Origin of the sequence: Synechococcus sp. ATX 2A4, assembly GCF_024346375.1 — a bacterium.
Classification (GTDB): domain Bacteria; phylum Cyanobacteriota; class Cyanobacteriia; order PCC-6307; family Cyanobiaceae; genus MW101C3.
The window spans coordinates 112,790-168,454 of record NZ_JAGQCV010000007.1 but is presented as its reverse complement, the minus strand read 5'-3'; the positions used below and the strand labels follow the sequence as shown (position 1 = coordinate 168,454).

Annotated in this window: 56 protein-coding genes and 3 tRNA genes (2 of these 59 only partly in view); 24 read left to right on the top strand and 35 right to left on the bottom strand. The window is 66.1% G+C overall.

Annotated features, from left to right (window positions below; all coding sequences use genetic code 11):
- A protein-coding gene (locus KBY97_RS08740) for a hypothetical protein (RefSeq protein ID WP_255146422.1) crosses the window boundary here: on the top strand, positions 1 to 45 show its final stretch. 111 nt of this gene lie to the left of the window's left edge; 45 of the gene's 156 nt are visible here — the last part of the coding sequence; the start codon falls outside the window, past its left edge; it ends in the stop codon at positions 43 to 45.
- Positions 46 to 64: 19 nt separating this feature from the next.
- Positions 65 to 1,330, top strand: coding sequence for an adenosylmethionine--8-amino-7-oxononanoate transaminase (gene bioA / locus KBY97_RS08735; protein ID WP_255146454.1), 1,266 nt, complete (start codon positions 65 to 67; stop codon positions 1,328 to 1,330).
- A gap of 30 nt (positions 1,331 to 1,360) precedes the next feature.
- On the opposite strand, the gene KBY97_RS08730 is transcribed toward bioA, so the two are convergent.
- Complete coding sequence (locus tag KBY97_RS08730; RefSeq protein WP_255146420.1) at positions 1,361 to 1,627, bottom strand: DUF3143 domain-containing protein; 267 nt, start codon at positions 1,625 to 1,627, stop codon at positions 1,361 to 1,363.
- Positions 1,527 to 2,084 (bottom strand): J domain-containing protein, encoded by a 558-nt coding sequence (locus KBY97_RS08725; protein WP_255146418.1) that lies wholly within the window; start codon positions 2,082 to 2,084, stop codon positions 1,527 to 1,529. Before KBY97_RS08725 ends, KBY97_RS08730 begins: the two co-directional genes overlap by 101 nt.
- A gap of 120 nt (positions 2,085 to 2,204) precedes the next feature.
- Here KBY97_RS08725 and rsmG point away from each other — a divergent pair, with 120 nt between their 5' ends.
- Positions 2,205 to 2,963, top strand: coding sequence for a 16S rRNA (guanine(527)-N(7))-methyltransferase RsmG (rsmG, locus tag KBY97_RS08720; RefSeq protein ID WP_255146415.1), 759 nt, complete (start codon positions 2,205 to 2,207; stop codon positions 2,961 to 2,963).
- Between the two features lie 12 nt (positions 2,964 to 2,975).
- On the opposite strand, the gene KBY97_RS08715 is transcribed toward rsmG, so the two are convergent.
- The 6 genes from KBY97_RS08715 to KBY97_RS08690 form a co-directional block, all read right to left on the bottom strand.
- Positions 2,976 to 4,145 (bottom strand): aldo/keto reductase, encoded by a 1,170-nt coding sequence (locus tag KBY97_RS08715; protein WP_255146453.1) that lies wholly within the window; start codon positions 4,143 to 4,145, stop codon positions 2,976 to 2,978.
- Between the two features lie 76 nt (positions 4,146 to 4,221).
- Positions 4,222 to 4,659: a ferredoxin gene (locus KBY97_RS08710; protein ID WP_255146413.1), complete on the bottom strand. Its 438-nt coding sequence runs from the start codon at positions 4,657 to 4,659 to the stop codon at positions 4,222 to 4,224.
- Positions 4,660 to 4,663: 4 nt separating this feature from the next.
- Positions 4,664 to 5,056, bottom strand: coding sequence for a DUF1257 domain-containing protein (locus KBY97_RS08705; protein ID WP_255146411.1), 393 nt, complete (start codon positions 5,054 to 5,056; stop codon positions 4,664 to 4,666).
- Positions 5,057 to 5,082: 26 nt separating this feature from the next.
- A complete protein-coding gene (locus tag KBY97_RS08700; protein ID WP_255146409.1) occupies positions 5,083 to 5,295 on the bottom strand; it encodes a DUF2997 domain-containing protein in 213 nt (70 codons plus the stop codon).
- 56 nt (positions 5,296 to 5,351) lie between these two features.
- A complete protein-coding gene (locus KBY97_RS08695; RefSeq protein ID WP_255146451.1) occupies positions 5,352 to 6,167 on the bottom strand; it encodes a HEAT repeat domain-containing protein in 816 nt (271 codons plus the stop codon).
- 52 nt (positions 6,168 to 6,219) lie between these two features.
- On the bottom strand, positions 6,220 to 6,345 hold the full coding sequence (locus KBY97_RS08690; protein WP_255099860.1) for a hypothetical protein: 126 nt from the start codon (positions 6,343 to 6,345) through the stop codon (positions 6,220 to 6,222).
- A gap of 84 nt (positions 6,346 to 6,429) precedes the next feature.
- Between KBY97_RS08690 and KBY97_RS08685 the strand changes: the two genes are divergently transcribed.
- Positions 6,430 to 7,695 carry an AmpG family muropeptide MFS transporter gene (locus KBY97_RS08685; protein ID WP_255146408.1) on the top strand — a complete coding sequence of 422 codons (1,266 nt, stop codon included), beginning with the start codon at positions 6,430 to 6,432 and terminating at the stop codon, positions 7,693 to 7,695.
- Between the two features lie 76 nt (positions 7,696 to 7,771).
- Here the strand turns inward: KBY97_RS08685 and rlmN are convergent, their stop codons facing one another.
- The 7 genes from rlmN to rpsT all read right to left on the bottom strand — a co-directional run bounded on the left by rlmN (position 7,772) and on the right by rpsT (position 20,022).
- On the bottom strand, positions 7,772 to 8,851 hold the full coding sequence (gene rlmN, locus KBY97_RS08680; RefSeq protein ID WP_255146407.1) for a 23S rRNA (adenine(2503)-C(2))-methyltransferase RlmN: 1,080 nt from the start codon (positions 8,849 to 8,851) through the stop codon (positions 7,772 to 7,774).
- Positions 8,842 to 9,000 carry a chlorophyll a/b-binding protein gene (locus KBY97_RS08675; protein ID WP_255146405.1) on the bottom strand — a complete coding sequence of 53 codons (159 nt, stop codon included), beginning with the start codon at positions 8,998 to 9,000 and terminating at the stop codon, positions 8,842 to 8,844. Before KBY97_RS08675 ends, rlmN begins: the two co-directional genes overlap by 10 nt.
- A 4-nt stretch (positions 9,001 to 9,004) precedes the next feature.
- Positions 9,005 to 13,075, bottom strand: coding sequence for a DNA-directed RNA polymerase subunit beta' (locus KBY97_RS08670; RefSeq protein WP_255146403.1), 4,071 nt, complete (start codon positions 13,073 to 13,075; stop codon positions 9,005 to 9,007).
- 61 nt (positions 13,076 to 13,136) lie between these two features.
- Entirely contained in the window at positions 13,137 to 15,041 is a 1,905-nt protein-coding gene (locus KBY97_RS08665) for a DNA-directed RNA polymerase subunit gamma (protein WP_255146401.1), read from the bottom strand.
- 54 nt (positions 15,042 to 15,095) lie between these two features.
- Positions 15,096 to 18,392 (bottom strand): DNA-directed RNA polymerase subunit beta, encoded by a 3,297-nt coding sequence (gene rpoB, locus KBY97_RS08660; protein ID WP_255146400.1) that lies wholly within the window; start codon positions 18,390 to 18,392, stop codon positions 15,096 to 15,098.
- 229 nt (positions 18,393 to 18,621) lie between these two features.
- A complete protein-coding gene (locus KBY97_RS08655) occupies positions 18,622 to 19,440 on the bottom strand; it encodes a TatD family hydrolase (protein ID WP_255146399.1) in 819 nt (272 codons plus the stop codon).
- A gap of 273 nt (positions 19,441 to 19,713) precedes the next feature.
- On the bottom strand, positions 19,714 to 20,022 hold the full coding sequence (gene rpsT / locus KBY97_RS08650; protein ID WP_255146398.1) for a 30S ribosomal protein S20: 309 nt from the start codon (positions 20,020 to 20,022) through the stop codon (positions 19,714 to 19,716).
- Positions 20,023 to 20,153: 131 nt separating this feature from the next.
- Between rpsT and hisD the strand changes: the two genes are divergently transcribed.
- Positions 20,154 to 21,437 (top strand): histidinol dehydrogenase, encoded by a 1,284-nt coding sequence (gene hisD / locus KBY97_RS08645; RefSeq protein WP_255146450.1) that lies wholly within the window; start codon positions 20,154 to 20,156, stop codon positions 21,435 to 21,437.
- 36 nt (positions 21,438 to 21,473) lie between these two features.
- Here the strand turns inward: hisD and rpiA are convergent, their stop codons facing one another.
- The 3 genes from rpiA to KBY97_RS08630 are packed head-to-tail and all read right to left on the bottom strand — an operon-like array spanning position 21,474 to position 24,221.
- Positions 21,474 to 22,187, bottom strand: coding sequence for a ribose-5-phosphate isomerase RpiA (gene rpiA / locus KBY97_RS08640; protein ID WP_255146397.1), 714 nt, complete (start codon positions 22,185 to 22,187; stop codon positions 21,474 to 21,476).
- Between the two features lie 46 nt (positions 22,188 to 22,233).
- Positions 22,234 to 23,415, bottom strand: a complete 1,182-nt coding sequence (locus KBY97_RS08635; protein ID WP_399217534.1) for a trypsin-like peptidase domain-containing protein — start codon at positions 23,413 to 23,415, stop codon at positions 22,234 to 22,236.
- A gap of 17 nt (positions 23,416 to 23,432) precedes the next feature.
- Positions 23,433 to 24,221, bottom strand: coding sequence for a metallophosphoesterase (locus tag KBY97_RS08630; RefSeq protein WP_255146396.1), 789 nt, complete (start codon positions 24,219 to 24,221; stop codon positions 23,433 to 23,435).
- Positions 24,222 to 24,309: 88 nt separating this feature from the next.
- Here KBY97_RS08630 and KBY97_RS08625 point away from each other — a divergent pair, with 88 nt between their 5' ends.
- From KBY97_RS08625 to KBY97_RS08600, 6 genes are all read left to right on the top strand, one after another.
- Positions 24,310 to 24,594 (top strand): hypothetical protein, encoded by a 285-nt coding sequence (locus tag KBY97_RS08625; RefSeq protein ID WP_255146395.1) that lies wholly within the window; start codon positions 24,310 to 24,312, stop codon positions 24,592 to 24,594.
- Between the two features lie 155 nt (positions 24,595 to 24,749).
- Complete coding sequence (locus tag KBY97_RS08620) at positions 24,750 to 25,217, top strand: ribosome assembly cofactor RimP (RefSeq protein WP_255146393.1); 468 nt, start codon at positions 24,750 to 24,752, stop codon at positions 25,215 to 25,217.
- Between the two features lie 69 nt (positions 25,218 to 25,286).
- Positions 25,287 to 26,738, top strand: coding sequence for a transcription termination factor NusA (gene nusA / locus KBY97_RS08615; RefSeq protein ID WP_255146392.1), 1,452 nt, complete (start codon positions 25,287 to 25,289; stop codon positions 26,736 to 26,738).
- 10 nt (positions 26,739 to 26,748) lie between these two features.
- Positions 26,749 to 27,027 (top strand): YlxR family protein, encoded by a 279-nt coding sequence (locus tag KBY97_RS08610; RefSeq protein ID WP_255146391.1) that lies wholly within the window; start codon positions 26,749 to 26,751, stop codon positions 27,025 to 27,027.
- Between the two features lie 63 nt (positions 27,028 to 27,090).
- On the top strand, positions 27,091 to 30,507 hold the full coding sequence (gene infB / locus KBY97_RS08605; RefSeq protein WP_255146390.1) for a translation initiation factor IF-2: 3,417 nt from the start codon (positions 27,091 to 27,093) through the stop codon (positions 30,505 to 30,507).
- 2 nt (positions 30,508 to 30,509) lie between these two features.
- Positions 30,510 to 31,190, top strand: coding sequence for a low-complexity tail membrane protein (locus KBY97_RS08600; RefSeq protein ID WP_255146389.1), 681 nt, complete (start codon positions 30,510 to 30,512; stop codon positions 31,188 to 31,190).
- Here KBY97_RS08600 and KBY97_RS08595 read toward each other — a convergent pair.
- Positions 31,122 to 31,364, bottom strand: coding sequence for a DUF3493 domain-containing protein (locus tag KBY97_RS08595; protein ID WP_255146388.1), 243 nt, complete (start codon positions 31,362 to 31,364; stop codon positions 31,122 to 31,124). The two genes, KBY97_RS08600 and KBY97_RS08595, sit on opposite strands and share 69 nt — an antisense overlap.
- Before the next feature lie 44 nt (positions 31,365 to 31,408).
- On the opposite strand from KBY97_RS08595, the gene KBY97_RS08590 reads away from it, so the two are divergent.
- Positions 31,409 to 31,480 (top strand) — tRNA-Thr (locus KBY97_RS08590).
- A gap of 171 nt (positions 31,481 to 31,651) precedes the next feature.
- Here KBY97_RS08590 and KBY97_RS08585 read toward each other — a convergent pair.
- The 3 genes from KBY97_RS08585 to KBY97_RS08575 all read right to left on the bottom strand — a co-directional run bounded on the left by KBY97_RS08585 (position 31,652) and on the right by KBY97_RS08575 (position 33,390).
- On the bottom strand, positions 31,652 to 31,810 hold the full coding sequence (locus KBY97_RS08585; protein ID WP_255146387.1) for a hypothetical protein: 159 nt from the start codon (positions 31,808 to 31,810) through the stop codon (positions 31,652 to 31,654).
- Positions 31,811 to 32,005: 195 nt separating this feature from the next.
- Entirely contained in the window at positions 32,006 to 32,209 is a 204-nt protein-coding gene (locus KBY97_RS08580; RefSeq protein ID WP_255146386.1) for a Nif11-like leader peptide family natural product precursor, read from the bottom strand.
- Positions 32,210 to 32,358: 149 nt separating this feature from the next.
- On the bottom strand, positions 32,359 to 33,390 hold the full coding sequence (locus KBY97_RS08575) for a cation diffusion facilitator family transporter (RefSeq protein ID WP_255146384.1): 1,032 nt from the start codon (positions 33,388 to 33,390) through the stop codon (positions 32,359 to 32,361).
- A gap of 409 nt (positions 33,391 to 33,799) precedes the next feature.
- On the opposite strand from KBY97_RS08575, the gene KBY97_RS08570 reads away from it, so the two are divergent.
- The 6 genes from KBY97_RS08570 (at position 33,800) to KBY97_RS08545 (ending at position 39,691) form a co-directional block, all read left to right on the top strand.
- Entirely contained in the window at positions 33,800 to 35,611 is a 1,812-nt protein-coding gene (locus KBY97_RS08570) for an alpha-amylase family glycosyl hydrolase (RefSeq protein WP_315857150.1), read from the top strand.
- A gap of 23 nt (positions 35,612 to 35,634) precedes the next feature.
- A complete protein-coding gene (locus KBY97_RS08565) occupies positions 35,635 to 36,417 on the top strand; it encodes an N-formylglutamate amidohydrolase (protein ID WP_255146382.1) in 783 nt (260 codons plus the stop codon).
- Positions 36,418 to 36,504: 87 nt separating this feature from the next.
- Complete coding sequence (locus tag KBY97_RS08560; protein ID WP_255146380.1) at positions 36,505 to 37,302, top strand: transglutaminase family protein; 798 nt, start codon at positions 36,505 to 36,507, stop codon at positions 37,300 to 37,302.
- The gene (locus tag KBY97_RS08555; RefSeq protein ID WP_255146379.1) at positions 37,299 to 38,027 is read left to right on the top strand and encodes a peptidase; all 729 of its coding nucleotides are present in this window, start codon (positions 37,299 to 37,301) and stop codon (positions 38,025 to 38,027) included. Before KBY97_RS08560 ends, KBY97_RS08555 begins: the two co-directional genes overlap by 4 nt.
- Positions 38,028 to 38,144: 117 nt before the next feature.
- A complete protein-coding gene (locus KBY97_RS08550; RefSeq protein WP_255146378.1) occupies positions 38,145 to 39,218 on the top strand; it encodes a glycosyltransferase family 2 protein in 1,074 nt (357 codons plus the stop codon).
- Positions 39,219 to 39,235: 17 nt separating this feature from the next.
- The gene (locus KBY97_RS08545) at positions 39,236 to 39,691 is read left to right on the top strand and encodes a hypothetical protein (protein ID WP_255146377.1); all 456 of its coding nucleotides are present in this window, start codon (positions 39,236 to 39,238) and stop codon (positions 39,689 to 39,691) included.
- Positions 39,692 to 40,190: 499 nt separating this feature from the next.
- Here KBY97_RS08545 and KBY97_RS08540 read toward each other — a convergent pair whose 3' ends face one another.
- A complete protein-coding gene (locus KBY97_RS08540) occupies positions 40,191 to 40,913 on the bottom strand; it encodes an STAS/SEC14 domain-containing protein (RefSeq protein ID WP_255146376.1) in 723 nt (240 codons plus the stop codon).
- Between the two features lie 233 nt (positions 40,914 to 41,146).
- Positions 41,147 to 41,557: a VOC family protein gene (locus tag KBY97_RS08535; protein WP_255146375.1), complete on the bottom strand. Its 411-nt coding sequence runs from the start codon at positions 41,555 to 41,557 to the stop codon at positions 41,147 to 41,149.
- Between the two features lie 104 nt (positions 41,558 to 41,661).
- Between KBY97_RS08535 and KBY97_RS08530 the strand changes: the two genes are divergently transcribed.
- Positions 41,662 to 42,315, top strand: coding sequence for a class I SAM-dependent methyltransferase (locus tag KBY97_RS08530; RefSeq protein WP_255146373.1), 654 nt, complete (start codon positions 41,662 to 41,664; stop codon positions 42,313 to 42,315).
- Here KBY97_RS08530 and KBY97_RS08525 read toward each other — a convergent pair.
- A complete protein-coding gene (locus KBY97_RS08525) occupies positions 42,312 to 43,406 on the bottom strand; it encodes a DUF389 domain-containing protein (protein WP_255146371.1) in 1,095 nt (364 codons plus the stop codon). The two genes, KBY97_RS08530 and KBY97_RS08525, sit on opposite strands and share 4 nt — an antisense overlap.
- Before the next feature lie 576 nt (positions 43,407 to 43,982).
- Between KBY97_RS08525 and KBY97_RS08520 the strand changes: the two genes are divergently transcribed.
- A tRNA-Ser gene (locus KBY97_RS08520) sits at positions 43,983 to 44,067 on the top strand.
- A 29-nt stretch (positions 44,068 to 44,096) separates the two neighbouring features.
- On the opposite strand, the gene KBY97_RS08515 is transcribed toward KBY97_RS08520, so the two are convergent.
- The gene (locus tag KBY97_RS08515; RefSeq protein ID WP_255146369.1) at positions 44,097 to 44,321 is read right to left on the bottom strand and encodes a hypothetical protein; all 225 of its coding nucleotides are present in this window, start codon (positions 44,319 to 44,321) and stop codon (positions 44,097 to 44,099) included.
- Positions 44,322 to 44,523: 202 nt separating this feature from the next.
- Here KBY97_RS08515 and KBY97_RS08510 point away from each other — a divergent pair, with 202 nt between their 5' ends.
- The 3 genes from KBY97_RS08510 (at position 44,524) to KBY97_RS08500 (ending at position 46,830) form a co-directional block, all read left to right on the top strand.
- Positions 44,524 to 45,483: an orange carotenoid-binding protein gene (locus KBY97_RS08510; protein WP_255146368.1), complete on the top strand. Its 960-nt coding sequence runs from the start codon at positions 44,524 to 44,526 to the stop codon at positions 45,481 to 45,483.
- Between the two features lie 158 nt (positions 45,484 to 45,641).
- Positions 45,642 to 46,388 (top strand): fatty acid desaturase, encoded by a 747-nt coding sequence (locus KBY97_RS08505; RefSeq protein ID WP_255146446.1) that lies wholly within the window; start codon positions 45,642 to 45,644, stop codon positions 46,386 to 46,388.
- A gap of 121 nt (positions 46,389 to 46,509) precedes the next feature.
- Positions 46,510 to 46,830 (top strand): hypothetical protein, encoded by a 321-nt coding sequence (locus KBY97_RS08500; RefSeq protein WP_255146367.1) that lies wholly within the window; start codon positions 46,510 to 46,512, stop codon positions 46,828 to 46,830.
- Between the two features lie 24 nt (positions 46,831 to 46,854).
- Here the strand turns inward: KBY97_RS08500 and KBY97_RS08495 are convergent, their stop codons facing one another.
- From KBY97_RS08495 to hisF, 9 genes are all read right to left on the bottom strand, one after another.
- A complete protein-coding gene (locus KBY97_RS08495; protein WP_255146365.1) occupies positions 46,855 to 47,148 on the bottom strand; it encodes a YciI family protein in 294 nt (97 codons plus the stop codon).
- 1 nt (position 47,149) lies between these two features.
- Positions 47,150 to 49,450, bottom strand: coding sequence for an EAL domain-containing protein (locus tag KBY97_RS08490; RefSeq protein ID WP_255146363.1), 2,301 nt, complete (start codon positions 49,448 to 49,450; stop codon positions 47,150 to 47,152).
- A gap of 351 nt (positions 49,451 to 49,801) precedes the next feature.
- Positions 49,802 to 49,886: transfer RNA gene (locus KBY97_RS08485), tRNA-Ser, on the bottom strand.
- Positions 49,887 to 50,015: 129 nt separating this feature from the next.
- Complete coding sequence (locus KBY97_RS08480; protein WP_255146362.1) at positions 50,016 to 52,100, bottom strand: ComEC/Rec2 family competence protein; 2,085 nt, start codon at positions 52,098 to 52,100, stop codon at positions 50,016 to 50,018.
- 96 nt (positions 52,101 to 52,196) lie between these two features.
- Entirely contained in the window at positions 52,197 to 52,379 is a 183-nt protein-coding gene (locus KBY97_RS08475) for a hypothetical protein (RefSeq protein WP_255146360.1), read from the bottom strand.
- Positions 52,380 to 52,382: 3 nt separating this feature from the next.
- Positions 52,383 to 53,294 (bottom strand): glycine--tRNA ligase subunit alpha, encoded by a 912-nt coding sequence (gene glyQ, locus KBY97_RS08470; protein WP_255146358.1) that lies wholly within the window; start codon positions 53,292 to 53,294, stop codon positions 52,383 to 52,385.
- A gap of 159 nt (positions 53,295 to 53,453) precedes the next feature.
- Positions 53,454 to 54,167, bottom strand: a complete 714-nt coding sequence (gene ubiE, locus KBY97_RS08465; protein WP_255146357.1) for a bifunctional demethylmenaquinone methyltransferase/2-methoxy-6-polyprenyl-1,4-benzoquinol methylase UbiE — start codon at positions 54,165 to 54,167, stop codon at positions 53,454 to 53,456.
- Positions 54,168 to 54,204: 37 nt separating this feature from the next.
- Entirely contained in the window at positions 54,205 to 54,543 is a 339-nt protein-coding gene (locus tag KBY97_RS08460) for a hypothetical protein (protein ID WP_255146356.1), read from the bottom strand.
- 59 nt (positions 54,544 to 54,602) lie between these two features.
- The gene (hisF, locus tag KBY97_RS08455) at positions 54,603 to 55,427 is read right to left on the bottom strand and encodes an imidazole glycerol phosphate synthase subunit HisF (RefSeq protein WP_255146355.1); all 825 of its coding nucleotides are present in this window, start codon (positions 55,425 to 55,427) and stop codon (positions 54,603 to 54,605) included.
- Between the two features lie 116 nt (positions 55,428 to 55,543).
- On the opposite strand from hisF, the gene KBY97_RS08450 reads away from it, so the two are divergent.
- On the top strand, positions 55,544 to 55,665 hold the 5' portion of the coding sequence (locus KBY97_RS08450; RefSeq protein ID WP_255146354.1) for a DUF2862 domain-containing protein. It continues 91 nt past the right edge of the window; the window shows 122 of its 213 coding nt (coding positions 1–122); its start codon is at positions 55,544 to 55,546; its stop codon lies beyond the right edge, outside the window.

Here is a 55,665-nt window from a genome sequence, read left to right as displayed (position 1 = left end):
CCCCTGGCCAGCGGCGCTGAACGAGATGCCCGCCGCTGCCAGTGAAGGCCGGCGCTCCTGCCCGATGAACTGGCATCCCCATCTCTGGCATCCCACCACCCAGGTGGCAACGAGCGACCCGCCGCTGCGGGCCGTGCGCGGCCGGGGCGCCCTGCTGGAACTCGATGACGGCCGCCAGCTGATCGACGCAATCAGCAGTTGGTGGGTGACCCTGCACGGACATGCCGAACCCACGATCGCGGCAGCAGTGGCCAGCCAGCTGGCGGAGCTGGAGCAGGTGATCTTCGCCAACTTCAGCCATCCCCAGGCGGAGCAACTCGCCACGAGCCTCAGCGCCGCCAGCGGGCTGGAGCGGCTGTTCTTCTCCGATAACGGCTCCACGGCCGTGGAGGTGGCCCTGAAGATCGCCTGGCAGTGGTGGCGGAACCGCGGCGAGGAGCGTGCGCAGTGGATCGCCTTTGACGGGGCTTACCACGGCGACACCTTCGGGGCGATGGCGATGGGGGAGCGCTCCCTGTTCTCGGCGCCCTTTGACCCGCTGCTCTGCCCGGTGGCGCGGGCGCCCTGGCCCTCCACCTGGTGGGGCGACCCCCTGGTGGATCAAAAGGAACAGGCGGCGCTGCAGGTGCTGGAGACCCTGCTGGAGCAACCCACGGCGGCGGTGATCCTGGAGCCGCTCGTGCAGGGGGCCAGCGGCATGGCGATGGTGCGTCCCGGCTTCCTCCAGGCGGTGGAGCAGCGGGTGCGCCAGGCGGGCGCCCTGCTGATCGCCGACGAAGTGATGACCGGCTTTGGCCGCACCGGCGCGCTGTTTGCCTGCGGCAAAGCGGGAATCCGCCCCGACCTGGTGGCGCTCTCCAAAGGCCTCACCGGGGGCTTCCTGCCGATGGGGGTGACCCTGGCCAGCGAGCAGCTCTATCAGGGGTTCATCAGTGGCGACCCCACGCACACCTTCTTCCACGGCCACAGCTTCACCGCCAACCCGTTGGGTTGCGCCGCGGCCAACGCCAGCCTGGCCCTGCTGGCCGCAGCTCCACAGCGGTATGCAGGCTTCGAAGCACGGCACCGGCCGCAGCTTGAGGCGCTTGCTGCCGATCCGCACGTGGAGCGGCCACGGCTGTGCGGCACGATCGCCGCTTTCGAGCTCAAAGTGGCCGATCCTGGTTACCTCAACCGCACCGGACGGGTGCTGCAACGCCATGCCTTGGAGCGGGGCGTGTTCATCAGGCCACTGGGGCAGGTGGTCTATTTGCTGCCGCCCCTGTGCATCAGCGATAGCCAGCTGGCCCACTGCTACGCCGTGATCCAGGAGGGTCTGGCCGCCCTGTGAGCGCGGTTCTGACTGCCCCGTGAGCGCAGTTCAGGGCCCGGCCAGGATCGCCGATTCCACATCCGCGCGGGTGAGGCCATAGGGGAACAACCGCACCGTGCTGCGCCCGTCCTGATGCCAGGTCACGCGAATCTCCTCGACCGCAAGCTCGATCAAGGCGCTCCACTGCGGCTGATGCAGATCCCAGGAACTGCGGTCACTGCGGCTGGGGCTCGCTCCCAACTGCCGCAGCCATTGCTCCAGGGCCGGCAATGGATGGTTGTAGAGGGGCGTCTGAAGGGGGGGCAGGGCGTTCATCCCCAGCAGCATCACCGGATGGAGGGGCAGTCTGCACGGACGCGGGCGGAGCCAGCAGATCTGCCCCCCGCCACCAGGCCAGGCCAAGCCCCAGCACCAGGCTGCACACCAGGGCCGCACCGAGCAACACCAACGCGAACCACTCACCACCGGACAGCGCCCGGCGCGCGGAGAGGGCGCGCTGTCCGGAGCTGACGCCCTGGCTGGGGACAGCGGTGCGGGCCGTGGCCGGTTTGAGCGCCGCGGCCTTCTGCAGCTCAAGCAGCCGCAGCTGCCCGTCGTAGGCGTGGCGGCTGTCAGGGTCGCTGAGGGTGGTGTAGGCGGTCTGCAGGCGCTGGAACTGTTGCTCGGCTTCCGCGGCCGGCAGGGTGGTGGTATCGGGGTGATACAACTTGCTCAAGGTGCGGAACGCCTGGCGCAGCTCCTGAGCCGTCGCTGTGGTCGCAAGACGCAGCAACTGGTAATGGGTCTGACCCCTTCCTGGACGTTCGCCTGCTGCCACCGAGCCCGCACCGGGTCTGCGAGATCCTAGAGATCTCAGTCGGTTCTGCCGGCGCGGATGGTGACCTCCCAGGGAATGAACGTTCCGCTTGATCCCCCCAGCCTCGCGGCGGACGCCGGCGACCCGGCGGCACTCTGGGCCGCCCTTGGCTGGCGGCCCGACGCGGAGCAGCTCGGGGCACTGGAAGCGCTGCAGCAGGAGCTGCGCCAGTGGAATGCCCGCCTCAATCTCACCCGGCTGGTGGAGGGCGACGACTACTGGATCGCCCAGGTGTTCGACAGCCTCTGGCCCTGGCGTTCCTTGCTGCACAGCCCGGCGGCGCCGCTGAAGCTGGTGGATGTGGGCACCGGCGGCGGCTTCCCCGGCCTGGTACTGGCGATCGCCCTGCCCCAGGCGCGGCTCACCCTGGTGGATTCGGTGGGGCGCAAGGCGGCAGCGGTGCAGGCGATGGCCGCCTCGCTGGGTCTGGGCGAGCGGGTGGTGGTGCGCTGCGAGCGGGCGGAGCTGAGCGGCCGGAGCCGCGACTGCCGCGGCCGCTTCGACTGGGCCCTGGCCCGCGCCGTGGCCGCAGCGCCGGTGGTGGCCGAATACCTGGTGCCGCTGCTCAGGCCCGGGGGCCAGGCGCTGCTCTACCGGGGCCAGTGGAGCGCCGCAGACCAGCAGGCCATGGAGCGGGCCGTGCTGCCGCTGCGGGCGGAGCTGCGGCGGGTGGAGCGGCAGGAGCTGCCCTCTGGCCGTGGTGTGCGCCATGCCGTGGTGGTGGCCGCCGCCGGGCTCTGCCCCCAGCTCTATCCCCGGCCTGTGGGCGTGCCGGCCAAGCTGCCGCTGGGCTAGGCGGCGGCTGGGCTAAGCGGCTGCCTCATCGGCCATCAGCCGCTGGTGCGGGGTGCCCCCGAGCCGGCGGCGCAGCCGGCGCAGCAGCTCAGGGATCTGCGCGGCCCAGGGGCTGGCCTGGAGGGCCGCCAGCAACACCGCCTCGCTCACCTCGGCATCGAGCGCATCGGCATTGGCGCCGGGGAACCAGTGCCCCCCTTGCCCCAGCAGGCCGTAACGGGCGCGGCCGAAGCTCTCCAGGTCCCAGGCTTCCAGCAGGTTGTGCAGCCAGAGCAGCACCGGCACGTTGATGCCACCGGGGGTGTCGCTCCAGGCGGGCAGCCCCTCCTGCCAACTGCCCAGCCAGGCGGGGCCGAGCGCGTCGAGCCGCGCCTGCTCCAGCCGCTGCAGCACCGGCGGCAGCAGCTGAGCGGCCTCGGGGAGCCGCTGCACCGCCTCCAGGTGCAGGTCGAGGTCCTCTGGGCGGGCCGCACCGACGCTGAGGGTGTGCACATCGGCGTTGGTGAGGCAGAAGAGATCGTTGAACACGATCGGGTGCAGCGGCGCGCACAGATCACCCAGCCGCGCCGACGGGCTGTGCAGGTGCCCTCCCTTGTCGGTGGGGCTGATCAGGAACACGCCCATGTCGTGGCGGCGGGCGGCCTCGATCGCCGCGCTGTTCTGCTGGCGGATGAAGTACCAGTGCAGGTTGATGTAGTCGAAGGCGTCGCTTGCGATCGCCTCCAGGATCAGTGGCAGCGGGGCATGGGTGGAGAAACCCACAGCACCAAGGCGTCCGTCGCGCTGCCAGCGGCGCACCACCTCCAGGCAGCCGCCCGGCCGCAGGGTCTGCTGCAGGTGCTCCGGCAGGTTGACGCCATGGATGGCCAGCAGGTCGAGCCGCTCCACCTGCAGCCGCTCACAGCTGAGTTCCAGCTCGGCTTCGAACGCGGCGGGATCCTCGTGCGGCGGCACTTTGGTCTGAAGGATGCGCTGAGGATCCGCCGTGGGCCCCAGCAGCCAGCCCAGCTGGCGTTCGGAGCTGCCGTAGTGGCGGGCTGTTTCGATGTGATGCAGGCCATGGGCGCGGGCCCGCTCCAGGGTGGCCGCCACATTCGCCTGGCTGGCCGGGGTGATCTGGTCGCCGGGCAGGTCGCTCCAGCTCTGCTGATAGCGCATGCCGCCAAGTGAGAGCACCGGCATGGGCAGGCCGGTGCGGCCGAAGCGGCGCGTGGGAATGGGCGGCGTCACCGGAGCTGGGGCGGGTGGGGTGGAGGGATCAGGGCCGCGGCAGGGTGCGCTTCACCCGCGCCGCGCAGGGCAGACCGAGGGGGTGAAGCTCCTGATGGCGCAGCTGCTCCTCGAGCGCAGGGATCTCCTCATAGGCCACCCAGTGGATGCAGTCGACCGGGCAGGTGTCGATCGCTTCCTGGATCGTCTCGGTGGTGTCCCCGTCCTGGCGGATGGCGCGGGAGCGTCCCCACAGAGGTTCCACCAGAAACGTGTTGCCGGCCACATGGGCGCAATAGCGGCAGCCGATGCAGACGGCTTCATCCACCCAGACGGCTCGCTGACGCAGGCGCCCACCCAGCAACGGTTCGTGGCCACTGGCCACTGGCCGCGCTGTGGCTTCGGCCGTGAAGGCGAGCGAAGGGTCAGCGGCACCAGCGGCGCCGTCAGCGGCGACGGCGGCGGACTCGGCCCATTCAGGCGACACGGATTCAGGCGTCCCAGCGGGACACGACCAGCTCAATGGTGCCGTCAACGGCCTGGATCTGCTCGGTGACCTGGAAGCCTTCCGCTACAGAAGCGGCGAGGATGGAACGCAACGCGTAGCGCTGGGTGACCTGCGCCAGGAAACGCTCCACCGGCACGGGCTGCTTCCACAGATCCAGATCGGTCACGAGCTCATAGCTGTTGCTGGTGGCATTCCAGCGGAAACCGATGTCGCCACCACCGGTCTGAGCCACGCAGAGCTCGGCGAGCACAGTCTGGCCGCGGTAGCCGCGCACTGGGCGCTCGCTCGAATCGGGCTCATGGCCGAGATCACGTAAGGCGCCGAGCAGGGCATCACGGTCGCGGAGCTCGGTCTTGACGGTGCTGAAGTGCGACATCGAAACGGGGGCGAACGGTGAAGGGTTCAGGCGGAACGCTGCTCGACCGGCAAAGCCGCCGAGGTGGTCTGGACCTGGCTCAAAAAGGCTTCCGCCGTGCTGGTGCGTTGCTGAACGCTGCCGAGGCTGGATTCGATCCGCTCGGTCAGCTGCTGGCAGCCCTCACCACGAAATCCCTGGACCAGCTCCTCAACGGTGCCGTCGGGGTGGATGCGAAATCGGATGGTGTGCTGGGCCATCCTGCGGCAGAAAGCGTGGCCGGATGCTAACCGGATCGGTCAAACCGTGCGGCTGCTCAGCTGAGCAGCCCCTCATCGACCAGCGTCTGCAACCGTTCGAGCACCGAAGGATCTTCCAGTTGCTCCAGGGCCACCCGGGCTTCGTCCCGCACGGTGGCGTCGTTGTCGTGGAGCAACACCTCCACCAGCACACCCACCAGCTCCGACTGGCGCGGCGGCACGAGATGGTCGTACAGGCGGCCGAGGGACCAGGCGCTGTTGCTGCGCACCACCGGCTCACTGTCGATGCGCAGACTCAGCAGAAGCTGGGCGGCCGCCTGATCCGCCTTGGCCGCTCCCGTACTGCCAGCATCCGCCAGCGACCCGGCCGCCCACAGGCGCACGGCGGCAATGTCGAGCTGAAGCGCGCGGATCAAGGGGTTGAGCACCGGGGCTTCCGGGTAATTGCCCAGGCTCCAGGCCACCGCCTTGCGCACATAGCCGTTGGCGTCGTCCTGAAGGAGGGCCAGCAGGGGCTCCACGGCCCGCGGATCGGGGTTGCGGCCCAGGGCGTACACCGTGCTCATCCGCAGGATCGGGCAGGTGGAAGCCAGCAGGGGCAACAGCCGTGGCACGGCACGGGGGTCGCGGTGTTCGCAGAAGATGCGCAGGCCCTGCATGCGCTGGTCGTGGCCGCCGGCCAGCAACTCCAGGCCCAGATCGCACTCAGCGGCAATGTCGCCCTGGCCGGGCTCAAGCGTGTCGATCGCATCAAGCGGATCAAGGGCCAGCTCCTGGGCCAGCTCCCCGGCCAGCAGCTCCGGATCAAACGCCAGCTCCGCCGGGCTCCTGGAGAACGGCGGCACGGATTCGCTGCTGACCTCGTCATCCATGGTCACCGTCATCCATTGGCACCGTCATCAATGGGCACCAAAGCGCCCCTCCTTATCCAATCGGCGCCGGCGCTGCCATGTCGCCGGGCAGCCAGATCCTCGCACTCACGGCGAACAGGGCCAGGCCAAAAAGCAGCACGATGCCGGCCGGGAGCAGGGTGGAACGAAAGAACGACACGGAAAATCCTGGTGGTGTTGGCATTCTGAAGGCATAGGGTTCGGCCAGTCGTGAACGGGACCCTTGCCGCCTGTTTCCAGTCCTGTGCCCACCGTTTCGTCCTGGCGCCGGCTTGTGGCCGTGGCGGCCGCCGGTGTGGCGAGCGGTGCTCCCTACATGGTGGGCAGCCGCCTGCTGCAGGGCTGGCTCAGCGCCAGCCAGGTGCCGCTGGCGTTGATCGGCCTGATTCCCCTGGCTGAGCTGCCCTACACCCTGAAGCTGTTCTGGGCGCCGTTGCTGGATCGCTGGCCGATCCCCTGGCCCGACCGGCGCCGGGGCTGGCTGGTGCTGCTGCAACTGGTGTTGGTGGTGGTCACCGCGGCGATGGCGCTGCTGCGGCCGAGCACCGATGCCGCCAGCCTCGCCGCCATCGGCGTGATGGCACTGCTGCTGGCCATCTGCAGCGCCACCCAGGACATCGCCGTCGATGCGTACCGCACCGACCTGCTGCCGGAACTGGAGCGGGGGCCCGGTGCGGCCGCCGCCTCGCTGGGCTACCGGGCGGCGATGCTGGCGGTGGGGGCAGGGGGATTCCTGCTGGCCGGGCGCTTCGGCTGGCCGGCGGCTTTTCTCGGCTCGGCAGTGCTGATCGCCGCCATGCTGCCGTTCACATTGACGGCGCCTCGGCTGCCTGCCATCGAGCATCCCGTCACCAGCCTGCGCCAGGCGGTGCTGGGACCCGCCCGTGAATTCCTGCGGCGCAGCGGGCCGAACCGCTCCTGGCAACTGTTGCTTCTGGTACTGCTCTATCGCTGGCCCGATGGCCTGCTCAGCGCCATGGCGATCCCGTTTCTGACCAGCAAGGGCTTCACCCCTGCCGATATCGGCCTGGTGCAAGGCGGCTGGGCGGTGGCCGCCACGATGGCGGGCACGGTGCTGGGGGGCGTGCTGTTCAGCCGGCTGGGCATGAACCGCTCCCTGTGGCTGTTCGCCGTCGCCGGGGCGCTCGGCAACCTCAGCTACTGGGCGCTCGCCCAGTTCGGTGGTGGTCTGGCGGGGCTGATCACGGCGGTGAGCCTGGAGAATCTCTCCGGCGGCATGGTGGGCGCCGTGTTCGTGGCCCTGCTGATGAGCCTCTGCAATCCGCGCTTCTCCGCCACCCAGTACGCCCTGTTCTCCGGCGTCTACGCCATGAGCCGCTCGGTGCTGGCGGCACCGGCCGGGCTCGTGGCCGAGCGGGCGGGATGGGGACTGTTCTTCCTGTTCACCGTGGCGGCAGCGCTGCCGGCCTTCCTGCTGATGCTTCGCCTTACACCTTGGAACGAAGCGGAAGCCCGCGGGGCGTTCGATCCATCCCGCGATGCCACCTGAGCGGTGAGTGGATCTCACTTCTCGGGTGGCTGACGGCAGTGGGACTGGGTCAGCCGCGCGCCGCAGGTGAATGGCCTCAGCCCGCCGGCGTCAACCGTCGCCGCAGCTGGCCGCAGGCCGCGTCTTGATCCAGGCCCCGGCTGGCCCTCACGCTCACGGCCACGTGCCGATCTTGGAGGGCGCGCCGGAAGGCCTCGACCCGCTCCGGGCTGGGGCGCTGGAACTCCTCCTCCTCAATCGGGTTGTAAGGGATGAGATTCACGTGGCTCTGGAAACCACGCAGCAACTGGGCGAGAGCCACCGCCTGCCGCGGATGGTCGTTGAGCCCACCCAACAGGATGTATTCGAAGCTCACACGCCTTCCCGTGAGAGCCACGTAGCGGCGGCAATCCTCCAACAGCCGTTCAAGGGGATAGGCACGGGCTGTAGGAATCAGCTGCTCCCGCAGCGACTGATCAGGCGCATGCAGGCTCACCGCCAGGGTGAACTGGGCGCGCCCGAGCCGTTCGAGCGCCCGTTCGGCCAGTTGCGGCAACGTCTGGGGGACCCCGACGGTGCTGAGCGTGATCTGGCGTTGGGCCATGCCGAGATCGGTGCAGAGGCAATCGATCGCACCGAGCACGGCCTCGATGTTGAGCAGCGGTTCGCCCATGCCCATGAACACCACATGGCTGGGGCGCTCCCCCATCACCTCGCGCACCGTGAGCACCTGATCAACAATTTCGTGCACCGCCAGCGAACGATCAAGGCCGGCTTTACCGGTGGCGCAGAAGCGGCAGGCCATCGGGCATCCCACCTGACTGGAGACACAGACCGTGAGCCGGTCACTGCTGGGGATGCCCACTGTTTCGAGGCTCAGCCCATCGGCAGTGGCGAGCAACAGCTTGGTGGTGCCATCGCTGGCCACGCTGCGCAGCAGCTCGCGTGAACGGCCGATTGGATCAGGCAGCTCGGGGGCGGCCTCACCACAGAGCTGCTGGCGCCAGAGCTTCGGCAGCACAGTGACATCGGCAAAACGCCGTGCGCCCTTCGCGTAGATCCACTCGTGGAGCTGGCGGCCTCGGAAGGAAGGTTGGCCCTGGGCCACCGCCCAGGCTTCCAGGGCCTCAAGCTTGAGGCCCAGCAAGGGAACTGCGGGAGGGGCCGTCAGGGCCACACCAGCAGGCCGTGACCCAGCTTCCACTCCACAGCGAGCAGGGCGATGAATCCCAGCATGGCCAGGCGGCCGTTGAACAACTCGGTGTGGTGGTGAAAGCCGAAGCGCGGCAGGCGGCGCTGCGGGACGATCGGGGGTTGGAGAACCATGGAATCAGTCGTCGCTCAGCAGGCCTTCTTCCAGCAATCCTTCCACGGCGGCGGGATCAGGAATCAACTCCTCTTCCAGTCCTTCCTCAACACCGGGGCGAGCGAAAGCGGCAAAGCTGCTGGCCGTGGCCTCGATGCCACGCTTGCTGCGAACGGCATCGAGCTCATCTTCGGAGGGGTCATCGAGCACCGCGGGGGCGGCGACAGCGGCGGCTGCCGGCATCTCCACGGTGTAATCGGGCCGCAGGTTGGCCACGCGGCGATAACCGCCGGACTCCTCATCGAGGATGTCGGGATGGGGGCCAGCTTCGCTGCGCAGCTCTTCTTCAAAGCCACCGAAGCCGGTGCCGGCGGGGATGAGCCGGCCGATGATCACGTTCTCTTTGAGTCCTCTCAGCCAGTCGCTCTTGCCTTCGATCGCCGCTTCCGTGAGCACCCGGGTGGTCTCCTGGAAGCTGGCGGCAGAGATGAAGCTGTCGGTGTTGAGCGACGCCTTGGTGATGCCCAGCAGCACAGGCGTGAACTCCGCCGGTGCGCCACCGGTGATCGCCATTGCCTGATTGACCTGCTCAACTTGGCGCAGTTCAATCAGTTCGCCCGGCAGCAGGGTGGTGTCACCGGCGTCTTCGATGCGCACCTTGCTGGTCATCTGGCGGACGATGACCTCAATGTGCTTGTCGTCGATGGTGACGCCCTGGGATTTGTAGACGTTCTGTACTTCCTGCACCATGCGGAACTGGAGCTTGGAGATGGCCTCCTGAGCCGCTTCCATCGAGGGCTTGCGGGAGCGCAGATCCTCGAAATAGCACTCCAGGAGTTCGTGCGGGTTGATCGGTCCGTCGGTGAGCATCTCGCCGGCGCTCACCTGTTGCCCGTCGTTGACCATGGCGTTGCGGCCATGCGAGATCGGGTATTCAGTCTGGGCGTCGTCTGATTCGATCACCGACACCGTCACCGAGTCTTCGTCTTCGACCTGCTTGATCTGCACCGTCCCCGACCGGCGGCAGAGCACCGCCGATTCGCGCGGACGGCGGGCTTCAAGCAATTCTTCGATGCGCGGCAGACCCTGGACGATGTCACCCGTTTTCTGACGCTCGAACACCAGCAGTGCCAGGGCATCGCCACGCTGGACCAGTTCGCCGTCGCGAACGTGGAGCACCGAGTCGGGGGACACCATGTAGGGGCGGCCAAGGCGGATGGTGATCGTGTTGCCGTTGATCGCCTCAACCTGTCCGCAGCAATCGGCGCTGATGCCTTCGGCGAGCAGTTCACCGTCGACAAGGCGCTGACCGACCGTTGCGGCGATGGTGGCCGAACCGCAGTCAACATCCTTTGTGTCGTGGGCACGCTCAACGATCAGGCGGCGAACGGGTTCCCCGTCGATGGGATCGGGCAGCTGGACCAGACCGTTCTCCTTGCAGAGAATCTGGGTGGTGGCCACTACATCGCCGCTCTTGACGGCGATGCCGTCTTCCACTTGCAGCTTGGTGTGGGTGGAGCCGTGGCTGGCGTCAGACAGGGTGTCGCGGCGCACCAGCAGGGTTTCCAGGATCACCAGTTGCAGGCGTTCGATCGTCTTGGCGCGCTTGTCGGGCACCACCTCCACATCCACCGTCATCTGGGGTGTGGTGTCGATGGTTTCAAGGATCAGCTGGGTGCGCAGCAGCTCGACACCCTCCACAGATTTGATCATCTCGCCATCTTTGTAGGTGAGCCTTTGGGTGGCCTTGAGCCCAAGCGAAGGACCACCGTTCTGCTTGATGGTGGCAAGTTCGGGAAGGTGGGCCTGATCGGGAATCGTGTATTCCTCCACCGGGCGCAACAGCAGGGCGCCGCCTTCGGGAGTATCCACGGCCTCCACATACACCATCGCCTCGGTGACAAGACCCGGGGCGAGTTCATCGCCGGGATTGTGCAGCTTGCCTTCTTCTGCGTAACGGGCCAGCGCCTTGCTGTCGGAAACGAGATGGAGGGTGCCGGAGCGAACGATGATTTCGCGCAGGATGTCGTTCTTCTGGGTGACGGTGACGATGCCGGCGATTTGGCTGAAGATGTCCTTGACGACTTCAGTTCCAGCTTCAATCCACTGGCCGTCCTCAATCATCAACAGGGAGATGTCCTTGTTGATTTCGTGAGTTTCAGTGGGAATCCATAGCAGGGTGCCGCCCTTGGACACCTCATAGCCGTTCTTGGCCGACCTGGCTTTCTTGATTGAGAGACCGGGGGCATACTTCACCATGCCGCCTGTCTGGGTGCGGAAGCGATCATCAGCCAGTTCGGCAATCACTTCGCCAGTGCCGATCTTGCTGCCGGGGTGGGTGCGCACCACATAGCGGGAATTGTCTTTTCCTTCCAGGTGCCAGGTTTCCCCCGAGTGGGTGGATTCATGCACCAGCTTGCAATCCTTGAGGGTGAGGCTGGCGGTGACGATCTGCACTTCACGCGAATCGCCGGCCGACTCCCGCAGCCGCACGACGCCGCCGTGCTCGCTCACCAACCGGCTCTCCGCCAGCACATCACCGGTGGTGACGGGCTTGTTGCCGGCCACCACGGGCTGGGCATTGGGGGGGAGGTTGTAGACATCACCGGCCAGCACCCACATCCGGCCCAGCCGTTGAGCCTTGAGGGTGATGTTGCCCTGGCGGTCGGTGACTTGACGAGGCTGGATCACATCCTCGTAGCGCACCTGACCAGCCAGATCGCAGATCACATCCTTGGTGCCCTTCTCCACGCTCTTCTTGACCGACGTGCCCGCCGAGATCTGGGCCAACACTGTGTCTGCTGGCATCGATTGGCCATTGGCGACGAACAGGATGGAGCCGGTGCTGACTTCCACCTTCTGCACCTTGCCCTTGCCGCTGGGGATCACCGCAAGGGTGAAATCGGTTTCAGCGATCTGGGCCTCCACGCCGTGAGGTGTGCGGTGCTGACGCACCCTGGCTTTGGGGCCGAACTCCGCCACCCCTTCGAGAAGCGAGCGCACCACGCCGGTTTCGGCCGTGGACACACCACCGGTGTGGAAGGTGCGCATGGTGAGCTGGGTGCCGGGCTCGCCGATCGACTGGGCAGCGATGATGCCGACGGCTTCACCCAGATCCACCAGCTGGTTGTGAGCCAGGGCCCAGCCATAGCACTTGCGGCAGACCGAACGGGCGGCCTCGCAGGTGAGTGGAGAGCGCACCAGCACGGTGCGCACGCCAGCGGCTTCGATCAGCGCCGTGATCGGCTTATCGATTTCGCCATCGCGCTCCACCAGCACGTCGCCGTTGGCAGCCACCACGGGTTCCGCCGCCAGGCGGCCCACCAGCTTGGCCTGGAAACGGCCCTTTTCATCGGCCTGGATAGGAATGCCGCGGGTGGTGCCGCAGTCGTCTTCCCGCACGATCACGTCCTGAGCCACGTCCACCAGACGGCGGGTGAGGTAGCCGGAGTCGGCGGTGCGCAAGGCCGTATCCACCAGACCCTTACGGGCGCCGTAGGAGGAGATCACGTATTCCGTGACCGTGAGCCCTTCACGGAAGTTGGTGCGGATCGGCAGGTCGATGATTTCCCCCTGGGGGTTGGCCATCAGGCCGCGCATGCCGACCAGCTGCCGCACCTGGGACATGTTGCCCCGGGCACCGGAGTTGGCCATCATCCAGACGGAGTTGAGCGGGTCGTTGTCGTTGAAGTTCTTCTTGACTTCCTCAACCAGACGCTCGTTGGTTTCCGTCCAGGTGTCGATCACCTTCGTATGGCGTTCCACCTCGGTGATTTCGCCGAGCCGGTAGCGCTCTTCGGTATCGGTGATCTGCTGCTCGGCTTCCTCCAGCAGGCGCACCTTCTGCACCGGAATGCGCAGATCTTCCACCGAGATCGAGACGGCCGCCTGGGTGGCGTAGTGGAAGCCGAGATCTTTCAGCTCATCGGCCATCGAAGCGGTGGCAGCTGTGCCGTGGTGCTTGTAGGCCCACGCCACCAGATTGCGCAGAGCCTTCTTGTTGATCTCCTTGTTGATAAAGCGGGGAGCTTCTTTGGTCAGAGGAGCGTTGCGGCGACCCTGATCGGACGTGGAGGTGGAAGGTGAGCTGGTCATGGTGGGGCGCAGAGGAAGGCGGGTGGAGGAGGGCAGAAACAACTCGGGCGGAACTGAGCCTTCAGACGGCGGCCACCGCATCGATGATGGTGACGTTCATCACGACCCGGCCGACGGTGGTGAGCAGATAGCGGCTGATCAGGGCACCGTCTTCATCGAAGCGGTCGCGGCGATACTTCCACTGCTCGATGCGGGTGCCATCGCTGAGAGTTTCCTGCTTGAGGGGCACATCGCTTTCATCCTCATCATCAATCTCGCCAGTGAAGCGGACCCATACCCAGTTGTGGAGGGTGAGGTGCTTCTCATCGAAGGCATTGAGCACATCCGCGAGACCAGCGAAGGTGCGACTCCTGTCGCCGAAGGCCGGCTGCGACTCTTTGCGGTTCAAGGCGGTGAGGTAGTAGATGCCCAGCACCATGTCCTGGGAGGGAGTGATGATTGGCTCGCCGGTGGCAGGCGAAAGGATGTTGTTGCTGGCGAGCATCAACATGCGGGCTTCCGTCTGGGCTTCGATCGCCAAGGGCACGTGCACAGCCATCTGGTCGCCGTCGAAGTCGGCGTTGAAGGCCGGGCACACCAGCGGGTGAAGCTGGATGGCGCGGCCATCCACCAGCTTGGGTTCAAAGGCCTGGATGCCGAGGCGGTGCAGGGTGGGGGCCCGGTTGAGCAGGATCGGATGGCCTTCAATCACCTCTTGCAGCACCTGCATCACCTCATCGTCGGCGCGCTGAATCAGCTTCTTGGCCGCCTTGATGTTGTTGACGATGTTCTGGCGGATCAGCCGATGGATCACGAACGGCTGGAACAGCTCAATCGCCATCTCCTTGGGCAGACCGCACTGGTGCATCTTCAGCTTGGGACCCACCACGATCACGGAACGGCCGGAGTAGTCGACCCGTTTGCCCAGCAGGTTCTGGCGGAAGCGCCCTTGCTTGCCCTCAATGATGTCGCTGAGTGACTTGAGCGGCCTGTTGTTGGCACCCACCACGGTGCGGCCCCGGCGGCCGTTGTCGATCAGGGCATCAACAGCCTCCTGCAACATCCGCTTTTCGTTGCGGACGATGATCTCAGGAGCCAGGATCTCCTGCAACCGCGCCAGGCGGTTGTTTCGGTTGATCACCCGGCGGTAGAGATCGTTGAGGTCGGAGGTGGCGAAACGGCCGCCATCGAGCTGCACCATCGGCCGCAGATCCGGCGGAATCACAGGAATGGCATCAAGCACCATCCATTCCGGCCGGGCGTTGGTGGCGATGAAGTTGTCGATCACGCGCAGGCGCTTGATCAGCTTGGCCAGCTTCTGACCCTTGCTGCCGGCGATGTCCTCGCGGAGCTGTTCAGCGATCTCAGTGAGGTTGAGGTCGACGAGCAGCTGCTTGAGAGCTTCGGCGCCGATGCCCACAATGGGCTCATTCTCGATCTCAGAATCTTCAGCGTAGATCTGATCCTCAATCTCAAGCCACTCATCTTCGGTGAGCAGTTGCTTGTAGGTGAGGTCCTTGTGGTCGCCCTTTTCAAGCACCACATAGCAGTTGAAATACACGATCTGCTCCACATCCCGCAGGGGCATGTCGAGCAGGATCGCCACGTAGCTGGGGATCCCTTTCAGGTACCACACGTGCGAAACCGGGGCCGCCAGCTTGATGAAGCCCATGCGGTGACGACGCACCCGGCTCTCGGTGACCTCCACCCCGCAGCGCTCGCACACAATGCCGCGGTGGCGCACACGCTTGTACTTGCCGCAGTGGCACTCCCAATCCTTGGAAGGGCCAAAGATCTTCTCGCAGAACAGCCCGTCCATCTCTGGCTTGAGCGTGCGGTAGTTGATCGTTTCAGGCTTGGTGACTTCACCGACCACCTGACCATTGGGCAGGGTGCGTTGCCCCCACTGCATGATCCGCTCGGGGGAAGCGAGCGTGATCTTGACGTAGTCGAAGTGGTTTTCGGTGCGGAGGTTGCTGTTGGTCATGGCCGGGGTGTCGCGCGGACGTCAAGGGATACGGAACAGATCAGGCGTGGATCTTCAGTCGTCGTCGAAATCCGCGACGCCGAGCGACTCGTAGGTGGGCCGGTTGGGGGTGCTGCGGCGAGGGTTGACGTCTTGCATGAGGTCAACCTCGACGCCTTCGTCGGTGTACACCGCGATGTCCAGGCCCAGGGACTGAAGCTCGCGCATCAGCACCTTGAACGACTCAGGCGTGCCGGGGCGAGGAATGGGCTTGCCTTTGACGATGGCGTTGAGCGCCTCATTGCGGCCCTGCATGTCGTCGGATTTGACGGTGAGCAGTTCCTGCAGCGTGTAAGCGGCGCCATAGGCCTCAAGCGCCCAGACTTCCATTTCCCCGAGCCGCTGGCCGCCCTGCTGGGCTTTGCCGCCGAGGGGCTGCTGGGTCACGAGCGAGTAGGGGCCGGTGGAGCGGGCATGGATCTTGTCATCGACAAGGTGCACCAGCTTGAGGATGTGGGCATAACCCACGGTGACCGGTTGGTCAAACTTCTCGCCGGTGCGTCCATCGATCAGCTGGATCTTGCCGGGGTTCTCGGGGTCATAGACCCAATCTTTGCCGGGTTGTTTGGCGGCTTCTTCCAGGTACTTCTGCACGGTGTTCTTGGAGGTTTCATCCCCGTGCATTTCATCGAAGGGCACCACCTTCACCCGGCAACCCAGGTGAGAGGAGGCCCAGCCCATCAGGCACTCAAACACCTGCCCGACGTTCATCCGGGAGGGCACGCCGAGTGGATTGAGCACGATGTCGATGGGGGAGCCATCGGGCAGGTAAGGCATGTCTTCACGGGGAAGAATCCGGCTGATGATGCCCTTGTTGCCGTGGCGGCCGGCCATCTTGTCGCCAACCTGGATCTTGCGGCGCTGCGCCACATAGACGCGCACCACCATGTTCGCGCCCGGCGGCAGCTCATCGCCCTGCTCACGGGTGTAGATGCGCACATCCACCACACGGCCCCGTTCGGTGTTGGGCACCCGCAGGGAGTTGTCGCGCACGTCGCGGGCTTTCTCGCCGAAGATCGCGCGTAGCAGCTTCTCCTCCGGCGGTTGATCAGATTCGCCTTTGGGTGTCACCTTGCCCACGAGGATGTCACCCGATTCGACATACGCGCCGATGCGGATAATGCCCATCTCATCGAGGCTACCGAGGCTTTCTTCCGCCACGTTCGGGATTTCCCGAGTGATCTCCTCAGGCCCAAGCTTGGTCTGGCGGGCCTCGATCTCATACTTCTCGATGTGCACCGATGTGTAGAGGTCGTCCTGCACGAGCCGCTCGCTCACCAGGATGGCGTCTTCGTAGTTGTAGCCCTCCCAGGGCATGTAGGCGATCAGAACGTTCTGGCCCAGGGCGATCTCACCGCCCTCGCAGGCGGATCCATTGGCCAGCACCTGACCGGCGATCACGGCGTCGCCCTGCTTGACGATCGGCCGCTGGTTCAAGCAGGTGTCCTGGTTGGAGCGCTGATACTTCTGCAGCAGATGGGGATGGTCGACGCCGTCGACATCGCGGATCACGATGGCCGTGGCATCCACAAAGGTGACCACACCGTTGACACGGGTGATCGGCACCATGCCCGAGTCGCGAGCCACCTGGGTTTCCAGGCCCGTGCCTACCAGCGGCCGCTCGGGCCGGAGCAGGGGCACCGCCTGGCGCTGCATGTTCGAGCCCATCAGGGCACGGTTGGCGTCGTCGTGCTCGAGGAAGGGGATCAAGGAGGTGGCCACCGAGATCACCTGCACCGGCGACAGCTGAACGTAGTCAACTTGGGCGGGGGGAACGGTCTCGAAGTCCTGGCGGTAGCGGACCGGAATCAGCTCGGCCTGGATGCGGCCCTCGGCATCGGTGGCCACGTCGCCTGGAGCCACGCGGCACTCGTCTTCAAGGTCGGCGGAGAGATAGATCGGGTCGCTCTGCTTGAGGACGATGCCGTCTTGGACACGCCAGAAGGGTGTTTCGATGAAGCCGTATTCGTTGACCCGCGCGTGGGTGGCGAGCGAACCGATCAGGCCGGCATTCGGCCCTTCCGGTGTTTCGATCGGGCAGATGCGGCCGTAGTGGGAGGGGTGAATATCACGCACGGCGAAGCCGGCCCGCTCACGCGTGAGGCCACCGGGGCCGAGGGCACTGATGCGGCGCTTGTGCGTGAGCTCGGCCAGAGGGTTGGTCTGGTCCATGAACTGGCTGAGCTGGCTGGAGCCGAAGAACTCCTTGATCGCCGCCACCAGGGGCTTGGGGTTCACCAGCTGGGCCGGGGTGAGCGACTCAGTTTCACCGACGGTCATGCGCTCTTTGATGATCCGCTCGAGCCGGTTGAGGCCCACGCGCACCTGGTTCTGAAGCAGTTCGCCCACCGAGCGCACACGGCGGTTGCCGAGGTGATCGATGTCGTCGACTTCGTAGCCGGGCTGGCCGAGCTGCAGGCCGATCAGGTAATCGAGGGTGGAGAGCAGCTCCTCCTTGGTGAGCACCCGTGTTTCGTCGGGGACTGTGAGGCGCAGCTTCTTGTTGATCTTGTAGCGGCCCACGCGGCCAAGGTCGTAGCGCTTGGCATCGAAGAAGCGTGAATCCAGCAGCTGCTGACCGCCGCTCACCGACGGGGGTTCGCCCGGACGGAGCTTCTTGTAGAGCTCCAGCAGTGCCTGATCCTGGGAGGTGATCAGCTCGACATTGGTGGCTGTTTCGATCGTCTTGCGGTAGTAGTCGGGGTGCCGCAGCTTGTCGAGCACGTCGACATCCGACAGGCCCATGGCCCGCATCAGCACGTGCGCATTGATCTTGCGGGTCTTGTCGACCCGGACGTGCATCAACTCGTTCTTATCGGTTTCAAACTTCAGCCAGGCACCGCGGTTGGGGATGACGCTGGCGTTGTAGGTCTTGCGGCCGGTCTTGGGGTCGGGCTCTTCCTTGAAGTAGACACCGGGGCTGCGCACGATCTGGTTGACGATCACGCGCTCAGCGCCGTTGATGATGAACGTGCCGCGCTCGGTCATCAGCGGGAGCTCGCCGATGAAGACCTCCTGCTCCTTGATCTCGCCGGTTTCCTTGTTGACCAGGCGGCAGGTGACATACATCTGCGAGGCAAACGTGGCGTCGCGACGCTTGGCGTCTTCCACGTCGTGGCGGGGGCGCTTGAGCCGGTATTGATCGCCGACGAAATGCAGCTCCAGCTTGCCGGTGTAATCGGTGATCGGGGAGAAGCTGTCGAGCTCCTCGATCAGCCCTTTCTCCAGGAACCATTTGAAGCTCGCCCTCTGTACCTCCACGAGATCGGGCAGGTAAGTGGCGGTCTTGGCGACCTGGATCGCGCTGCTCATGCGGGGACCTGCAGTACGGAAGGGAAGGGGGGACCTGGAACGGCGACGTCAGCGGCTTGAAGGAAGCCTTGGCGGCTCCAGGGGATGAACGGACCTGAACGCTGGGGGAAAAGCGGCTCAGGCGGGCGGAGCCGGAGGGAGCGGCCCTGCCGGAATCCGGCTTATGGAGCTCGGTTCAAGACTGCTGACGTCGACAATGGAGCGCTCGCGCTGCCAGACCAATAAAACATCATACACATTGGGGAATGGATGACACAGGAAGGCAAAACAGGCCTACCGCATTGGCGGTGCTGCAAGCCGCCACATCTGTGAGGGTTTCACCGCGTAACGCAGCCATTCGCTCGGCCACTGAAGCCACGAAAGCAGGCTCATTGCGCTTGCCCCGACGGGGTACCGGTGCCAGGAAGGGGCAATCGGTTTCCACCAGATAGCGATCGGAGGGCACCTGGCGGGCGCAGGCGTGGGTGGCTTCAGCTTTGGCGAAGGTGACGGTGCCGCTGAAGCTGATCAGCAGCCCCAGCTCCAGAAACCCCTCCATTTCTTCTGGGGTGCCGCCCCAGCAGTGCATCACCCCGCGGGGACAGCAGCCATCACGCCGCCGGGCGCGCAGCTCGGTCAGCATGGGTTCGGCCGCATCGCGGCAGTGGATGATCACTGGCAGATCCAGCTCCACCGCCAGATCCAGCTGTGGGCGCAAAACGTCGAGCTGGCCCTGAAGGTTGGTGGCGCGGAAGGCGTCAAGCCCCAGCTCACCGATCGCCACGACGCGCTGGTCGGCCAAGGCCGCCGCGCGCAGCACCGCAGGGGTGTCGTCCTGCCAGTGCTCGGTGTCGAGCGGATGCACTCCCACCGAATAGCGGAGCTCCGGGATGCGGTCGGCAAGGGCGCGAATCGCCGGAATTTCGGCGGGTTCGACGCACGCATGAACCAGGGAGACCACCCCGGCTTGACGCCAGCGCTGAATCACCTCCTCGAGATCATGCTCAAAGTTGCGAAACACCAGATGGCAGTGGCTGTCGATCAATGCTGGAGCGGGCTGGCCTGTCATGACGGCGGCGTGGAAGGGCGGCGGCGTAGACGGGACAGGAGGCGTGGAGGAGGGAACACCGTGAGCAGCTCTGCGAGGTGAGCAGCTCGGCGCCGTGAGCAGAAGAGCGCCGTGACCAAAAAGGAGTGACGAGAGGGGGATGGCACCGAATGGGGAGTGGTACCAGCAGGACAGCTCCAGCGACTGGATGGCTTGCAAGCTCAAGCAGGGATGGGCACCCACTCAAGGAGTGATCTGCACCTGTGGATTGAGGACGCAGATCGCAGCAGACGATCAGACCTTGGTGGCGGTCGCCGGTTCGATCGCCTGCTTCACGGCGTGACTGAGCCTGGACTTCTGGTTGGCGCCGGTGTTGCGATGCAGCACGCCACGCTTGACCGCCTTGTCGATTTTGCTGAAGGCCGCGTTCATGGTGCTACGAACTGCCTCCTTGGCCTCATCGCCAGGCTTCTGCTCGTAGCTGGAGACGGCGGTGAGGCAACGCTTCATGAGCGTGCGCACGGCCGACTTGTAGGAGCGGTTGTTCAACCAGTTGCGCTCGGCAACCAGGATGCGCTTCTTCGAGGATTTGTTATTGGCCACAGGCGGGTTCGGCGCTGAATCGGCAGTCGCTGATCCTACCTTCAACCCTGCCGACCTGCCCAGGGGTGTGGGCCTAACTTGAACGGACAGACGCGAGGCCCTCGGTGACCAACGCACCAGCAGCTCTGGCGATGCAGGTGCTCCAGGAGCCGGAGGCGATCGGCAGCCGGCTGGAGACGATCGCCCAACGCACCGGCGGCGCCGAGATGAGCGAGGCGGCACACCAGGTGGAGGCGATCCTCGAACGGGTGCGCCTGGAAGGCGATGAAGCGCTGCTGGATCTCACGGAACACTTCGATGGCGTGCGGCCCGACCCCCTGCGTATTCCCGCCGAAACGCTCGCCGACGCCTGGCGCACCTGCCCCTCAGACCTGCGCAGCGCCCTGGAGCTGGCCCACCGCCGCATCCTTGATTTCCACCAGCGCCAGCTGCCCCGCGACATCAGCGTCAGCGGCGTGCACGGCGAGCGTCTGGGCCGGCGCTGGAGCCCGGTGGATCGGGCCGGGCTGTACGTGCCAGGCGGCCGGGCCTCCTACCCCAGCACCGTGCTGATGAATGCGGTGCCCGCCACGGTGGCCGGGGTCCAGCGCCTGGTGATGGTGACCCCACCGGGTCCGGACGGCTGGCCCAAGCCGATCGTGCTGGCGGCGGCCCACCTGGCAGGCATCCGCGAGATCTATCGCGTCGGTGGGGCCCAGGCCATCGGGGCTCTTGCCTACGGCACGGATTCGATCCCGCGTGTGGATGTGATCAGTGGCCCCGGCAACCTTTATGTGACCCTGGCGAAGAAGGCGGTCTACGGCCGGGTGGCGATCGATTCGCTCGCCGGCCCGAGCGAAGTGCTGGTGATCGCCGACCAGAGCGCCAATCCCACCCATGTGGCGGCCGATCTGCTCGCGCAGGCGGAACACGACCCGATGGCAGCAGCAATCCTGCTCACCACCAGTGCCGCCGTGGCCAAGGCCGTGCAGCACGAGCTGGAAGCCCAGCTGCGCAACCACCCCCGAGCGGCGCTGGCCGCCGCCGCCCTGCGCGACTGGGGCCTGATTGGCATCTGCGCGTCGCTGGAGGAAGCAGCGCGGCTCAGCGATCGCTTCGCCCCGGAACACCTCGAGCTGCTGGTGGAGCGGCCTGTGCCACTGGCCGATCACATCCGCCACGCCGGTGCGATCTTCCTCGGCCCCTGGAGCCCTGAGGCGGTGGGCGACTATCTGGCCGGCCCGAACCACACCTTGCCCACCTCAGGCACGGCCCGCTTCGCCGGCGCCCTCAGCGTGGAAACCTTTCTGCGCCACACCAGCTTGATCCAGTTCAACCGCCAGGCCCTGGAGGCCACAGGCCCCGCCGTGATCGCCCTGGCGGACAGCGAAGGCCTGCACAGCCACGCCGAATCGGTGCGACTCCGGCTCAACTGAGGTCCGCCACCATCGTTCACGCCCCACTTCAGCGGGTCAGCGCTTCTGCAGGTCCTTCACCTCGGGCACGCCGTCGGTGATCTGACCCACAAGCACCTGATCGGCGAGGTTGACGAACAGGCCATTTTCCAGCACGCCGGGGATGTTGTTGATCTCCAGCTCCAGCGAAACCGGATCGCCGATCCCACCAGGGAACTTCAGATCCAGCACGAGATTGCCCTGGTCGGTCACCACCGGGCCGGCCTTGCGCACGGCCATGCGCAGCTCCACCTCCGCGCCAATCACCTCCAGCTCCGACTTCACCTGACGCCAGGCGGCGGGCAGCACCTCCACAGGCAGGAGGAAGCCGAGGTTGAGCCGCTCCACCAGCTTGGTGGAATCCACCACCACCACGAACCGCTGGGCACGGCGGGCCACCAGCTTTTCCTGCACGTGGCAGGCACCGCCCCCTTTGATCAACTGGAAGTTGGGGTCGACTTCATCGGCGCCATCGATCGCCAGATCGATCCGTTCCACCGCGTTGAGGCTCTGCAGCGGAATGCCGAGCTCGGCGGCCAGCACCTCGCCTTGAAACGAGGTGGTCACGCCCACGATGTCGGTGAGCTCGCCGCGGCTGAGCTTGGCGCCCAGCGCCTTGATCATCAAGGCGGCGGTGGAACCCGAGCCCAGGCCCAGCACCATGCCATCGCGGATCTGGTCAACGGCCGCAGCAGCCACCGCCTGCTTCATGCGGTCCTGCAGATCTGACATCGAAGGCGCGCCAAAGGCCGTGACCGTAGCAAGGGCGCGGCTTGGTTCAGGCGGGATGGGGCAGGGCGCCGGGGCGGATCGAGAGCTGCAGTTCGCGGGCGCCCCGCACCACCTTCAGCGGCAGGGTTTCGCCGACCCTGGAGGCCTCCACCTGCTCGAGCAGACTGGCTGGATCACGCACCGGCTGGTTGGCCGCTGCCACCACCAGGTCGCCGCGGCGCAGGCCGGCGGTTTCGGCCGGGCTGTCGGGCAGCACGCGCTGCACCAAGGCGCCATCGCGCTCCGGCAACTGCAGGATCGCATCAGGATCGCGGTTGTTGTCGCGGGCGCGGCGGGCGGTGAGCGGCACCAACTGCAGGCCCAGGTAGGGATGCACCACCTCACCGCCGGTGCGCAACTGGTCGGAAACCCGCCGGGCCAGGTTGATCGGGATGGCAAAGCCCAGGCCAGCGCCAGGCCCTGAGCGCACCAAGGTGTTGATGCCGATCACCTCCCCGCTGGCATTGATCAGCGGGCCGCCGGAATTGCCGGGATTGATGGCGGCGTCGGTCTGGATCAGGTCGAGGCGCTTGTCGGCGAAACCGAGGCTGGTGATGTTGCGGTGCAAGCTGCTGACAATGCCGAGCGTGACGGTGCGCTCCAGGCCGTAAGGGCTGCCCAGGGCGATCGCCCAGTCGCCCACCTCCAGGGCCTCGGAATCCCCAAGCGGAGCGGCGACCAGATCGGGCGAGGCGTCGATGCGCACCACCGCCAGGTCGGTGACCGGGTCAGCGCCCACCACCTGGCCGTCCAACTGGCGGCCGTCGGCGAGGGTGACCTCCACCAGATCGGCTCGATCGACCACATGGGCGTTGGTGAGCACCAATCCGGACGAGTCGATCACCACGCCGGAGCCCTGACCCCGCTCCCGGCTGCTGCTGGAGGGGTCCCCGAACAGGTCACGCAACAACGGATCCAACAGGGCGGGGTCGAAGGCCTGGCGCGCCACGCTGCGCTCGGTGTCGATCCGCACCACCGATTCCCCCACCCGCCGGGCGGCCTGGGACACAAAGCTGTGGGGCGGCACCAGCGCCGAGGCTGGGGCCGTAGGGGTGGCCGATGCAGCAGCAACCGATGGGGTATCGACGGCCCGGGCGGATCCCGGGCCCGCCGTGAGCAGCAGCACTGCCAGCGGAAGGGCCAGCAGACGCAGCAACAGGGTCCGGAACACGCTGGAGACGAAGGGCACGGCCCGTGGGTTGAGGGCTACGACGCTAGGGGGGTGACGCTTCGCCCGCTGGCCGCAGGCCAGCGCCGCAGTTGCTGCTGCCAGCGGCCGGCTGGGGCCAGCTCCCAGATGCGGCCGCCGGGATCGCCGGCACGGCCCAGCGGACAGGCCTGCACGGCCTCAAACTGACGGTGGGTGGAGGGACAGCCCAGCAGCAGCACGTCGGAACGGCCGGGCAGCAACCCCTGCCAGTGCTGATGAATGTGCCCAAAGGTCACCGCCTTGAGCCACGGGCAGGCCGCCAGCAGATCGAGCAGGACAGCGGGGTGCTGCAGGGCGATCCCATCCATCACGCTGTGGCCGATCGGCACCGGCGGATGGTGCAGGGCCACCAGCAGGGGGCGGTCGGCCGCGAGCAGCTGTTGTCGCAGCCAGCGCAGCTGATCAGGGCCGAGCCCGCCATCGACGCGGCCGGCCAGGTGGGTGTCCAGCAACAGCAGCCGCCAATCGCCGAGATCGATCGCGGCCGGTGCGATCACGGCCTGACGGCCCAGGGCCGCCCGCAACAGGGACGGGTGGTCGTGGTTGCCGGGCAGCAGGGCCACCGGCCAGTCCCGGGCGCGCAGCAGCTGGCCCAACCGCACATAGCCGCCCCACGACTCGTCCTGGCAGAGGTCGCCACTGATCAGCAGCAGATCGAAGGGCGCTCCGCCAGGCGGAAGGGCTTGCTCCAGGCCGGCGGCCAGCAGGGCGTTGGGCTGACAGCCGTGCAGCCAGCCCTGCGGGTCGGCCAGCAGATGGGGATCACTGAGCTGAAGGAGGCGCACAGCTGGCAACGGGACCTTTTCGACGTCGCAACAGAGGGGCACGTGCCCGCAGGTAGCAGCCTAAGTTGCCCCCAACCGCCGCCATCCCATGGCTTCGATCCCCCCCGGCACCCGCGTGCGCTGCGCACTTTGTCAGGTGGAGATCCAGGGAATGGTCGGTGGCAACGACCAGGTGCTGTTCAGCCAGGGCGCTCCCGGTACCCGCGCCAAGCTGTGGGCGCGGGTCTGCCAGTACGTGAAGGAGCCGCAGCGCTGCATCAACCAGGACGCCGGCCTGCGTGGTGAAGCGGGAGTGGACGACTTTTACGGCGAAGCTCCCAGCCTCGGCCTGTTCGGCGGCGCCCCGAGCGCCAGCCTGGGCACGCCGGAGTAAGGCGCCGCCCGGCCGCTGGGCGGGGCTGGAGCACCGAGCTCTAGGATTCAGAAGTGCCCGGCGGGCATACCCAGGCGCACGAGCTTGCTCCAGCGTCCGGGGCAGTTCTCTGCAGGAGCCGGTCGGGCTCGCTCCACTGCTCCTGACCTGGCCCGGTGCCCCACCCGCTTCTTCCCGCACTTGAATCCCTTGCGCGCCGGGTGGCTGACACCACCGGGTTTCGCGTGGTGGAGGCACAGATCCAGACCCATCGCCACCCCTGCATCGTTCTGGTGCAGCTCCGCACCGGCGATGGCGGCGATGTGACCCTCGACGATTGCGCCGCCTTCAGCGGTGCCTTGGGCGAGGCGATGGAGGCCGAAGCGCTGTTGAGCGAGGCCTATGTTCTCGAAATCAGCAGTCCCGGCCTCAACGACGCGCTGGTGGAAGACCGCGACTTCCACAGCTTTCGAGGCTTCCCGATCGAGGTGCGGTTCCGCCACTCCGACGGAACCGAAAGCACCCGCGCCGGGCTGTTGCTGGAACGCGACGACGCCTTCCTGCACCTCAATGTCCGCGGCCGCCGGCAGCGGATTCCCCGCCACGACGTGTTGGCCGTCAGCCTCACCCGGCCGAGCGAGTGACACCGCCCTCGGCCTGAGCGGCGCGCCGCTCCCCGACCCGATTTCCGTTCCCACCCCTCTTCCCATCCCATGGCGCTCGTTCTTCTCCCCGGTCTGCAGAACCTGATCGAGGACATCAGCGATGAGAAGAAGCTGCCCACCCAGGTGGTGGAAGCGGCCCTGCGCGAGGCGCTGCTGAAGGGCTACGAGCGCTACCGCCGCACCCTTTACCTCGGCATCAGCGAAGACCCGTTTGAGGAGGACTACTTCAGCAATTTCGACGTGGCCCTCGATCTTGATGAGGAGGGCTACCGCGTGCTCGCCAGCAAGATCATCGTCGAGGAGGTGGAGAGTGAAGACCACCAGATCGCCCTCGCCGAGGTGCAGCAGGTGGCGGAAGACGCCCAGATCGGTGACACCGTGGTGCTCGACGTCACCCCCGAAAAGGACGATTTCGGCCGCATGGCCGCCTCCACCACCAAGCAGGTGCTGGCCCAGAAACTGCGCGACCAGCAGCGCCGCATGATCCAGGAGGAGTTCGCGGATCTGGAGGATCCCGTGCTCACGGCGCGGGTGATCCGCTTCGAGCGCCAGTCGGTGATCATGGCGGTGAGTTCCGGCCTGGGCAGGCCGGAGGTGGAGGCGGAGCTGCCCCGCCGCGACCAACTGCCCAACGACAACTACCGCGCCAACGCCACCTTCAAGGTGTTCCTCAAGGAGGTGAGCGAGGTGGCGCGCCGGGGGCCGCAGCTGTTCGTGTCCCGGGCGAACGCCGGCCTGGTGGTGTACCTCTTTGAAAACGAGGTGCCGGAAATCCAGGAAGGTTCCGTGCGCATCGTGGCGGTGGCACGGGAAGCCAACCCCCCGTCGCGGGCCGTGGGGCCGCGCACCAAGGTGGCGGTGGACAGCGTGGAGCGCGAAGTGGACCCGGTGGGGGCCTGCATCGGTGCCCGCGGCTCCCGCATCCAGCAGGTGGTGAACGAGCTGCGAGGCGAGAAGATCGACGTGATTCGCTGGTCTCCCGATCCAGGCCAGTACATCGCCAATTCGCTCAGCCCGGCGCGGGTCGAGATGGTGCGGCTGGTGGATCCGGAAGGACAACACGCCCACGTGCTCGTGCCGCAGGACATGCTCAGCCTGGCGATCGGTCGGGAAGGGCAGAACGTGCGCCTCGCCGCCCGCCTCACCGGCTGGAAGATCGATATCAAGAACGCCGCTGAATACGACCAGGTGAGCGAGGACGCCCGCGCCGCCGAACTGATCGCGTTGCGGGAGGAGGACGAGCGCCAGCAGGCCGAGGCGGAAGCCCGCCTGGCGGTGGAGCAGGCCAACCGCGCCGAAGAAGATGCACGCCTGCGGGAGCTCTACCCCCTGCCCGAAGACGAGCTCGACCTCCAGGACGAAGAGGAGCAGGCTGTTTATGAAGGCGAAGCCGAGCCTCCACTGGACGCCGAACCTGAAGCCGAACCGGCCGCCGAACCGGCTGCAGAGCTGGAGACCGAAGGCGAACCCGATGCGGCTGCCGAGCAGCCCAAGGGCTGAGGGCCACCCGATGGCGGCCTCACCCACCCTGCGGCGTTGTGTGAGCTGCCGCCTGCTGGCCGACCGGCGCCAGTTCCTGCGGGTCATCCGCCTGGCGGGTGGGGGCATCGCCCTGGATGAGGGCATGGGCCGCTCGGCCTACCTGTGCCCCACCCGCGCCTGCTTTGACGAGGCGAAACGGCGAAAGCGGCTGCAGCGTGCCCTGCGCTGCACGGTGGCGGAATCCACCTATGCCGCGCTTGAGCAGCGGCTGAACCGTGCTCCGGCCGCAGCCTCTGAGGCAAGATGATTGATGGCTGCACCGCGTGTGGGGCCCGGCGGCACCTGCGGCCCCGACCGATCGGAGACCTGAATGACCAGCAGCGGCAAAGTGAGAATCTATGAGTTGTCCAAGGACCTGGGCCTGGACAACAAGGACGTGCTCGACGCTGCCGAAAAGCTGTCCATTGCCGCCCGCAGCCACAGCAGTTCGATCAGCGATGACGAAGCTGCCCGGATCCGGAAGCTGATCCGCCCCAACGGCAGCGGCATCTCCCGACCCACGCCGCCCTCCATGTCCGCCCCAAAGCCCACGACACCGCCCATGGCGGAGGCTGGCAACGCGATTCTGGCCGTGAAGAAAGCGGCTCCGGCAACGCCGCCAGCCGCCGCGGCCGCCTCTCCCGCCGCCGCCCCTGAAAAGCCCCCGGCCCGGCCGGCAGGACCTCCGGTCATCGTTGCCCAACCGGCCCGGCCTGCCGTTGCACCGGCAGCGCCGGTGAAGCCGGTTCTGGCGCAACCTGCCGCCCAGAAGCCCTCCACCACGCCGCCAGCCAGGCCCAGTGCGCCGCTGCCCATGCGCGCGCCGGCCACCGGCACAGCGGCCCCCTCACGGCCACCGGCAGCCGCAGCCCCTGCTGCTCCACCAGCTGCCGCCAAGCCGGCACCCTCACGGCCGGTGGCTCCCCCGGCACGTCCCGCCACCCCCGTGAGCAAATCCCCGGCCATGCCGGCCCGCAAACCCGAAGCTCCGGCCGCCAACGCGCCCACCACAAGCCCGCGCCCAGTCGCTGCACCAGCGGCAAGCCCTCGGCCAAGCACCAGCCCACGGCCCGTTCCCCGCGGCAACGCCCCCTCCAGCCGTCCGGCTCCGCCCCAGCGGCCCAGCGCCCCCGTCCGTGGCGATGGCGGCGGTAAACCCCAGGTGATTGCTCGGGTGGGACCCGGCCAACCACCGCCACAACCACGCCCCGCCGCTCCCGCCCCGACCCCCGGCACCAGCAACCGGCCGGCTCCGCCTTCGGGACGGCCGGCCCTGAGCCAGCGTCCTGCGGGCGCCCCGCAGCGCACGCCGGCCCCGAGCCCCCGCCCTGTGCAGGCCCGCAGCCCCCTGGAGCTGGTGGGCAAACCGATCCGCCGCGACGCCGCCGGCCCTGGTGCTCCTGGCAAGCCGGGCCCGCCGATCCGGGCTGGCGGCATGCCTCAGGGCATGCGCAAGCCGGTGGCACCCGGCGAGCTCATGCAGTTGCAGAAACCCGGCACTCGCCCCACCGCGCCTCCACCGCGCCGGCCCGAACGGGGAGAGGCCACCGGTTCTGCGGACGCCGCTCCTCGCCCTACGGCCACCCCACCGGCGGCTCCTCGTCGCCCCGGTTTCCGCACCCCCCAGCCGGCCGGGAAGGCCCGGCGGCCGGAGTGGGACGACAGCGCCAAACTTGAAGCGCTGCGCAGCAAATCGCCGCAGAAGCTGCGCCAGAAGGTGCACATCATCGGCGACAACGATGATGCGCTCACGGCTGAGACCGGCGGCTTTGCCGGCGAACTTGAGGCGCATGTGCTGCAGGCCAGCCTGGCCCGGCCCGCCAAGCCACGGGCACGCCAGAGCGCCCCGGCCGCCAAGCCGGTGGTGGCGATGCGCAAGCGCAAGAAGGAAACCACCCGCCAGCGCCAGCGGCGCCGGGCCATGGAACTGCGCGCCGCCCGCGAGGCCAAGGCCACCCGGCCGGAAATGCTGATCGTGCCGGAGGGCAACCTCACGGTGCAGGAACTCGCCGACCGCCTTGGCGTGGAGAGTTCCGAGATCATCAAGTCGCTCTTCTTCAAGGGCATCATCGCCACGGTCACCCAGACCCTCGATCTCTCCACGATCGAAACGGTGTCCGAGGAATTCGGCGTTCCCGTGCTCGAAGACGACGTCCAGGAAGCCGCCAAGAAGACGGTGGACATGATCGAAGAGAGCGATCTCCTGCATCTGATCCGCCGGCCGCCGGTGGTCACCGTGATGGGCCACGTCGACCACGGCAAAACCAGCCTGCTCGACGCCATCCGCAAGACCCGCGTCGCCGCTGGCGAAGCCGGCGGGATCACGCAGCACATCGGTGCTTATCAGGTCACGATTCCCCATGCCGGCGAAGAGCGCCGCATCACCTTCCTCGACACCCCGGGCCACGAAGCGTTCACCGCCATGCGTGCCCGGGGCACCAAGGTCACCGACGTGGCCGTGCTGGTGGTCGCCGCCGACGACGGCGTGCGCCCCCAGACCCTGGAGGCCATCAGCCACGCCCGCGCCGCCGAGGTGCCGATCGTGGTGGCGATCAACAAGATCGACAAGGAGGGCGCCCAGCCCGACCGCGTCAAGCAGGAGCTCTCCGGCCAGCAACTGGTGGCCGAAGACTGGGGCGGAGACACGGTGATGGTGCCGGTGAGCGCCATCAAGCGGGAGAACATCGACAAGCTGCTGGAGATGATCCTGCTGGTGTCGGAGGTGGAGGACCTCCAGGCCAACCCCGACCGGATGGCGAAGGGCACCGTGATCGAAGCCCACCTCGACAAGGCCAAGGGTCCGGTGGCCACCCTGCTGATCCAGAACGGCACCCTGCGCGCCGGCGATGTGGTGGCGGCCGGGCCTGTGCTCGGCAAGGTGCGCGCCATGGTCGACGACACCGGCAAGCGGGTGAAGACGGCGGGTCCGTCCTCGGCCGTTGAAGCCCTCGGCTTCAGCGAAGTGCCCACCGCAGGCGACGAGTTTGAGGTGTACCCCGACGAGAAGACAGCCCGCTCGGTGGTGGGGGAACGGGCCACCGAGGCCCGCGCCACCCGGCTGGCCCAGCAGATGGCGTCACGCCGCGTGTCGCTGGCCTCCATGTCGGGTCAGGCGAGCGAGGGCGACCTCAAGGAGCTCAACTTGATCCTCAAGGCCGATGTGCAGGGCAGTGTGGAAGCGATTCTTGGATCGCTCGAGCAGCTGCCCCAGGGCGAGGTGCAGGTGCGGGTGCTGCTGTCGGCACCGGGCGAGATCACCGAAACCGACGTGGACCTCGCCGCCGCCTCCGGTGCGGTGATCGTGGGCTTCAACACCTCGATGGCACCGGGCGCCAAGCGCGCTTCTGATGCCACCGGCGTCGACGTGCGTGACTACGACGTGATCTACAAGCTGCTCGAAGACATCCAACTGGCCATGGAAGGCCTGCTGGAGCCGGAGATGGTGGAGGAAACGCTCGGCGAAGCCGAAGTGCGCGCGGTGTTCAGCATCGGCAAGAGCGCCGTCGCAGGTTGCTATGTCACCAATGGCAAGCTGCAACGCAACTGCAAGGTGCGCGTCCACCGCGGCAAGCAGATCGTGTTCGAGGGCGACCTCGACTCGCTGCGCCGCAACAAGGACGACGTCAAGGACGTGGCCACCGGCTTCGAGTGCGGCATCGGCTGCGATCGGTTCGCCAACTGGCAGGACGGCGACCGGGTGGAGGCTTACAAGCTCGTCACCCAACGCCGCACCCTCAGCACCAACTGACCATGAATCCCCGCAGCGAGCCTCTGCTGTGGATTCAACTGCTCGGCCTGGCAGCACTTCCCGCCGAATTGCTGCTGGCCTTTCTGTTGCTGGCCGGTGCTGATCCAGGCCCGCTGCCTGGCTTGGAGCGGGTCCTCTGCTGGTCGCTGGGAGCGTTGGTGCCGGCGGTACTGTTCTGGCGTCAGCCACCCGATGTGTGGTCGCTGCTGGTGGTGCAGATCCCCCTGCAGGGGCGGCGGGAGTTGCAGCGCCGCCTGAGCGGCCTGCAGGCGCCGCTGGCGGTGAAGGTGCTGGGGGCTGCGGGCACGGGGCTGCTGTTGCCGCTGGTGTGGCTGATGGACGATCACGCCGGGCTGGCGATGGCCGTGTCGCCGCTTGCTGGCAGCTCCCGGCTGGTGACGCTGCTGCTCACGCTTCCCCTGCTGGCCCTGTGCCTGTGGCAGTGGCAGCAACTGTGTCAATGCGTCTGGCTACTGAGCCGGCCGGAAGCGCTGGTTGCAGGCATGGCCGAGAGCTCCCACGCCCCGGAGGCCACCGCCAGGGAGCGCCTCTGTCTGGGCCTGCCACTGCTGTTGCCCGAGCCACTGCTGATCAAGCCAGTGCTGCTGGCGGCCTCAGCGATCGCGCCAGAGCAGCACGCCGAAGATCAGCAGGGCTCCGCCCTGGATGACCAGGTCTCCTGAGGCCAGCTCCGCCCCCGCGCTCAGCCGCATCGCCATGGTGGCCAGGCCGATGGCCGCTGAAGCGGTGAAGGCGAACCACAGGCCCCGCCGCAGCCCGCGCCAGGGCGTGCGTGCTTCCTCCAGCAACCGGGCCCGCAATTCGGGATCAAGCGGCCTGGGCGGGGTGGCTGGCATCGGCAGGCGCTTGGGGGGGGGCTCGATGCTAGTTTCCAAAGACTGCCGGTGTAGCTCAGTGGTAGAGCAACTGATTCGTAATCAGTAGGTCGTCGGTTCAAGTCCGATCACCGGCTTTCTCCTGTAGATCCAACCGCCAAAGATGAAGCGGCTCATCTACTTCAGGAGCAATCTTCAGGGTCACGTTTGGTAAGCGTCACCTGCGGCGATGTCGATCTGATCGGCGGTGCCCCGCAGCTCATGGCTACTGAGCAGAGACAGGCGTCCGCACGGCTCTCGCCCCAGGCTCATGGCTTGGGTGGGGCCACGAGTGCCCCGGCCTCCCACAGGGCGAGGTCGTCGTCATCGAGGGGCCGTAGCAGCGCGTCGGGATCGGCGAGCGGGCTGCCGCTGCGCAGCCGACCGGGGCTTTCCGGCCTTGGCCAGCACGATCGTCTCGCCGGCATGGGCGGCATCCTTCAGGCGCGACAGCAGGGTCTTGGCCTCGTGCACGTTGACCAGGCGCCGTGAAGAGGGGGAGGGGCGCCCATCGAAAAGGAAGTGCTCGGCGGCTTCGCTTAGGGCGGGACCCTGGAAGACCCGTGCCTGTCGCCCGGCAGACAGCGGGTGCTACCGGCAGGCATGTCCGGCGCTGGTATGGATCAGGCGTTGATGGCGCTCTGGCCGGCGGGCTGCTGCAGGTGTTCCAGGCGGGCGAGGCGCAGGTCGTGGCGGGTGACGCCGTAGCCGAGTTTGCGGGCCACCAGCAGAAATTCCCTCAGGGAACGGCAGTGACGCAGCGGCGATCGCAGCTCTGGATCCCGCTCCGCCTCAGCCACCAATCGCTCCAGTTCGCTGCGGCTCATGGCGCATTCCGCGTTTTGATCAGCGTTACCGCAAGCACCGGTGGCGGCAAGTAGCCGCGCAACATACCGACGTCGTCAAGCCACCAACAGCAAGATCCGGATCCCTCCGGCATGCCGCCCTTGGCACGCCACCGCCCATCACCAGAGGGTCAGGGGGAAGCGGAGCAGTCTTCGTGGCTCACTTCCAGTTGCAATGTGCTCTGGCAGATGCCCAACGCCTGCAACCGCCGGCGGGCTTCCGCCAACAGGGCGGGGCCGTCGTCGGTGGGTGCCCGTTCCAGGCGCACCACGTGGGCCGTGAGCGCCAGCCGTGAGGTGCTGACCCCCCAGACGTGCAGATCGCGCACATCGACCACATCCGGCAACTCCAGCAGCGCCGCGCGGATTGCCGCCAGATCGGTGCCACGCGGTGCCGCATCGAGGCTCACGGCAATGGCCTCCCGCAACAGGGAAATGGCACTGATCATCACCACAAGGCCCACACCGATGGCGGTGAGGGGATCCAGCCAGGCCCACTGGGTGAGGCCCACCAGCAGGGTGCTGATCAACACGGCCACGGACACGGCCGCATCGGTCAGCAGATGCAGCACGGCCGCCCGCTGGTTGAGGTCATGGTGATGGTGCGGGCCGAACAGGCGCGCCGAAAGCAGATTGATCACGACGCCGGCCGCCGCCGCCCAGGCCACCGGCGCGGGATGCAGCAGCACCGGCGCATACAGCCGCTCGACGCCTTCCACCACCACCACGCCACCGGCCACCAGGATCAACAGCCCGTTCGCCAGCGAGGCCATGTGGGTGGCGCGTCCGTAGCCGAAGGTGAAGCGTCCCTTCGCAGGCCGCTGGCTCAGGCGCTCCGCCCCCCAGCCGAGCGTCAGACCGATCACATCGCCAAGGTTGTGCAGGGCATCACCCACCAGGGCCAATGAGCCGAAGCTCAGGCCGATCACCAGCTGCAGGCTGGTGAGCAGGGTGTTGAGCAACACGCTCCACTTGAAGGCGCCGGCAGGGCTGGCGCCGGCGTGATGGCCGTGGGAATGGCTAGGGGAATGACCGTGGGATTGGCCGTCGGATTGGCCGTCGGATTGGCCGTGGGGATGGTCGTGGTGGTGGCCGAGGGAGAAGCCGTGGGGTGGCTCATGGCCGTTCGGAGCGCCGGGAGAAGAGGAACGTTTCGCGTTCACCGGTAGCCCCCTGCGGTCGTGGACAAGCTAAGCGGCGCTCCGGCGCAGATCACTGACGGGGACTTGCTGAAGGGATTTGCCGGGGTTCTGCAGGTGCTGGCTCGGTGTGGTTGTGCAGAGGCTTGAAGGGGTGGTGCCTGCAGCTCCTTCCTGCAGAAGGCTCCTGCGGAAAGTTCCTGCGGCTGATCACTGCCGCCAATTTCTGCGGCTGATGACTGCGGCTGATGACTGCGTGGCACTGCCAGCAACTTGAGAAAAAGCGAATCTGAAACACATTGCTCCACATTGCATCAGATTGCAGCATTCGATGCGCTCGATTACCAGACATTCTGCTGTTCCTATTCGAATGTTCAAGCGGACGGCCTGAACCCGCTGTTGCGTGAAAGTGTGGCTTGATCGGGAGTTGGCGATGGGGCAGCAGCAGGTCGTTAAAGGCATGGGATCGATTCTTTGCGCGGATGGCGTGGCCTTCCGCGTGTGGGCTCCCAATGCCAAGCGGGTGGCCGTGATCGGCACCTTCAACAACTGGGATGGCCGCGTGACTCCGATGCAGCCGGAAACAGGGGGCTATTGGTACGCCAAGGTGGCAAATGCTGGCGTGGCTGATCAATACAAGTACGCCATTGACACCAATGGAGGAACTATCGCTCGCATTGATCCCTATGCGCATGAAGTCACCAGTTCGGCGGGAAACACGGTGATTCATGATCCCAGCTTTGATTGGGAAGCCGACAGTTTTTCGATCCACGGCTGGAATCAGCTTGTCATCTACGAGCTGCATGTTGGCACGTTCAACGATGAATCAAGCAGCCCAGGAAAATTCATCTCGATCACAGCACGGCTGGATTACCTGAAACAGCTTGGCGTCAACGCCATTCAGATCATGCCTGTGGGCCAGTTTGCAGGCATGCGCTCTTGGGGCTACAACCCATCGAACATCTTTGCGGTTGATTCGGATTACGGCGGATCCCTGGGGTTCAAGCAGTTCATCAAGGAATCACATGCCGCTGGGATCGCCGTGCTTCTTGATGTTGTTTACAATCATTTCGGCCCCAGCGATCTTGACCTTTGGCAGTTTGATGGCTGGTGTGAGAATGGCAAAGGCGGCATCTACTTCTACAACGATCACCGCGCGCTCACGCCCTGGGGAGAAACACGGCCCGATTACGGCCGCGGGGAAGTGCGCCAGTACATCCTTGACAACGTGCGCATGTGGATCAACGAGTATCACATCGACGGCCTGCGCTTCGACAGCACATTGTTCATTCGAAGCATCGATGATGCAGGCACCGAGGAGCTTCCAGATGGTTGGAGCCTGCTGCAGGCCATCAATGAAACCGCTGCTCAGCTTCAGCCCGGCTTCCTCACCATCGGCGAAGATCTGGAAAGCAATGCCTGGATCACCAAGGATGTGGGCGCTGGTGGCGCTGGCTTCGGTTCGCAGTGGGATCCCCGCTTCGTGCGGCAGATTCGCCGGGCGGTGATCACAATTCAGGATGAAAACCGCTCCTTGCACAGCATCAGAGAGGCCATTCTCTACCGCTTCAACGATGACGCCTTCGAGCGCGTGATCTACAGCGAATCCCACGATGATGTGGCCAACGGCCAGTCACGCGTTCCGCAGGACGTCAACCCTGACGATCCCACCGGCTGGGTGGCGCAGAAGCGGTCCACCATGGCTGCCGCCATGGTGCTGACGGCACCGGGCATTCCCATGCTCTTCCAGGGACAGGAGTTTCTGGAGGGGGGCTGGTTTCGTGATTCCGTACCCGTCGACTGGGATCAAAGGGATGAGTTTCGAGGCATTGTGCGGATGTACAGGGATCTGATCCGCCTTCGCCTCAACCGTGAAGGCATCTCTCGCGGGCTGTGTGGGCAGTTCACTGAGGTGTTTCATCTCAATGAGGCGCGCAAAGTGATCGCGTTTCACCGCTGGGATCAAGGCGGCCCTGGAGATGATGTGGTGGTGATCGCAAACTTTCTCAACGGCTTCCAAGGCAACTACGCCGTGGGCTTCCCTGGGGCCGGCAGCTGGAAGCTGCGCTTCAACAGCCACTGGCAGGGCTACAGCGATCTGTTCGATGATCATCTCTGCGCTGATGTGGAGGCTGTGGCTCCCAGCAGAGACGGGCTTCCCTGGTCAGCGTCAGTGGCACTGGCGCCCTACAGCGTGCTGATCTATTCCCAAGCGGCTGGAATGGGGCGCACAGATCCGCCTTAGGGTTCGCCATTGTCGGCCAGACCTTGCAGCTGAAACCCCTGCTGGAGCCAACGGATCCGGCCGTGTTCCGGGTCGTTCGCCCTACCGGCCGCTCCGCGGTGCTGCTCACTGCCGATCACGCCGGCCGGGCCATTCCGCGCCGCCTGGCCGGCCTCAACCTGAGCGAGGCGGTGCTCGACACGCACGTGGCCTGGGATCTGGGGGTGGCGGAGCTGGGGCTGGGGCTGTCGGCGCGGCTCGACGCCTTTCTGATCCTGCACAACTACTCGCGGCTGGTGATCGACGTCAACCGCCCTCCCGAGGCGCCCGATTCGATCGTGTGCCTCAGCGAGCACACCCCCATCGCCGCCAACGCCGGCCTCTCCGCAGAGGAGCGGCAGCAGCGGGTCGAGGAACTGTTCCACCCTTACCACCAGCGCATCGGCGCCGAACTGGAGGCACGCACGCAGCAGACCCGCCCTACTGCGCTGGTGGCCCTGCACAGTTTCACGCCAGTGCATGCGGGCGACGTGCGTCCCTGGCATGTGGGCGTGCTGCACGGCCGCGATGGCCGCCTGGCCGGATTGGTGCGCCAGCGGCTGGAGCGGGAGCAGGGCCTGCGCGTGGGCGAAAACGAGCCCTACGCGGTGAGTGATGCCAGTGATTACACCGTGGTGGTGCACGGCGAGCAGCGCCGGATTCCGCATGTGGAGCTGGAAATCCGCCAGGACCTGCTGGCCAGCGACGCCGGGCAGCGCGAGTGGGTGGAGCGGCTCGCCACCGTGCTGCTGGACGCTCTGGCGGAGGGATTCCCGCCGCTGCGATAAGGGCAGACGTCCGTAGGCTGGGCCATGGACAGACCTGAAAGCTCAACGCCGGTGCCAGCTGATCCGGCTTCGCCAACGCCGCACCCCTTGCAAATCCGCGTGGGCTTCAACCTGCTGTTGCGCTGTGAGCGGGCCACGCCGATGATCGTGATCCTGGGGGTGCACGAATCCCGCGCCAGCGATCTGCTCGAAGCCGATCCGCTGCAGCTGCTGCCGAAGGTGCCCTGCCAGGCCTACATCGACACTTACGGCAACCATTGCAACCGGCTGCTGGCACCCGCTGGGCCGATGCGGTTGCGGGGCACCGGCCTGGTGGCCGACCGGGGTCTGCCCGATCCGGTGCTGCCCTGGTTGGAGCAGCAGCCGGTGGAGCAACTGCCGGATCACGCCCTGCTGTTCCTGCTGGCCAGCCGCTTCTGTGAGAGCGACCTGCTCACGAACTTCGCCTGGTCCCAGTTCGGCCAGGTGGCGGAGGGCTGGCAGCGGGTGCAGGCGATCTGCGATTTCGTTTACCAGCACGTGCGCTTCGACTACAACCGCTCGAGCCCGACCAAATCGGCCCTGCAGACCTTCGAAAGCCGGGTGGGGGTGTGCCGTGATTTTGCCCATCTGGCCATCGCCCTTTGCCGTTGCATGAACATCCCGGCGCGATACTGCACCGGTTATCTGAGCGACATCGCGGTGCTCCCGCCCCATTCCGCCATAGATTTCTCGGCCTGGTTCGAGGCCTACCTCGGCCAGGGCTGGCACGTCTTTGACCCGCGCAACAACACCCCGCGGATCGGGCGGATCCTGATCGCCCGGGGCCGGGATGCGGCGGACGTGGCCCTCACCACCAGCTTCGGGCCGTCGGTGCTGGAGTCGTTTGAGGTGTGGGCGGCATGACTTACTGCGTGGCGGCGTTGTTGGAGAGCGGCATGGTGTTCGCCTCCGATTCACGCACCAATGCGGGCCTGGATGATTTCGCCAGCTTCTGCAAGATGACCGTGTTTGAGCGCCGCGGCGATCGGGTGCTGGTGCTGCTCAGCTCCGGCAGCCTGGCCGGCACCCAGGCGGTGATCAGCCTGCTGCGCCAGCGCGCCGACGCCGACGACGGCTCGCCCAACGTATGGACGGCCCGCACGATGTTTGATGTGATGAGGCTCGTTTCCGATGCGGTGCGGGCGATCGAAGACCGTGACGGCCCTTATCTCAAAGGACCGGCCGGCGGCTTCAACGCCTCCTTCCTGGTGGGCGGGCAGATCAAAGGGGAAGCGCCCCGCCTGTTCCGCATGTACGCCGAAGGCAACTTCATCGAAGCCAGTGAGGGCACCCCGTTCCTGCAGACCGGTGAGGCGAAGTACGGCAAACCGATCATCGACCGGGTGATCGACCCCGATACCACCCTGGCGGAAGCGGCCAAGTGCGTGCTGGTGTCGTTCGACTCCACCATGCGCAGCAACCTGTCGGTGGGGATGCCGATCGACCTGCTGCTCTACGAGCGCGACAGCCTGGTGATCCAGCACCGCCGCCGCTTCGCGGAGGGGGACACCTACTTCAAGCAGCTGAGCGGTGAGTGGAGTGCCGGCGTGCGCAAGGTGTTCCGGGAACTGCCGGAGCTCGCCTGGTAACCGCACCGGCCCCCCATCTCCGCAACGGGTGGGGAGATCGCCCTTGCCGCGTTGTTCTCAGCGCGGCAAGGGCTACCTAGCTTGGAGAGATACCGCCGGAGCCGACCGTTGGACCTGGTGGCGATCTCTCTTGTGGTGCGCTGGCTGCTGGGCTGGGCCCTCTGCCAGCGGCTCATGCGACTCCCCGAGCGCCGGCTGCAGGGAAACCTGAAGATTTCCGTGCTGATCCCCGCCCGCGACGAGGAGCGCACCCTTCCCAACCTGCTGCCCGCCCTGCGCGCCCAGAGCCTCAAGGGGTTTGAGGTGATCGTGATCGACGATCACTCCAGCGATCGCACGGCAGCCATCGCCGAGAGCGCCGGCGTGAGGGTGATGCAACCGCCGCCTCTGGCCGAAGGCTGGTGCGGCAAAACCTGGGCCCTGCACCATGGCGTCCGCGCCAGCACAGGCGACATCCTGGTGTTCCTTGACGCCGACACCGAGCCGCAGCCCGCCTTTCTGGAACGGCTGGTGGCCACACGCCAGGCCCTGGGCGGACTGGTGTCGGTGCAACCGTTCCACCGCACCGAACAGCCCTACGAACAGCTCTCGATGCTGTTCAACCTGGTGGGGCTGATGGCGGTGCCGATGGGGCCAGGGTGCGGCGTGGCGTTCGGTCCGTCTATGGCCACCAGCCGGGTCGACTACGACCGGGTCGGCGGCCACGCAGCGGTGGCCGGCAAGGTGGTCGAAGACTGGTTCATGGGCCACCTCTACGAAAAGGCCGGGCTGCCGGTGAGCGCCTACATCGGCGATGGGCTGATCGCGTACCGCATGTACCCCGGCGGCCTTCACGACATGGTGGTGGGCTTCGCCAAGAATTTCGCCACCGCTGCCGGTGAGGTGCGCTGGCTGTGGATGCTGGCGGTGTTGCTCTGGCTGTCCGGTCTGTTCTGGGCGGCCTGGTGTCTGCCGGCGGCGTTGCTGGGTTGGCCGATGGTGGGCGACGCCTCCCTGGCGCCCAACCTGGTGCTCTACCTGGCGTTCGCCCTGCAACTGCTGGTGATCACCCGGCGGGTGGGAGATTTCGGCTGGATCTGCCTGATCTTTCCGGTGCCGGTGCTGTTTTTCCTGGGGGTGTTCCTCCGGGCCATCCTGAATCTTGAGCGGGGCACGATCGAATGGAAAGGCAGGCGTTTTCCAACGCGCTAGCGGCCCTCGCCTGCGCGTTGGGGTGGCTGGTGTGGTCGCTGCTGGTCGGCTGGCTGGCTCAGCGCCTGCCGCCTGCGGCCTTGGAGCGTGACACCTGGCTGACCGCGCGACGCCCCTGGCCGGAGACCACCCAGGGCTACGAGCGCCGGCTGGGAATCCGGCGCTGGAAATCCCTGCTGCCCGATGCCGGCGACGCCTTACCGGGGGGCGTGCGCAAGAACAGCCTGATGCGGCGGGATGCCGGCACCCTGCAGCGCCTGGTGGCGGAAACCCGGCGCGCCGAACTGGTGCACCTGGCGCTCTGGCCCTTCTGGATGCTCACGGCCCTGTGGTTGCCGCCGCTGGGTGTGTGGATCAGCCTCAGCTTCGCCACCGCGTTCAACCTGCCCTGTCTTTGGCTGCAGCGCTACAACCGCCTGCGGCTCGCGCCGGTGCTGCGGGCCCTGCGGCAACGGCACGCCACGGAGGGCTGAAGCGGTGGGGGCGCGAAGCAGCAGCAGCCTGGAGCGGGGGCGGCAAGTAAGTGATCCTCCACGAGAAAGCCCGGTGACAAGGCCACCGGGCTTCACTCCATGGGGGTGTGACGATCAGGCCTGACTCAATGACAGGCGTGACGTCACCAAAGATGAATCAAAGGGCGAATCATTCGATTCGCAGAAGATGAAGTTGTGGGGCGGAGTTGCTGCCGCTGGCACCTGGGGCCATGGTGTTCAACGGAGTGGCTTCACCGATACCCATGGGCACCTGAAACGATGCATTGGGCGGCCGCATAAAGCAACCAGGAAGCCATCACTTACTGCGAGACTGTTGGAGCAGGGTCCGAAACGTCAGCGCACTCCTGATCGATGTTCAGGGGGAGTATCTGCCAAATGGTGCCTCCGAATCCCGACAAATGAATCATGGAACGGCGGGCCAGAACCGTCCATTGCTCTGTACATCTGTTCACGCTTGCACCAGCCACGCTTGCACCGGTCACTGGCGGATCCACACCTCCGCCAACGCGGCATCAGCGGAATCGAAGAAGCGGGTCTCGGCGGTGATGAAGCGGGAGGTGGCCTTTTCGGCCAGTTTCTGCCACACGCGGTTGCCGACAAGGGCCACGCGGCGAATCGAGCGTTGGTGGTCACGGATCAGGCCGAGGTGGCGGCTGAGCGCACCGAGGCCGGCCCAGCCATCAAAGGCACTCAACTCCAGCAGCACCCGCACCCCGTCGAGGCCGGCGAAGGCCGCCGCAATCTCCTCCTCCGCGCGGGCATAGGCGGCGGCATCCAGCGAGCCGATCAACCGCACCGTCACCACATCGGCATCGCGGGAGAACTGGATGGTGCCGAGGGCCTCGCTCAACCAGCGGCGTGCCTCCTGAAGCTCGGCATTGCCGAACACACGCACGGGGTAGGGCAAGGCCACGGCAACGGCCTGCAGACCGTGCCGCATCCAGGCCACATCGGTGACCACAGCCAGCCGCTCGAAGCCATCCCAATGCCGCAATCCCTCTTGGGTGTCTTCCCAGGCGGCCCCCAGGCTGAAGCCTTCAAAATCATCTCCGAGGCAGGCCAGCGCCTTGACGCGGTGATGCTCCTCCAGCGCTCGATCCAAAGCGGGAGTGAGCACCAGATTATAATCACCCGCCGTGATCTTTCCTCTGAACTGAAAACCAAGTGTGCCTTCGGGCAGACCTTCGATGGTTTCAATCATGGTGTCTGCAGCCAGGAGGATCCAACGCAACCGTAGCCAGAGCTCACTGAACGGCCCACGCTCGATTGGGTGCAGCACGCCTGCACCGAAAAGCCGCATCGTGCAGCAGTAAAATGGTGGCGATGCACAGTTAAGGAACGACTGAAGGGCGCAAGGAGCAGTGGCTAGTCAGCGGCAGGTTGCCGAATCGGACGCGCGGAGAATCAGCTGCCTCAGCTGGCTGAAGCTCTCGCTCAGCCGGTGCCGCCCTGCACCAGCAGCAGAAACGGGTTGCCCTCCGGATCCGCCATCCAGGCTTCCGCACCGAACGGCTCCAGCCGCGCCGGCTCCAGCTCAACGGCCCCCTGGACCAGGAGCTGCAACCGCCAATCGTGCAGCACCTGCAGGGCAGGCTCTGGCCCGGCCGGCCGCGTCGCGCACACCCCCAGGCGGCCGTGCTGGCGCGGCCGGGGCCGCCGCGATGACGGGGCATAGATCTCCAGCCGTCCACCCGACGGCAGCGGCAGGCGCCAGTGCCGCGCGCTCAAACCCGGCTCCGGCGCGCGGCCCACCAGCAGCCCATAGAAGCCGGCCAGCTGCTGGGGGTCGTCGGCCGCCAGCACGATCGCACTTTCGATCGGGCCAGCGGCGGAAAAGGGCATCATCGGGCTGGGGGGAGCACACCGCCGCCAGGATGGCGCGGCCTCTCACGGCAGGACGCTGCCGCTGCCAGGCTGCGCCGGCCCACTCACAGCACGCGGACATCGCCATGGTTCAGCAGGTGTTGAGCGCAGCCCAGCGGGTGAAGCTCGATGGCTCCGACGACGCCCTTTTCTATGCGGAACCCCGTTTCGTTCAGCATCTCGATGCCAGCTTCCGCACCAGGCTCACGGCGCTCTACAGCGAGCGGATCCCCCCCTGCGCGGTGGTGCTGGATCTGATGAGCAGCTGGGTGAGCCACCTGCCCGAAGGCCTCACCTACGACGAGGTGATCGGCCATGGCCTCAACAAGCGGGAGCTGGAGGCCAATCCACGGCTCAACCGCCACTGGGTGCAGAACCTCAACCGGGATCAGGTGCTGCCCCTGGCCGATGCCGGTGTGGATGCGGTGCTGATCGTGGCCGGTTGGCAGTATCTGCAGCAGCCGGAAGCGATCGCCGCCGAGCTGCTGCGGGTGGTGCGGCCGGCCGGCCAGGTGATCGTGGCCTTCTCCAACCGGATGTTCTTTCAGAAGGCCCCCCAGGTGTGGACCGACGGCAGCGACCGGGACCACCTGGAGATCGTGTCCAAGGTGCTGGCCGCCCAGGGCTGGACGGTGGAAGCCGTGATCGCCGAAGACACGCCGGCCCAGGGCCCGCTGGGCTGGCTGGGCGGCAAGGGGGATCCATTTTTTGCGGTGATCGGCCGCAAGGCCAGCCCTTAACCGGCGGGCGGGGCCACCGGCGCGGCGTCGCTGCGAACGGCTTCGGCGATCCGGGGATTCTCCAGAAGTTGCTCCTGCACCTCAGGGGGATTGGGGGCGGTCTGCGGGCCGATCACATCGATCGAGGCGCGCTGAACCAGCAGGCGATAACGGATCGGCTGCCGGGTGTTGATGAAGTCCTGAACGGCGGCCACCTGGCGAGGCGTGGGCAGGTTGGGGTTGGTGACGCTCACTGAAGCGCGGATCAGCGGTGGGTTCTGGGCCCAGTCAATGTTGACGCCCAGCAGCTGGGCGTTGGTGCCGAGCACAAGCGTCTTGGCGCGCAGGCTGTCGGCGATCGCCTGCTCCACCTGCAGCAGGGCCGAGCGCTGCTTGGCGATGCCCACCAGATTCAGGAAACTGCCCGATAGCGGCACCAGCAGCAGGGCGGTGAGCAGCAGGCTCACGGCTCCCAGCCGGCTGCGCCAGAGCTGCAGGCGAAACAGGGGCTCAGCCGCCGCGAGGGTGAGCAGACCGCCGCTGAGGATGCCAAGCAGGTTGGCCAGAAACAGCAGGCCGGCCCCCCGCGCCGGCCCCCACTGCTGGGCCGAGAGCAGCAGGCCGCAGACGCACACCGGCGGCACCAGGGCCACGGCGATGGCGGTGCCGGCCACCGACGACACCGCCTTGCTGCGCACCTTGGCGTAGGTGGAAATCGCGCCGGCCACCAGGGCGATGCCCAGATCCAGCAGATTCGGCGTGGTGCGCGACAGCACCTCGGCACCGAACACCGGCAGCCCCACCGAAAGCCCGAGCCCATAGGAGAGGCCGATCGTGAGCACGACGCCAGTGGCCAGGGTGAACAGGGCGCTCGCCACCAACGGCAGCCGGCCCTGCAGGATGCCGAAGGCCACGGCCCGCAGCGGCAGGATCCAGGGGGCCACCAACATGGCGCCGATCACCACTGCGGGGCTGTCGGCCACCAGGCCCAGAGAGGCGATCAGGCCGGCGCCGATCGAGAGCACGATATAAACTTCATCCAGCTTCGACTCTTTCTCAAACTCTTCTGTGAGCGCTGCGATATCAGCGGGAGGATGGGACAGAACCGACAACCCTTGCCACATGTAAGCCGGTTCCGCGGTGCACCAGTAATAGCTTATCGGCCGCATGATCTCCGTGGCAGTTGGCGCTGGCGCGCACACGCAGCGCCGGCGATGCCACTGCCACCCATGAAGGGGCTGCTCATGGAACGGCCAGGAATCAATCAGCGGAGCAGTCAATTGCCGCCCACTGTGCATTCAACAGCTGAATATCTGGCAATCAATTGCCGCATATCTGGCAATCAACAGCTGAAGATCTGGCATTCAACCGCTGCGTACTGGAGCTTCAGTCGATCAGAACCAGCCAGCCAACGGACTTGCCTTGGCTGATCCATCAGCTCCGTGCCATGGGTGGTGATGCAACAGCCGTAACGGCATCCGCTCAGCTTCGCCTCTGCAGCATCTCTTGCCAAACAGCTGCTTCTCTGGTTAGCGGCTCAGGATGCGTTTTTTACCGTTTATTGCCGCCCGCGGCTCTCCGCAGCAATGCCGCCCGCAGCTCTCCGCGGCGATGCTTAAGCCGCAGAGGGCTGGGGCCGGTCGAGGCGCCGCGCATGAGAAAATCTGACCACCCCGAACGGGGCACCTGGAGAGGTGGTCGAGTGGTTGATGGCTCTGGTCTTGAAAACCAGCGAGGCGAAAGCCTCCGTGGGTTCGAATCCCACCCTCTCCGTTGCCGCCAGCACAAGAGCTGGCAGCCGCTCAGCGCCGCCGGCCCATGGCCATCACGCCCACGCCGGCCGCACTGAGCAGCCCACCGGCGGCAAGAAAGGCGAGGGTCTGAAGGAGCAGCAGCAGCACACCCAGGCCGGAAAAGAAGCGGATCTGGATGCGCGCCTTGATCAACAGGGTGAGCAGCAGCAACACCGTGGCCTTGAGGCTGAGCACGGCTGCACCCCGCAAGGGGCAGAAAGGGTTGGGAAGCATCGCCGGACGCACGGTTTGACCCACTCTGGGCGAACGCAGCCCGTGATCGCGAGCGAAGATCTGCCCATGGGCACCGCCGGTGCTGCGCAGCCCACGGGCTTCGGGTCAACACAAACCCCTTGCGCCGCAGCCGCTTGGGAACCATAAGAGAGCGCCGCAAAGACTGTTACCATGGTCACAATCCCTGCAGCGAAGGATTCCCATGGCCATCACGCTTGAAGACGCTCGCGGCATTTTTCCGACAACTCTTTCAGCGGATGTCGTGCCGGCCACGATTGCGCGATTCAACCAGCTGAGCGCTGAAGATCAGCTTGCTCTGATCTGGTACGCCTATCTGGAAATGGGGAAAACAATCACCATTGCGGCTCCTGGCGCGGCGCGAATGCAATTCGCCGAGCCCACCCTCAACCAGATCCGTCAACTCAGCTTTGAGGATCAGTCGCAGGTGATGTGCGATCTGGCCAACCGTGTGGATACTCCGATCTCCCGCACCTACTCAATCTGGTCGCCGAACATCAAGCTTGGTTTCTGGTATCGCCTTGGGGAGTGGATGGAGCAAGGCACCGTGGCCCCGATTCCTCAGGGTTATCAACTCTCCGCCAACGCGGCCGCCATCCTCAACGCCATCAAGGGGCTGGAAGGCGGGCAGCAGATCACCGTGCTGCGCAATGCGGTGGTCGACATGGGCTTCGACCCGAACAAAATCGAAGATGCGGAGCGGATCGCCGAGCCGGTGGTTCCTCCCACCGAGCTCTCCCAGCGCAGCGAGGTGAGCATCAAAGGGGTGAGCAACACCACAGTGCTCTCCTACATGAACCTGCTCAACGCCAACGATTTCGACGCGTTGATTGAGTTGTTCCTTGAAGATGGTGCCCTTCAGCCTCCCTTCCAGCGCCCGATTGTGGGCAAGCCGGCTGTGCTGCGCTTCTTCAAGGAAGATTGCCAGAACCTCAAGCTGCTGCCTGAGCAAGGGGTCACCGAACCCGCCGCCGACGGCTATACCCAGATCAAGGTGACCGGCCGGGTGCAAACCCCTTGGTTCGGCGCCGGCGTGGGGATGAATGTGGCCTGGCGCTTCCTGATCGATCCCCAGGGGAAAATCTTCTTCGTGGCCATCGACCTGCTGGCCTCCCCCAAGGAGCTGCTCAACTTCATTCGCTGAGCCCACCGCAAAACCCTAAAGAGGATGATCACGTCCGCTTGATCTGGCCTGGTGATATGGCAACCGCTGCATCGGAGTCGGTTCAGCGGTTGAGGGGCTCCCACCTTTGCTCGCTGACAGGGTTGTGGTTGGCGGTGCTGATTGTGGTGGCCTGGCTGGTGAGCTTGCTGCTGCTGTTGCAGGCGGATCTGTCAGGGGTTGTTCAAACGGGCCTCACAGCCGCCCAGCAGCTGGCCCATTGGCAGATGCCCAGCACCTGGTTCAAGGCCGCAAGGGTGGGTGCGGAGATCCTGCTGCGCACGTTCCTGCAGACCGGGCTCTTCATCGTGGCCCACGACGCCATGCACGGCAGCCTGATTCCGGCACAGCCACGCTGGAACCATCGCCTTGGCCGCGTGGCATTGCTTCTCTATGCGTGCCTTCCCTATGGCGACTGCCACAGGAAGCACCTTCAGCACCACCGCTGCCCGGGGGGATCGAGTGACCCCGATTTTCATAACGGCGTCAACGCCCATCCCACCGGTTGGTATCTGCACTTCATGCGGGGGTACCTTTCGCCACCACAGATCTGTGGCCTGGCAGCCGCCTGGATCTGCATGGCAGCGCTGATGGCATCAACGACAGCGACGATTGCGCTCAACATCGCTGTGTTCTGGGTTGTGCCATTGGTGCTCAGCTCCATGCAGTTGTTTCTGTTTGGGACCTATCTTCCCCACCGCCATGGACAGGCAGGCGATGAGGCAGCGCACAAGGTGGAGAGTTTGCCATTGCCAGCATTGATTTCACTGCTGAGTTGTTATCATTTTGGCTTTCATTGGGAGCATCATCAACACCCAGAGGCCGCCTGGTTTGAACTTCCGTCTGTGCACCACAGGCGCTGGAGGGGAGCCACAACTGCACCGTGACAGACTGAGTAGTTTTACCTAGGAGCACGGGCGTACTTGGCCAGTTACATCAGCCTCTCGGTCGGATTTTTGATGTGTTATGGTCTGAATAACACAAAGACAATTCTGAAGAAAGGTGGAAGTGAGCCTCTCCGGCTGGACGCCCGAGGAAAAAGAAGCCGCTCAAAAAGCGATGGAGTTGGCCTATCAACGGGAGGTATCCGCGTTGATCGCTACGCTTCAGAATCGTGTGGAGCATGCTGCCAGCCCTAATGATGTCTGGAGCCTGCACGATTTTCTGAGTGCCAAACGCCATGAGATGGATGGCAAGTTTGATCTGAGGGATTCCTCGCTTATTTTTATGTTCGCTACCCTGGTGAAAGACGGCCTCCTCCATGTGGGTGAACTCGAAGGCATCGAGCAAGAAAAGCTGGTGAAGATCTCCGCCCTCGCCCGCTTCTGAGCGCTGCCTCTCAAGGCCCGAGGCTCAAGGCTCAAGGCTGCCGGCCACCACGCGCCACTCATGCAAGATCCATCGCACGCTTCCCGCCTGAATCAGGGGATCGCTGCGCACGATGGTTTCTGCTTCCTCCCAGCCAGTGGCCTTGAACAGCAGCATGCCCCCTGCACCGGCCTGGCCTTTGCACTCGTGCCAATAGCCCGTGGTGGGGCAGTGGCCACGAGCCTTCAGATCCTCAACCCAGGCAAGGTGTGCATTGAGGTGCTGGTCAAACTGATGGCGCCCCACGGTGCCCTCTTCCAGCTTTACAAACCAGCGCATGTCAGGCCTGAGCAGGGTAGTCAAACAGATAGCCCTGAAAATGGGTGACGCCCTTCTGGCGCCAATGCGTGAGTTGGCTCTGCGATTCAATCCCCTCCATGATCACACGGGTGGGATAGCCCACTTCAAAGCTCAATAAAAACTCCACCATGGCGTTCACGCGCCGGTCATGGATGAGACGGGCGTATTGAAGATCCACCTTGATGAAGTCGACTTGGTAACGGAACAGGTAGGAAAGCGCCGCATGGCCGCAACCAAAATCATCAATCGCCACCCGCACACCCAACCGGCCAAGACAGCGAAAGAATTCAAGCCAGATGTTTTCATCGCCGAGCAAGGCGGTTTCGGTGATTTCCACCACGATGCACCGCCGCACCGCCAGGGGAAAGCCCTCAAGCAGGTCAATGATCCTGTCGCGATGCAACTCAGATTGGATGGTGAGCGCAGAAAGATTGGTGGCGATCAACGGCAAGGGTTCAGCTGGCCGCTGACGCTCCGCTGATGGCCGCAGCTCCGCAGGCAGTGCCGTTACCTTGGCGGCCTCCGCACTGATGGAAAGCGCTTTGCGCAACATGGAACGGTCGATCAGGTGAATGGCTGCTGTTCGCTCCAACGAATGAATCAAGTCCTGAGTCGACACATCAGGATGATTGTCCTTGGAGGGCGAGAACAGCATTTCGCGATAAGCTACATGCTGTTCATTGTCAACAAACATGATCACATCTTCAAGCCTGTAGTGGTGATCAATAAAGTTCTCCGCCAGCCGTGCAACTTCAAAGTCCTGGCTGATCTGGGAACGCAGCAATGCGGGCTGCTCCGCAGCCTCTACGTTCAAGAAGGCTGGTGGGCAGTGATGCTTCATCTGCCGGTTCATGGCGATGAGACCCAGAATCTGGGGGCCAATGGGATCGGATTGCAGCCACGTCAAGCTGGCGTTCACATCCACCCGAATCACCGTATGGATGGTGTCGATGGCCCGATCAATGATGGACTGAACCCGCGCCACCAGCTCCTCCCGGGTTGACGCCTCGTGTCGATTCAACGCTTCTGGCAGCGGCACCACCGCCACCAAGGCGAGCTCTGGGCTTCGGCACAGCATCACCGCCGGAAAGGTGATTTCGAAACCATCTGCCAGCAGCACCAGGATACGGCTCTGAGCCTCCAGGCCACTGGGCACAGAGCCGTCGAAGGCCCGAATCAGCGGGGACAACACCACCAGCAGAGGCATGGGGTGGGCCTTCACCAGCGCAGGCAGCAAAGGCAGGGCATCGGCCAGATCCGGCGTGGGCTGCAACGATTCCGGCAGACTCTTGCGCCGCGAAATACGGAATGCCGGTGGAGCGATGAGCGGTTTCCGCTGCCTGGGTTGGGGGGTGTGGCGCAAGGACCTGAGGTGAAGCAGCCCCACGGCGGTCAGTCCAAGGCAGAGGATGAGCCAAGGTGCAAGCACATCCATTCCGTATCCCTGCAGCAGGTCTTGCCAAGGCAAGGTTTGCTGCAGGCGCCAAGGGGTGGAGGGCGGCTCCAGCTCGCTGATCGAGAACACCGGTGTGGCATTGAAGCTCAGACCCTGCGCATTGGTGCCGAACAGCGGCACCTTGTTGACATCAATTGAGAGGTCGTTGCGGATATCACGAAAGGTCCTGAGCAGCTGAGCGTCGTAGTCGTTCACCTCTGCCTGGCTGAAGTGAAAGACCCAGCCCTTTGGCAGCATCTTCTCTTCTGATCTCTGCACCCCCGCAGCAGCACCGATTGCGAAGACGTGCGTATCCAGGCAGACCCAGCCATAAGAGGCGGCAGGTTCAAATCGCCGTACAGCTAGGACCTTGGCGAGCTTCTGAGACATACATCGCTGCAACTCCTGCCTGGCTGCAGGACTCAGTGCCTCGTCCTTACGGGCCGAGAGTGAATCGAACACAACCCGCCCACGGGCATCGGCGATCAGGAGATTCTGGCCGCCTTGGAGGATTGGAGCACTCTCCAGCCACGCCTTTAACGCTTCAGATTGATCGTCAACGACGAATGCGTTGATTTGGTCTTTTTGAGCCCATTCCTTAGCAGTCAACCTATGCCAGTCGACACGCATCTGCAGCAAGTTGCTCTCTGCTTTCCAGATGCGCTGCGCCTGTTGTAATTTTCCATCCAAGAAGAAAATGGTGAGCACCAACAGCGCACAAGTCGCGGTAGCAACGAGCCCGAAGACGCCGGTCTCTGCAGCCAGCGGATCTCCAGGGGTCACCCGCGGCCAGCCCTTACGGATCGCGCCCAAAATGGTGCGTGCTTGGCTCACGCCGTCAGTCAAGGAAGGGATCAAGCGCGCTGCAGGTCCATGCTTTCAATCTTGCCGTAACACCGGTCCCAGATGTGCCAGAAGCCGTGGAACCACTGGATGAGAAAAGGGGAAGTGAGGGGAACTACAAGAGCATCCATACGCGTGGGCGAAGTGAATGGGTGGGGGGGAAGGGTGAAGGAGGAAACACTCCACTCCCCTTGGCATGGCTCAGCGGAGGGTCGGCCAACGAGGACCGCACAGACGCTCTTATAACGCCATCACTCAATGCAAGAAAGAGCAGACTTAGAGCCGCTCACCCCTAGCCAAGGCCGGCTGCCGACGTGCATGGAGCCCGGCTCGTCGCTGTTCTGAATCATGAAACGGAGAGGGTGGGATTCGAACCCACGGAAGGTTTCCCTTCAAACGATTTCGAGTCGTTCGCTTTCGACCACTCAGCCACCTCTCCTGACAGAACCCTGGAGCCGTTCCCATCCCCCGGACCCACAAAGGCGGCGGAAGGGGCAAAAGATCCAGGGAAGCCAGATCCGCCACTCCGAAGGAGTTGCGATCCCAACCGCCCCAGCTTACGAAGCGGTCAGCCGGCGGCCCCCTGAAGGAAACCACTGGCCCCGCTGGCCCTCCAACCCGCCGCTGGGGTCGGCCAGTCGCCGCTCACCCAGCGCCGCCCCGCCCCGGCCGCTTCCAGGGTCTGCCATTCCGTCTGGCGCGGTGGAAACCCAAGCCAGAGACCAGCCAGATGGGGCGGCAACGGGGTGCTGTTGCTTGCCGCCTGCTGCTGCCACGCCCACAGCGACTGCCGATCGGGCAGCAGCAGCCAGGCGTGACGGCCCACCGTGAGCACATGGGCGGCACTGCTGGCGGTGAGCGGAGCGAGCTGCAACCCACGGCTCTCCAGCCGCTGCCCCGGCTGTAATGACGCACTGCCATCGCCGGCATCCAACACCAGGCCAGCCAGCCCCTGCCAGCAGGCCCGATCGGCTGTGGCCACCGGATCCAGCAGCTGGATCCAGTCGAAGCGCTGCACGCCCAGACCCACCGCCAGCCGGGCGGCAGTGCCGCAGCTGAGGCCATCGGCGCGGCTGCTGAGCAGGGCCGCCCGGCCCTGATGGCGGGCAATCAGCAGATCACCGCCCCATTGATGCACCACCAGCAACTGATCCCCCGCCAATGCCGCCAGGTGCACCGCCACGGTGAGTGCCATGGCCGCCAGGCCCAGCGGGCGGGCCCAGCCCCGCAGCCGCCGCCCCAGGGCGGGCACCAGAGAGGGCAGCAGACCAAGGGCGAACAGGGCCACCAGCAGCGGCTGGGCCCGCCCCACCTGCCACTGGGCCAGCGGCAGGGCGGCGAACGTCTGGGCCAGCCACAGCAGCAGGGCGCTGAGCTGGCCCAGGGGCCAGGCAAACAGCGGCAACAGCGGCGGCACCGTGACGGCCACCAGCGCCGCCGCCATCGAACCGAGCGTGAGCGGGGTGAGCAACGGTGCCACCGCCAGGTTGGCGGGCACGGCCCAGAGCGGCACGGTGCCGAAATGGAGCAGCTGCAGCGGCAGGGTCCAGAGCGAGGCGGCCAGCGGCACCGCCACCCCCGCCGCGGCCCAGCCCGGCAGGCGGCAGGCCAGCGCCTGCTCCAGATCCCTGGCGGTGAGCATCAGGCCGGCGGTGGCCGCCACCGAAAGCTGAAAGCCCACATCGAGCAACCAGGCCGGCTGCACCAACAGCATCAGCAACACGGCCGCCAGCAGCACCCCCAGCGGCCGGCTGCGCTGGCCGCTTTCGAGCACGGCAAAGGCCACAGCCCCCATCAGCACCGCCCGCACCACCGAGGGCTGGGGGCCCGCCAGCAGCAGGAACAGCAGCATGGCGCCAACCGCCAGCAGGCAACGGGGCAGACGTGGCAACCGCCGGCCCAGGGCCATCACCGCCCCCAGCAGCACGGTGAGATGGAAACCGGAGGCCGCCAGCGCGTGCGAGAGACCCGCCGCGCGAAAGGCCTCGCGCACCGCAGCCGGCAGGGGGACCACGGCACTGCCGAGCACCAGGGCGGCCTGCACCCCGCCCCGTTCCTGGCCGTTCTGCTGCAACAGCGCGGCGGCCATGCGGCGGCGCAGATCGGCCACCGGCGCGGCCGGGCGGGCCAGCACCCGCAGCGCCTCAGGGCTGGCCGCCACCTTGAGCCGGCTCCACACTCCTTGCCGCGCCAGACGCTCGGCGCCGCCGCCCAGCAGCGGATGGGCCGGCGCGGCGGGGCGGCTGAGCACGCCGCGAACAGCGACCCGCCAGCCTTCCTGCAGGGGCGGGCAGGTGGCCAACCGCAGCTCGGTGTTGCCGCCGGCGCTCGCCAGCACGACGCGGCAGCCGCCGTTCACGCCATTGGGGCGGGGATCGCTGAGCAGGCGCCCGCTGAGTTCGGCCGGGCGTGAGGCCTCAGCCCCAAGCAGCCGCACCGGATCGGCCGGGCCCGGCTGGGGCAGGCGCAGCTGTACCCAGAGCATCAGCAGGGGCAGCAAGGCCAGCACCAACAGCCGCGAGCGCCGCGGCGCGCCCTGCCGCGCCAGCCACCACCAGGCCGCCGCGGCCACCGGGATCGCGCCCAGCCAGCCGTGTGGCGTCAAGCCGAGCGCCAATGCCGCCAGGGCCACGCTCACCACCACGAAGGGCATGCCTGCAACTCCTGATCGCCGATGTGCGCTCAGGGTTCCCCGCTGTTGCGCGCTATTGCCCACTGCTGCCTGCTGCTGCCTGCTTGCGGCGGGCCATCAGAAGCTGGGCAACAGCTGAATCAGGTCGCAGACCTGCTCACTGGGCATGGTCTGGCCCAGCAGGGGCGCCACCAGGGCGGCCACCGGCCGCAGCCGGCAGGGCCAGAGCGCCCGCTCGGTGAGCCGGCCGATCTGGAAGCTGCCGGCCAGCAGCACCACCACCAGCAACGTGCGTTTCAACGCTCAGAGCGAGGCAGCGCTGGCCACGGCGGCCGGCTGGGGTGCCGCTGTTGCCAGGAGGGGAAAACCCAGGGCCTCCCGTTCCGCAAGCCAGGCCTGGGCCACCTGGCGGGCCAGGAGGCGAATGCGGCCGATCGTGGCGGTGCGCTCCGTCACCGAGATCACGCCGCGGGCCTCCAGCAGGTTGAAGGTGTGGCTGCACTTGAGCACGAAGTCGAGGGCTGGTGCCGGCAGCTTGCGGGCCACCAGATCGGCGGCCTCGGCTTCGTAGAGCGCGAACAGCTGCTGCAGGCGCTCGGGGTTGGAGGCCTCGAAGTTGTAGGTGCACTGGCCTTTCTCGAACGGCAGCCAGATCTCGCCGTAGGAGCGCTGGCCGTTCCAGCGCAGATCCCAGATGCTTTCCACATCCTGGAGATACATGGCCAGGCGTTCGAGGCCGTAGGTGATCTCGATCGACACCGGCCGGCAATCGAGGCCACCGCACTGCTGGAAGTAGGTGAACTGGGTGACCTCCATGCCATCGAGCCACACCTCCCAGCCCACGCCCCAGGCGCCGAGGGTGGGGGATTCCCAGTTGTCTTCCACGAAGCGGATGTCGTGGTCGGCGGCGCGGATGCCGAGCGCTTCCAGCGAGGCCAGATAGGTTTCCTGAATGCCGTCGGGCGACGGCTTGATCAGCACCTGATATTGGAAATAGTGTTGCGCCCGGTTGGGGTTGTCGCCGTAGCGGCCATCGGTGGGGCGGCGGCAGGGTTCGGGGTAAGCCACGGCCCAGGGCTCGGGCCCGATCGCCCGCAGCACCGTGTGGGGGCTCATCGTGCCGGCGCCCTTCTCGGTGTCGTAGGGCTGCAGCAGCAGACATCCCTGCGCCGCCCAGAACTGGTTCAGGGTGGAGATGATGTCCTGAAAAAGCATGGCCGGGTTCTGAAGAGCGGGGCGAAGCGTGCGGAGGGCCGGGCAAAGCGTGCGGCGGCCCGGGCGAAGCGCCGGCCATCGATCCTGTCAGAAGGCAGCCGTTCACTGCAGCCAGCCGCAAGGCAGCCAGCGGCTCTTCAGCGTTTCAGGCCACCCATTTCACGCCACCAGCTGCAGCAGTCCCATCAGGCCGCCCATCAGCGGCCGGTGGCGCACGTGGGTGAAGCCGGCGCTGCGGGCCAGGGCCTCCTGATCGGCGGCGCGGGGGAACCGCTCCAGGCTGGCCTCCAGATAGGAGTACTGCTCGGGCAGGCCGAAGCGGCGGGCGGCGGGAACCACCAGGCGACGCAGGTAGAGCTGCTGGAAGCTGGCGGCGGCGGCACCGGCTGGGGTGGCCGGATCGGGACGGTTGAAATCGAGCACGGCGGCGCGGCCACCGGGGCGCAATAGCCGCCGCAGCTCCTGCAGGCCCGGCCCCGGCGCGTTGAGGTTGCGCAGGCCGTAGGCCATCACCGCCCCGTCGAAGCGGCCCGTGGCCAGGCCGGTGGCGAGGGCATCACCCTGCTGCCAGCGCACCGGCAACCAGGGCTGGCGGACGCTGCGTTGCTGGGCGATCGCCAGGGGAGCGGCAGCCGCATCGAGGCCCAGCACGCTGCCACCGGGGCGGAGCTTTGCCGCCAGCAGCAGGGCGAGATCGCCGGTGCCGCAGCACAGATCGATCAGTTGTTGGCCTGGTGCCGGCTGCAGCCAGCGCACGGCCTGCCGCTTCCAGACGCGGTGCAGGCCGAGGCTGAGCAGGTCGTTGAGCTGGTCGTAGCGGGGGGCAATGCTGTCGAACAGCTCGCGCACCGCGTGGGGATCACCGGGCTTCAAAGCGAACCGCGCTGGTAAGGGCGCTCAGGAGGGGCGCTCAGGAGGATGGCAGGGAAGCGCAGAAACGCACATCCACCAGACATTCCAGCGGGTCGTCGAAGGGCAGAGCCACGGCATCGAGGCTGATGCCGGCATCGGCCTCGCCGCGGGCCACACCGGCGGCGGAGAAACGCTCGGGGCTGGTGAGGGTGATCACCATCACGGTGGCCAGGCCAACGGCAGCGGAGCACACCATGCAGCCGGCCAGCATCAGCGAAAATTCGCGCCGTGCGTTGGCCGCCTCCATCAGCTGCAGCGCCCACGCCACGAGGCCCACCACCGCCACCACAGTGAGCAGGCTGATCGCAGTGGCGAGGGGAGACAGAACGACCGGCACAGCGAAACGCAAACGGGTGACCGGCAGGCGAAGAGGAACCTTTCCAATGTAACGAGCTCTTACAGCGGCCGGGCCGGCGGCAGCGGCGCGGGCGGGCGCAGCGGTGGGGCCGGCGGGCGCAGCACCAGCCCTCGGTTCAGCAGATCGGCCTTGATCTCCTCCACCGTGAGCACGCCGTCGTGCAGAAGCGAGGCCAGCAGCGCCGCTGCCGCCTTGCCCTCGCTCAGTGCTGCGGCGATGTGGTCGATGCAGCCGGCGCCACCGGAGGCGATCACCGGCACCTCCACCGCCTCCACCACTGCGCGGGTGAGCCCCAGGTCGTAGCCCGCCTGGGTGCCGTCGCCGTCCATGGAGGTGAGCAGGATCTCGCCGGCACCGAGCGCCACCACCTGGCGGGCCCAGGCCACGGCGTCGAGCCCGGTGTTCTCCCGCCCCCCTTTCACATACACATCCCAGGCGGGGGCGGCCCCTGCCGGCAGCTGGCGGCGGCGGGCGTCGATCGCCACCACGATGCACTGGGCGCCGAAGCGACGGGCGCCGGCAGTGACCAGGTCGGGCGTGCGCACGGCGGAGGAGTTGAGGCTCACCTTGTCGGCGCCGGCACGCAGCAGCTCGGTGATGCCGTCCACCGAGCCGATGCCACCGCCAACGGTGAAAGGAATGGTGACCGCCTCGGCGGTGTGGCGCACCAGGTCCACCAGGGTGGTGCGGCCCTGGTGGCTGGCGGCGATGTCGAGGAACACCAGCTCGTCGGCGCCGGCGGCGTCGTAGCGGCAGGCGAGCTCCACCGGATCGCCGGCATCGCGCAGGCCCACGAAGTTCACCCCCTTCACCACACGGCCATCGGCCACGTCAAGGCAGGGAATGATGCGTTTGGCAACCATGGGGGGGTGACGGCGCAGGGCGGTCAGGGGGGATAGGGGAGTGAGCCGACCAGTTTCGACCCGCCGCGTGCCGCGAGGGCGCTGGTAATGTTTACAGGCATTTTTGGCCCGGCTTCATGTCGCAGAACGCCATCACGATCGGCTCAAAAGTGCGGATCCAGCGGGTGCGTGACCGCATCCCCGCCGAGATGGTGGGCGTGCTGCAGAGCGATGCCTCGGGCGTGGTCAAGGAATTCAA

Excerpts from the sequence above, each read along its gene's own strand:
- KBY97_RS08695 (WP_255146451.1), bottom strand. The coding sequence starts at position 6,167 with ATGGATGACGAGGTCAGCAGCGAATCCGTGCCGCCGTTCTCCAGGAGC.
- KBY97_RS08480 (WP_255146362.1), bottom strand. The coding sequence starts at position 52,100 with ATGCCCTTCGTGGTGGTGAGCGTGGCCCTGGCGGCATTGGCGCTCGGC.
- KBY97_RS08510 (WP_255146368.1), top strand. The coding sequence starts at position 44,524 with ATGGCCATCACGCTTGAAGACGCTCGCGGCATTTTTCCGACAACTCTT.
- KBY97_RS08625 (WP_255146395.1), top strand. The coding sequence starts at position 24,310 with ATGGCTTCGATCCCCCCCGGCACCCGCGTGCGCTGCGCACTTTGTCAG.
- KBY97_RS08665 (WP_255146401.1), bottom strand. The coding sequence starts at position 15,041 with ATGACCAACAGCAACCTCCGCACCGAAAACCACTTCGACTACGTCAAG.
- rsmG (WP_255146415.1), top strand. The coding sequence starts at position 2,205 with ATGAACGTTCCGCTTGATCCCCCCAGCCTCGCGGCGGACGCCGGCGAC.
- infB (WP_255146390.1), top strand. The coding sequence starts at position 27,091 with ATGACCAGCAGCGGCAAAGTGAGAATCTATGAGTTGTCCAAGGACCTG.
- KBY97_RS08580 (WP_255146386.1), bottom strand. The coding sequence starts at position 32,209 with ATGAGCCGCAGCGAACTGGAGCGATTGGTGGCTGAGGCGGAGCGGGAT.
- KBY97_RS08600 (WP_255146389.1), top strand. The coding sequence starts at position 30,510 with ATGAATCCCCGCAGCGAGCCTCTGCTGTGGATTCAACTGCTCGGCCTG.
- bioA (WP_255146454.1), top strand. The coding sequence starts at position 65 with ATGAACTGGCATCCCCATCTCTGGCATCCCACCACCCAGGTGGCAACG.
- KBY97_RS08610 (WP_255146391.1), top strand. The coding sequence starts at position 26,749 with ATGGCGGCCTCACCCACCCTGCGGCGTTGTGTGAGCTGCCGCCTGCTG.
- KBY97_RS08515 (WP_255146369.1), bottom strand. The coding sequence starts at position 44,321 with ATGCTTCCCAACCCTTTCTGCCCCTTGCGGGGTGCAGCCGTGCTCAGC.
- KBY97_RS08570 (WP_315857150.1), top strand. The coding sequence starts at position 33,800 with ATGGGGCAGCAGCAGGTCGTTAAAGGCATGGGATCGATTCTTTGCGCG.
- KBY97_RS08705 (WP_255146411.1), bottom strand. The coding sequence starts at position 5,056 with ATGTCGCACTTCAGCACCGTCAAGACCGAGCTCCGCGACCGTGATGCC.
- KBY97_RS08675 (WP_255146405.1), bottom strand. The coding sequence starts at position 9,000 with ATGGTTCTCCAACCCCCGATCGTCCCGCAGCGCCGCCTGCCGCGCTTC.
- nusA (WP_255146392.1), top strand. The coding sequence starts at position 25,287 with ATGGCGCTCGTTCTTCTCCCCGGTCTGCAGAACCTGATCGAGGACATC.
- KBY97_RS08555 (WP_255146379.1), top strand. The coding sequence starts at position 37,299 with ATGACTTACTGCGTGGCGGCGTTGTTGGAGAGCGGCATGGTGTTCGCC.
- rpoB (WP_255146400.1), bottom strand. The coding sequence starts at position 18,392 with ATGAGCAGCGCGATCCAGGTCGCCAAGACCGCCACTTACCTGCCCGAT.
- KBY97_RS08670 (WP_255146403.1), bottom strand. The coding sequence starts at position 13,075 with ATGACCAGCTCACCTTCCACCTCCACGTCCGATCAGGGTCGCCGCAAC.
- KBY97_RS08700 (WP_255146409.1), bottom strand. The coding sequence starts at position 5,295 with ATGGCCCAGCACACCATCCGATTTCGCATCCACCCCGACGGCACCGTT.
- KBY97_RS08655 (WP_255146399.1), bottom strand. The coding sequence starts at position 19,440 with ATGACAGGCCAGCCCGCTCCAGCATTGATCGACAGCCACTGCCATCTG.
- KBY97_RS08595 (WP_255146388.1), bottom strand. The coding sequence starts at position 31,364 with ATGCCAGCCACCCCGCCCAGGCCGCTTGATCCCGAATTGCGGGCCCGG.
- hisD (WP_255146450.1), top strand. The coding sequence starts at position 20,154 with ATGCAGGTGCTCCAGGAGCCGGAGGCGATCGGCAGCCGGCTGGAGACG.
- KBY97_RS08715 (WP_255146453.1), bottom strand. The coding sequence starts at position 4,145 with ATGCCGGTGCTCTCACTTGGCGGCATGCGCTATCAGCAGAGCTGGAGC.
- KBY97_RS08495 (WP_255146365.1), bottom strand. The coding sequence starts at position 47,148 with ATGCGCTGGTTTGTAAAGCTGGAAGAGGGCACCGTGGGGCGCCATCAG.
- hisF (WP_255146355.1), bottom strand. The coding sequence starts at position 55,427 with ATGGTTGCCAAACGCATCATTCCCTGCCTTGACGTGGCCGATGGCCGT.
- KBY97_RS08535 (WP_255146375.1), bottom strand. The coding sequence starts at position 41,557 with ATGATGCCCTTTTCCGCCGCTGGCCCGATCGAAAGTGCGATCGTGCTG.
- KBY97_RS08540 (WP_255146376.1), bottom strand. The coding sequence starts at position 40,913 with ATGATTGAAACCATCGAAGGTCTGCCCGAAGGCACACTTGGTTTTCAG.
- KBY97_RS08585 (WP_255146387.1), bottom strand. The coding sequence starts at position 31,810 with ATGCCGGCGAGACGATCGTGCTGGCCAAGGCCGGAAAGCCCCGGTCGG.
- rpiA (WP_255146397.1), bottom strand. The coding sequence starts at position 22,187 with ATGTCAGATCTGCAGGACCGCATGAAGCAGGCGGTGGCTGCTGCGGCC.
- KBY97_RS08730 (WP_255146420.1), bottom strand. The coding sequence starts at position 1,627 with ATGAACGCCCTGCCCCCCCTTCAGACGCCCCTCTACAACCATCCATTG.
- glyQ (WP_255146358.1), bottom strand. The coding sequence starts at position 53,294 with ATGCTTTTTCAGGACATCATCTCCACCCTGAACCAGTTCTGGGCGGCG.
- KBY97_RS08530 (WP_255146373.1), top strand. The coding sequence starts at position 41,662 with ATGGTTCAGCAGGTGTTGAGCGCAGCCCAGCGGGTGAAGCTCGATGGC.